General features: G+C 72.3%; 60 protein-coding genes (2 of these 60 cut by a window edge). 30 read left to right on the top strand and 30 right to left on the bottom strand.

All coding sequences use genetic code 11. From position 1 onward, the window contains the following. The 10 genes from ACQPY0_RS33220 to ACQPY0_RS33175 form a co-directional block, all read left to right on the top strand. Positions 1-691, top strand: the 3' portion of a protein-coding gene (locus tag ACQPY0_RS33220) for a UvrD-helicase domain-containing protein (protein ID WP_432969423.1). Its footprint begins 1,433 nt before the window's first position; only the last 691 of its 2,124 coding nucleotides appear in the window; the start codon falls outside the window, past its left edge; it ends in the stop codon at positions 689-691. Further along, positions 688-3,510, top strand: coding sequence for a CRISPR-associated helicase Cas3' (cas3, locus tag ACQPY0_RS33215; protein ID WP_432969421.1), 2,823 nt, complete (start codon positions 688-690; stop codon positions 3,508-3,510). The genes ACQPY0_RS33220 and cas3 overlap by 4 nt, the downstream gene beginning before the upstream one ends. 29 nt (positions 3,511-3,539) lie before the next feature. Beyond that, entirely contained in the window at positions 3,540-5,198 is a 1,659-nt protein-coding gene (gene casA, locus ACQPY0_RS33210) for a type I-E CRISPR-associated protein Cse1/CasA (protein ID WP_432969418.1), read from the top strand. Continuing rightward, positions 5,195-5,863, top strand: coding sequence for a type I-E CRISPR-associated protein Cse2/CasB (casB, locus tag ACQPY0_RS33205; RefSeq protein WP_432969415.1), 669 nt, complete (start codon positions 5,195-5,197; stop codon positions 5,861-5,863). The genes casA and casB overlap by 4 nt, the downstream gene beginning before the upstream one ends. After that, entirely contained in the window at positions 5,860-6,984 is a 1,125-nt protein-coding gene (cas7e, locus tag ACQPY0_RS33200; RefSeq protein WP_432969412.1) for a type I-E CRISPR-associated protein Cas7/Cse4/CasC, read from the top strand. Before casB ends, cas7e begins: the two co-directional genes overlap by 4 nt. Beyond that, complete coding sequence (cas5e, locus tag ACQPY0_RS33195) at positions 6,981-7,682, top strand: type I-E CRISPR-associated protein Cas5/CasD (RefSeq protein ID WP_432969409.1); 702 nt, start codon at positions 6,981-6,983, stop codon at positions 7,680-7,682. The genes cas7e and cas5e overlap by 4 nt, the downstream gene beginning before the upstream one ends. A gap of 2 nt (positions 7,683-7,684) precedes the next feature. After that, positions 7,685-8,359 (top strand): type I-E CRISPR-associated protein Cas6/Cse3/CasE, encoded by a 675-nt coding sequence (gene cas6e / locus ACQPY0_RS33190; protein WP_432969406.1) that lies wholly within the window; start codon positions 7,685-7,687, stop codon positions 8,357-8,359. Positions 8,360-8,374: 15 nt separating this feature from the next. Continuing rightward, positions 8,375-8,869, top strand: a complete 495-nt coding sequence (locus ACQPY0_RS33185) for a CRISPR-associated endonuclease Cas1 (RefSeq protein WP_432969403.1) — start codon at positions 8,375-8,377, stop codon at positions 8,867-8,869. Between the two features lie 257 nt (positions 8,870-9,126). Continuing rightward, positions 9,127-9,498 (top strand): type I-E CRISPR-associated endoribonuclease Cas2e, encoded by a 372-nt coding sequence (gene cas2e / locus ACQPY0_RS33180; RefSeq protein WP_432969400.1) that lies wholly within the window; start codon positions 9,127-9,129, stop codon positions 9,496-9,498. 1,433 nt (positions 9,499-10,931) lie between these two features. Next, positions 10,932-11,759 (top strand): ion transporter, encoded by an 828-nt coding sequence (locus tag ACQPY0_RS33175; RefSeq protein WP_432969397.1) that lies wholly within the window; start codon positions 10,932-10,934, stop codon positions 11,757-11,759. Between the two features lie 14 nt (positions 11,760-11,773). Here ACQPY0_RS33175 and ACQPY0_RS33170 read toward each other — a convergent pair whose 3' ends face one another. After that, complete coding sequence (locus ACQPY0_RS33170; protein ID WP_432969394.1) at positions 11,774-12,883, bottom strand: acyltransferase family protein; 1,110 nt, start codon at positions 12,881-12,883, stop codon at positions 11,774-11,776. Positions 12,884-13,053: 170 nt separating this feature from the next. Continuing rightward, a complete protein-coding gene (locus ACQPY0_RS33165) occupies positions 13,054-14,136 on the bottom strand; it encodes an aldo/keto reductase (protein ID WP_432969391.1) in 1,083 nt (360 codons plus the stop codon). 149 nt (positions 14,137-14,285) lie between these two features. Between ACQPY0_RS33165 and ACQPY0_RS33160 the strand changes: the two genes are divergently transcribed. Beyond that, positions 14,286-15,188: an AraC family transcriptional regulator gene (locus tag ACQPY0_RS33160; protein ID WP_432969388.1), complete on the top strand. Its 903-nt coding sequence runs from the start codon at positions 14,286-14,288 to the stop codon at positions 15,186-15,188. 44 nt (positions 15,189-15,232) lie between these two features. On the opposite strand, the gene ACQPY0_RS33155 is transcribed toward ACQPY0_RS33160, so the two are convergent. The 3 genes from ACQPY0_RS33155 to ACQPY0_RS33145 are packed head-to-tail and all read right to left on the bottom strand — an operon-like array spanning position 15,233 to position 18,896. Then, a complete protein-coding gene (locus ACQPY0_RS33155) occupies positions 15,233-17,359 on the bottom strand; it encodes a xanthine dehydrogenase family protein molybdopterin-binding subunit (protein ID WP_432969385.1) in 2,127 nt (708 codons plus the stop codon). Beyond that, positions 17,356-18,360 carry an FAD binding domain-containing protein gene (locus ACQPY0_RS33150; RefSeq protein WP_432969383.1) on the bottom strand — a complete coding sequence of 335 codons (1,005 nt, stop codon included), beginning with the start codon at positions 18,358-18,360 and terminating at the stop codon, positions 17,356-17,358. Before ACQPY0_RS33150 ends, ACQPY0_RS33155 begins: the two co-directional genes overlap by 4 nt. Continuing rightward, complete coding sequence (locus ACQPY0_RS33145; protein ID WP_432969380.1) at positions 18,357-18,896, bottom strand: (2Fe-2S)-binding protein; 540 nt, start codon at positions 18,894-18,896, stop codon at positions 18,357-18,359. Before ACQPY0_RS33145 ends, ACQPY0_RS33150 begins: the two co-directional genes overlap by 4 nt. 372 nt (positions 18,897-19,268) lie before the next feature. Here ACQPY0_RS33145 and ACQPY0_RS33140 point away from each other — a divergent pair, with 372 nt between their 5' ends. Further along, positions 19,269-20,093: a hypothetical protein gene (locus ACQPY0_RS33140; protein WP_432969377.1), complete on the top strand. Its 825-nt coding sequence runs from the start codon at positions 19,269-19,271 to the stop codon at positions 20,091-20,093. A 20-nt stretch (positions 20,094-20,113) separates the two neighbouring features. On the opposite strand, the gene ACQPY0_RS33135 is transcribed toward ACQPY0_RS33140, so the two are convergent. From ACQPY0_RS33135 to ACQPY0_RS33115, 5 genes are all read right to left on the bottom strand, one after another. Beyond that, positions 20,114-20,434 (bottom strand): Ig-like domain-containing protein, encoded by a 321-nt coding sequence (locus ACQPY0_RS33135; protein WP_432969374.1) that lies wholly within the window; start codon positions 20,432-20,434, stop codon positions 20,114-20,116. A gap of 42 nt (positions 20,435-20,476) precedes the next feature. Beyond that, positions 20,477-21,766: a cytochrome P450 gene (locus ACQPY0_RS33130; protein WP_432969371.1), complete on the bottom strand. Its 1,290-nt coding sequence runs from the start codon at positions 21,764-21,766 to the stop codon at positions 20,477-20,479. A gap of 24 nt (positions 21,767-21,790) precedes the next feature. Beyond that, positions 21,791-23,464 (bottom strand): FAD-dependent oxidoreductase, encoded by a 1,674-nt coding sequence (locus ACQPY0_RS33125; protein ID WP_432969368.1) that lies wholly within the window; start codon positions 23,462-23,464, stop codon positions 21,791-21,793. Between the two features lie 152 nt (positions 23,465-23,616). After that, positions 23,617-23,769: a hypothetical protein gene (locus tag ACQPY0_RS33120; RefSeq protein WP_432969365.1), complete on the bottom strand. Its 153-nt coding sequence runs from the start codon at positions 23,767-23,769 to the stop codon at positions 23,617-23,619. 49 nt (positions 23,770-23,818) lie between these two features. Next, complete coding sequence (locus tag ACQPY0_RS33115) at positions 23,819-24,181, bottom strand: integrase (protein WP_432969362.1); 363 nt, start codon at positions 24,179-24,181, stop codon at positions 23,819-23,821. A 53-nt stretch (positions 24,182-24,234) separates the two neighbouring features. Between ACQPY0_RS33115 and ACQPY0_RS33110 the strand changes: the two genes are divergently transcribed. The 13 genes from ACQPY0_RS33110 to ACQPY0_RS33050 all read left to right on the top strand — a co-directional run bounded on the left by ACQPY0_RS33110 (position 24,235) and on the right by ACQPY0_RS33050 (position 35,929). After that, positions 24,235-24,393 carry a hypothetical protein gene (locus ACQPY0_RS33110; protein ID WP_432969360.1) on the top strand — a complete coding sequence of 53 codons (159 nt, stop codon included), beginning with the start codon at positions 24,235-24,237 and terminating at the stop codon, positions 24,391-24,393. 87 nt (positions 24,394-24,480) lie between these two features. Further along, complete coding sequence (locus tag ACQPY0_RS33105) at positions 24,481-25,446, top strand: hypothetical protein (protein ID WP_432969357.1); 966 nt, start codon at positions 24,481-24,483, stop codon at positions 25,444-25,446. After that, positions 25,418-25,717, top strand: coding sequence for a cupin domain-containing protein (locus ACQPY0_RS33100; protein WP_432995474.1), 300 nt, complete (start codon positions 25,418-25,420; stop codon positions 25,715-25,717). Before ACQPY0_RS33105 ends, ACQPY0_RS33100 begins: the two co-directional genes overlap by 29 nt. 85 nt (positions 25,718-25,802) lie before the next feature. Further along, positions 25,803-27,518, top strand: coding sequence for an NAD-dependent malic enzyme (locus ACQPY0_RS33095; protein WP_432969354.1), 1,716 nt, complete (start codon positions 25,803-25,805; stop codon positions 27,516-27,518). A gap of 6 nt (positions 27,519-27,524) precedes the next feature. Beyond that, a complete protein-coding gene (fumC, locus tag ACQPY0_RS33090; protein WP_432969351.1) occupies positions 27,525-28,997 on the top strand; it encodes a class II fumarate hydratase in 1,473 nt (490 codons plus the stop codon). Positions 28,998-29,098: 101 nt separating this feature from the next. Next, positions 29,099-29,641 (top strand): chemotaxis protein CheW, encoded by a 543-nt coding sequence (locus tag ACQPY0_RS33085; RefSeq protein WP_432969348.1) that lies wholly within the window; start codon positions 29,099-29,101, stop codon positions 29,639-29,641. Next, a complete protein-coding gene (locus ACQPY0_RS33080) occupies positions 29,638-30,471 on the top strand; it encodes a CheR family methyltransferase (RefSeq protein ID WP_432969345.1) in 834 nt (277 codons plus the stop codon). The genes ACQPY0_RS33085 and ACQPY0_RS33080 overlap by 4 nt, the downstream gene beginning before the upstream one ends. After that, entirely contained in the window at positions 30,464-30,934 is a 471-nt protein-coding gene (locus ACQPY0_RS33075; protein WP_432969342.1) for a hypothetical protein, read from the top strand. The genes ACQPY0_RS33080 and ACQPY0_RS33075 overlap by 8 nt, the downstream gene beginning before the upstream one ends. After that, the gene (locus tag ACQPY0_RS33070) at positions 30,931-31,947 is read left to right on the top strand and encodes a protein-glutamate methylesterase/protein-glutamine glutaminase (RefSeq protein WP_432969339.1); all 1,017 of its coding nucleotides are present in this window, start codon (positions 30,931-30,933) and stop codon (positions 31,945-31,947) included. The genes ACQPY0_RS33075 and ACQPY0_RS33070 overlap by 4 nt, the downstream gene beginning before the upstream one ends. Beyond that, complete coding sequence (locus ACQPY0_RS33065; RefSeq protein ID WP_432969336.1) at positions 31,940-32,968, top strand: methyl-accepting chemotaxis protein; 1,029 nt, start codon at positions 31,940-31,942, stop codon at positions 32,966-32,968. The genes ACQPY0_RS33070 and ACQPY0_RS33065 overlap by 8 nt, the downstream gene beginning before the upstream one ends. 13 nt (positions 32,969-32,981) lie before the next feature. After that, a complete protein-coding gene (locus ACQPY0_RS33060) occupies positions 32,982-33,350 on the top strand; it encodes a response regulator (protein WP_432969333.1) in 369 nt (122 codons plus the stop codon). A gap of 117 nt (positions 33,351-33,467) precedes the next feature. Next, positions 33,468-33,755, top strand: a complete 288-nt coding sequence (locus ACQPY0_RS33055; RefSeq protein ID WP_432969330.1) for an STAS domain-containing protein — start codon at positions 33,468-33,470, stop codon at positions 33,753-33,755. Next, entirely contained in the window at positions 33,752-35,929 is a 2,178-nt protein-coding gene (locus tag ACQPY0_RS33050) for a chemotaxis protein CheW (protein WP_432969327.1), read from the top strand. Before ACQPY0_RS33055 ends, ACQPY0_RS33050 begins: the two co-directional genes overlap by 4 nt. Here ACQPY0_RS33050 and ACQPY0_RS33045 read toward each other — a convergent pair. Beyond that, positions 35,836-37,530 (bottom strand): methyl-accepting chemotaxis protein, encoded by a 1,695-nt coding sequence (locus ACQPY0_RS33045; protein WP_432969324.1) that lies wholly within the window; start codon positions 37,528-37,530, stop codon positions 35,836-35,838. The two genes, ACQPY0_RS33050 and ACQPY0_RS33045, sit on opposite strands and share 94 nt — an antisense overlap. Before the next feature lie 55 nt (positions 37,531-37,585). Continuing rightward, positions 37,586-37,762, bottom strand: coding sequence for a hypothetical protein (locus tag ACQPY0_RS33040; protein ID WP_432969321.1), 177 nt, complete (start codon positions 37,760-37,762; stop codon positions 37,586-37,588). A gap of 153 nt (positions 37,763-37,915) precedes the next feature. Between ACQPY0_RS33040 and ACQPY0_RS33035 the strand changes: the two genes are divergently transcribed. The 3 genes from ACQPY0_RS33035 to ACQPY0_RS33025 all read left to right on the top strand — a co-directional run bounded on the left by ACQPY0_RS33035 (position 37,916) and on the right by ACQPY0_RS33025 (position 41,437). Continuing rightward, positions 37,916-39,220 carry an alpha-amylase family glycosyl hydrolase gene (locus ACQPY0_RS33035; protein ID WP_432969318.1) on the top strand — a complete coding sequence of 435 codons (1,305 nt, stop codon included), beginning with the start codon at positions 37,916-37,918 and terminating at the stop codon, positions 39,218-39,220. Between the two features lie 205 nt (positions 39,221-39,425). Further along, positions 39,426-40,436: a hypothetical protein gene (locus ACQPY0_RS33030; protein ID WP_432969315.1), complete on the top strand. Its 1,011-nt coding sequence runs from the start codon at positions 39,426-39,428 to the stop codon at positions 40,434-40,436. A gap of 215 nt (positions 40,437-40,651) precedes the next feature. Next, the gene (locus tag ACQPY0_RS33025) at positions 40,652-41,437 is read left to right on the top strand and encodes a hypothetical protein (RefSeq protein ID WP_432969312.1); all 786 of its coding nucleotides are present in this window, start codon (positions 40,652-40,654) and stop codon (positions 41,435-41,437) included. A 740-nt stretch (positions 41,438-42,177) separates the two neighbouring features. Here ACQPY0_RS33025 and ACQPY0_RS33020 read toward each other — a convergent pair. Both ACQPY0_RS33020 and ACQPY0_RS33015 read right to left on the bottom strand, forming a co-directional pair. Then, positions 42,178-42,435 carry a DUF3817 domain-containing protein gene (locus ACQPY0_RS33020; RefSeq protein WP_432969309.1) on the bottom strand — a complete coding sequence of 86 codons (258 nt, stop codon included), beginning with the start codon at positions 42,433-42,435 and terminating at the stop codon, positions 42,178-42,180. A 1-nt stretch (position 42,436) separates the two neighbouring features. After that, complete coding sequence (locus ACQPY0_RS33015; protein ID WP_432969306.1) at positions 42,437-42,874, bottom strand: hypothetical protein; 438 nt, start codon at positions 42,872-42,874, stop codon at positions 42,437-42,439. A gap of 139 nt (positions 42,875-43,013) precedes the next feature. Between ACQPY0_RS33015 and ACQPY0_RS33010 the strand changes: the two genes are divergently transcribed. Next, complete coding sequence (locus ACQPY0_RS33010) at positions 43,014-43,886, top strand: hypothetical protein (RefSeq protein ID WP_432969304.1); 873 nt, start codon at positions 43,014-43,016, stop codon at positions 43,884-43,886. Here ACQPY0_RS33010 and ACQPY0_RS33005 read toward each other — a convergent pair. The 11 genes from ACQPY0_RS33005 to ACQPY0_RS32955 all read right to left on the bottom strand — a co-directional run bounded on the left by ACQPY0_RS33005 (position 43,883) and on the right by ACQPY0_RS32955 (position 50,283). Beyond that, on the bottom strand, positions 43,883-45,091 hold the full coding sequence (locus ACQPY0_RS33005) for a rhomboid-like protein (protein ID WP_432969301.1): 1,209 nt from the start codon (positions 45,089-45,091) through the stop codon (positions 43,883-43,885). The two genes, ACQPY0_RS33010 and ACQPY0_RS33005, sit on opposite strands and share 4 nt — an antisense overlap. 63 nt (positions 45,092-45,154) lie before the next feature. Further along, positions 45,155-45,514, bottom strand: coding sequence for a gas vesicle protein K (locus ACQPY0_RS33000; RefSeq protein ID WP_432969298.1), 360 nt, complete (start codon positions 45,512-45,514; stop codon positions 45,155-45,157). Continuing rightward, positions 45,511-45,696 carry a gas vesicle protein gene (locus tag ACQPY0_RS32995; protein WP_432969295.1) on the bottom strand — a complete coding sequence of 62 codons (186 nt, stop codon included), beginning with the start codon at positions 45,694-45,696 and terminating at the stop codon, positions 45,511-45,513. The genes ACQPY0_RS33000 and ACQPY0_RS32995 overlap by 4 nt, the downstream gene beginning before the upstream one ends. After that, positions 45,693-46,463, bottom strand: coding sequence for a GvpL/GvpF family gas vesicle protein (locus ACQPY0_RS32990; protein WP_432969292.1), 771 nt, complete (start codon positions 46,461-46,463; stop codon positions 45,693-45,695). Before ACQPY0_RS32990 ends, ACQPY0_RS32995 begins: the two co-directional genes overlap by 4 nt. Then, entirely contained in the window at positions 46,456-46,833 is a 378-nt protein-coding gene (locus tag ACQPY0_RS32985) for a gas vesicle protein (protein ID WP_432969289.1), read from the bottom strand. The genes ACQPY0_RS32990 and ACQPY0_RS32985 overlap by 8 nt, the downstream gene beginning before the upstream one ends. 1 nt (position 46,834) lies before the next feature. Continuing rightward, entirely contained in the window at positions 46,835-47,155 is a 321-nt protein-coding gene (locus tag ACQPY0_RS32980; RefSeq protein WP_432969287.1) for a gas vesicle protein, read from the bottom strand. A 12-nt stretch (positions 47,156-47,167) separates the two neighbouring features. Then, the gene (locus ACQPY0_RS32975; protein WP_432969284.1) at positions 47,168-47,413 is read right to left on the bottom strand and encodes a gas vesicle protein GvpG; all 246 of its coding nucleotides are present in this window, start codon (positions 47,411-47,413) and stop codon (positions 47,168-47,170) included. A 2-nt stretch (positions 47,414-47,415) separates the two neighbouring features. After that, the gene (locus ACQPY0_RS32970; RefSeq protein ID WP_432969281.1) at positions 47,416-48,174 is read right to left on the bottom strand and encodes a GvpL/GvpF family gas vesicle protein; all 759 of its coding nucleotides are present in this window, start codon (positions 48,172-48,174) and stop codon (positions 47,416-47,418) included. Position 48,175: 1 nt separating this feature from the next. Beyond that, a complete protein-coding gene (gvpJ, locus tag ACQPY0_RS32965; RefSeq protein WP_432969278.1) occupies positions 48,176-48,586 on the bottom strand; it encodes a gas vesicle protein GvpJ in 411 nt (136 codons plus the stop codon). Further along, positions 48,583-49,719: an SRPBCC family protein gene (locus ACQPY0_RS32960; RefSeq protein ID WP_432969275.1), complete on the bottom strand. Its 1,137-nt coding sequence runs from the start codon at positions 49,717-49,719 to the stop codon at positions 48,583-48,585. Before ACQPY0_RS32960 ends, gvpJ begins: the two co-directional genes overlap by 4 nt. A 6-nt stretch (positions 49,720-49,725) precedes the next feature. After that, positions 49,726-50,283 (bottom strand): hypothetical protein, encoded by a 558-nt coding sequence (locus ACQPY0_RS32955; RefSeq protein WP_432969273.1) that lies wholly within the window; start codon positions 50,281-50,283, stop codon positions 49,726-49,728. 282 nt (positions 50,284-50,565) lie between these two features. Between ACQPY0_RS32955 and ACQPY0_RS32950 the strand changes: the two genes are divergently transcribed. Next, positions 50,566-52,134, top strand: a complete 1,569-nt coding sequence (locus ACQPY0_RS32950; protein ID WP_432969270.1) for an APC family permease — start codon at positions 50,566-50,568, stop codon at positions 52,132-52,134. A gap of 8 nt (positions 52,135-52,142) precedes the next feature. Here the strand turns inward: ACQPY0_RS32950 and ACQPY0_RS32945 are convergent, their stop codons facing one another. The 5 genes in view from ACQPY0_RS32945 to polX are tightly spaced (at most 45 nt apart) and all read right to left on the bottom strand, a layout consistent with a single transcriptional unit that may run on beyond the window. After that, entirely contained in the window at positions 52,143-52,418 is a 276-nt protein-coding gene (locus tag ACQPY0_RS32945) for a hypothetical protein (protein ID WP_432969267.1), read from the bottom strand. A gap of 31 nt (positions 52,419-52,449) precedes the next feature. Next, positions 52,450-53,124, bottom strand: coding sequence for a hypothetical protein (locus tag ACQPY0_RS32940; RefSeq protein ID WP_432969264.1), 675 nt, complete (start codon positions 53,122-53,124; stop codon positions 52,450-52,452). A 45-nt stretch (positions 53,125-53,169) separates the two neighbouring features. Continuing rightward, complete coding sequence (locus ACQPY0_RS32935; protein ID WP_432969261.1) at positions 53,170-54,024, bottom strand: universal stress protein; 855 nt, start codon at positions 54,022-54,024, stop codon at positions 53,170-53,172. A gap of 16 nt (positions 54,025-54,040) precedes the next feature. Beyond that, a complete protein-coding gene (locus ACQPY0_RS32930; RefSeq protein WP_432969259.1) occupies positions 54,041-54,913 on the bottom strand; it encodes a universal stress protein in 873 nt (290 codons plus the stop codon). Between the two features lie 39 nt (positions 54,914-54,952). After that, positions 54,953-55,608, bottom strand: partial view of a DNA polymerase/3'-5' exonuclease PolX gene (gene polX / locus ACQPY0_RS32925; RefSeq protein WP_432969256.1) — the end only. It continues 1,081 nt past the right edge of the window; 656 of the gene's 1,737 nt are visible here — the last part of the coding sequence; its start codon lies off the right edge, out of view — the gene reads right to left on this strand; its stop codon occupies positions 54,953-54,955.

Raw genomic sequence — 55,608 nt, 5'->3', positions numbered from 1 at the left:
CCTGCTCGCCGACCCGTACCAGCGCATCTACGACAACCGAGTGTCGCTGGCACAGCTCGGCATCCACATCCGCGGCCGCGCCCGCCGGCTCACCGTCAACTACCGCACCACCCACGAGATCCTCGGCTACTCGGTCCAGGTCCTGGGCGGCCAGACCACCGTCGGCCTCGACGACGAGTACGACACCCTGCGTGGCTACCACGCCGTCACCCACGGCGGTGCCCCAGCGCTCACCGGGCACGCCGCCCGCGACGACGAGATCGACGCGCTTATCGAGCGGGTCGGCACCTGGATCGAGCAGGACGTCGAACCGCACGCGATCGGTGTCGCCGCCCGCACCACCGCCCTCGTCACCACGATCAGCACCGCCCTGCGCGAGGCGTACATCGATGTCGCCGACGACCGCCGCGGCACCGACGGCGTGCGGGTCGCCACCATGCACCGCATGAAAGGCCTCGAATTTCGATGCCTGGCCGTCGTCGGCCTCGACGCCGGGGTCCTGCCCGCCCCCAACGCCGTGACCCCCGCCGCGGACGACGCCCACGCCCACGAACAGGACCTGCAGCGGGAACGCTGCCTGCTGTTCGTGGCCATGACCCGCGCCCGGGACGTGCTCTACCTGTCCCACACCGGCAACCCCAGCACGCTCCTGCCGACCATGGCCGGCGTAACAGAGGGAGCGAAGCGATGAACGGCCCGCGACTCAGCGACGCGGCCCGGTCCGTCTGGGGCAAGACCGACCGCACCGGCACATCACCGGTCGGCTGGCTGCCGTTGTGGCGGCACCTGGCCGACACCGCCGACGTCGCCGGCCAGCTCTGGGACCAGTGGCTCAGCACCGCCGTCCGCCGCCTCATCGCCGAGGAACTGCCCCGCGGCGACGCCGACGGTCGCACGCTCGCCGTCTGGCTCGCCGGCGTTCACGACGTCGGCAAAGCCACCCCGGCCTTCGCCATCCAGGCGCACGTCCATGCCGAACGCATGCGCTCGCACGGGCTCAGCTGTCACGCCGCACACATCAAGGCCGACCGGCACTTCGCCCCGCACGCCGTCGCCGGCCACGTCATCCTCGCCGACTGGCTGCGCGATCAGGGCTGGGAGGACCCGCATCCGTACGCGGTCGTCATCGGCGGCCACCACGGGGTCCCGCCCACACACCGCATGATCCTCGACGTGGAAGCCCGCCCGCACCTGTGCGGCGAGTCGGCCTGGCAGCACGTCCAGCGGGAGCTGCTGGCCTGGATGAGCGAGCGGACCGGGGCAGGTGACCGGCTCACCGATTGGCAGGGCGCGCGCCTGTCCCAGCCCGTCCAGGCCGCCCTGACCGGCCTCGTCATCGTCGCCGACTGGATCGCCAGCAATGAACACTTCTTCCCGTACCTGCTCGACCGCGACGACACCGGCCGCCTCGGCGACGGCTGGGATCTGCTGGACCTCCCGGCCCCGTGGCAACCGGCCGATCCGCCCGGTGACACCGATGCCCTGTTCGCTGCCCGCTTCGACCTGCCGCCCGGCGCCATACCACGGCCCGTGCAACGTACCGCCGCCGATCTCGCCGCAACCATGCCGACACCCGGCATGATGATCGTCGAAGCCGCGATGGGCGAGGGCAAGACAGAAGCAGCCCTCGCCGCCGTGGAGATCCTGGCCCGCCGCACCGGTGCATCCGGCTGCTACCTGGCGCTGCCGACGAGGGCTACCAGCGACGCCATGTTCGGCCGGATGCTCTCCTGGCTGCGCCGCCTGCCCGATGCACAGATCGGCCGCGGTGATCGTGACGTGCGCCTCGCGCACGGCAAGGCGGCGCTGAATCCCGAGTACGACCACCTGCGATACACGTCGCTGCCCAGCGGGATCGCCGAAGACGACGGCGGTGCCGACATCGGCGTGCACGCCTGGCTGGCCGGCGCGAAACGCACCATGCTGTCGAGCTTCGTCGTCGGTACCGTCGACCAGCTCCTCTTCGCCGCCCTCCGCGGCCGGCATCTCGTCCTGCGCCACCTCGGTCTGGCCGGCAAGATCGTCGTCATCGACGAGGCCCACGCCTACGACGTCTACATGGCCCAGTTCCTCGACCGTGCGCTGCAATGGCTCGGCGGCTACGGCGTCCCCGTCGTCGTGCTCTCCGCGACCCTGCCCGCCAAACGCCGCGCCGCGCTCATGGCCGCCTACGACCACGGCCGGCTCGGCCCACCACCCAAACGCACCTGGCGCGACCGCGGCAAGCCCGCCGTGGACCCGTACGCCGATCTCCACACCGACCTGCGCTACCCGCTCATCACCGTCTCCGGTCAGCAGCGCGGCGCCACCGCGACGAGCTGCGCCGACTCCGGCCGTAGCACCGAGATTCACGTGCAGCGCCTCGACGACGACCCGGCAGCCCTCGCCGACCTGCTCCGCGACCGGCTCACCGGCGGCGGCTGCGCACTCGTGGTCCGCAACACCGTCGCCCGGGTCCAGGAGACCGCAGACGCCCTGCGCGCGGCACTCGGCGCCGACACGCCGGTGTCCGTGGCGCACTCCCGGTTCATGGCAGTCGACCGGGCCGCCAAAGACCGATGGCTCCGCGCCACGTTCGGCCCGCCCGGCAGCGTGGTCCGCCCCGACCGGCACGTCGTCGTCGCCAGCCAGGTCGCCGAACAGTCCCTCGACATCGACTTCGACCTGCTTGTCACCGACCTGGCCCCGGTCGACCTGATCCTGCAGCGCATCGGCCGCCTCCACCGCCACCGGCGCGCCACCCGACCGGCCCGGATCGCCACCCCGACCTGCTGGATCACCGGAGCCGACTGGACCCAGGAGCCGCCGCAGCCGGTGCCCGGTTCGCGGCGTGTCTACCAGCCCGCGACCTTGCTGCGCGCCGCCGCGGTGCTGCTGCCGCACCTCGACGGTCGACCACTGCGCCTGCCGGCCGACATCGCACCACTCACCCAGACCGCCTACGGCGACGCGCCGCTCGGCCCGGCATCCTGGCAGCCCGCCATCGCCCAGGCCGACGAACATGCCCGCGACGAGACCAGCGACAAGGAAGCCAAGGCGGACGCCTTCCGGCTCGCCGAACCCGACAAGTCCGGCACAGCCCTGATCGACTGGCTCACCGGCGGCGTCGGCAACACCGACGACCGGGTCGCCCAGGGCCACGTCCGCGACACCGACGGCGAGTCACTCGAAGTGCTCCTCCTCATCCGTACCGCGGCGGGACTTCTCGTTCCACCGTGGATCGACGGCGGTGGCGTCATCGTGCCGACCGACAGCGAACCGCAGCGCTCGCTGCCCCGGCTGATCGCCCGCTGCACCCTGCCACTGCCCCGCATGATGAGCGCCGCCGACGTCATCGACACCGTCATCGCCGCCCTCGAATCCCGCGTCGACCTGCGTGCCTGGCAGTCCAACCCCTGGCTGGCCGGCGAGCTCGTCCTCGATATCGACGAGGACGGCCGCGCCACCGTCGGCGACTTCGACCTGCGTTACGACCAGCACGAAGGGCTGCGCGTCACCCGCGCCGTCTGAACCGACGCACAGCCAAGGAGGTGCCAACGATGACCAGTCCATCGCCACCAGCCGGATTCTGCCTGCTCGACGAGGCATGGATTCCGGTCCTCGACACAGCCGGACAGCGCCGCGACATCTCCGTGCGCGGCCTGTTCGCACAAGCCCACGCACTGCGCATGATCGCCTGCGAACTGCCCACCCAGACGTTCGCGATCATGCGGCTGGTCCTGGCGATCCTGCACCGTGCCACCAACGGGCCGGACGGCATCGACGGCTGGCAGGCACTGTGGCGGGACCGGCTGCTACCCCTGGCCGACATCACGGAGTACCTCGACGCCTTCCGCGACCGGTTCGACCTGTTCCATCCGCAGCAGCCGTTCTACCAGGTCGCCGACCTCCGCACCGCCAACGACCGGTCCTTCGGCCTGGAAGGGCTGATCGCCGACGTGCCCAACGGCGTCCAGTACCTGACCTCGCGGGCCGGATCGGGTCTTACGTCGATCTCGCCGGCCGAGGCCGCACGCTGGGTCGTGCATTGCCAGGCCTACGACCCATCCGGCATCAAGACCGGCGCCGTCGGCGACTCCCGGGCCAAGAACGGCAAGGTCTATCCTCTCGGCGTCGCGTCGGCCGGTCACCTCGGCGGCATCCACCTCGAGGGCGCAACGCTGCGCGAGACACTGCTGCTCAACCTGATCCCGGTCGGCCCCGGTTGGCAACGGGCTGACGAGGAGGACGCGCCGGTCTGGGAACTGCCACCGCACACCGCCGGCCCCGCCCAGACCCAGCGCGGGCTGCTGAGCCTCTACACCTGGCAGTCGCGGCGCATCCGGCTCTTCGGCGACCGTAACGCCATCACCGGCGCGATGATCTCCTATGGCGACCAGTTCGACTGGCAGGACCGGCACCTGCTGGAGCCGATGAGCGTCTGGGGCCGCAGCACCGCTCGAGAGAAACAGCAGAAGCAGATCCCCGTGTACATGCCCAGGCCGCACGACCACACCCGGGCCCTGTGGCGCGGCCTGCAAACCCTGCTACCACCTCGGATGGCAGCGAACGAACCGTCGCAGCGCCTGGCGCCAATAGTCCTGCGGTGGCTGGCCCAGCTCGCAGTCACCGGCGCGATCCCCAAAGACTTCCAGGTCCGCCCCCGCGCCACCAGCGTCACCTACGGAAACCAGCAGTCCGTGATCGACGAGGTGTACGGCGACGGGCTGACCATGAACGTCCTGGTGCTGGTCGAGGACTCGCCGTTGCGGACGATCGCGGTGGATGCCGCTGCCGACGCCGACGCCGCGGTACGGAACTTGCGCGCCCTCGCCGCCAACCTGCTCCGCGCCGCCGGCGGATCCGACACCGACGGAGCCGCCGGCCGGGCCGCGGAACAGGGATACGCCCGGCTCGACCAGCACTTCCGGCATTGGCTGGCCGGCCTCGGTCCGGACACCGACACCACCGCCGCCCGCCGGACCTGGCAACGCCGGGTCAAGCAGACGACCAGGCAGCTCGGCCGTGAACTCGTCGCCGCCGCCGGGCCGGCCGCCTGGGTCGGCCGGCTGCTGGAGGACCGCACCGGCAACCAGATCCACTACTGCAACTCCCAGGCCGAGGTGTGGTTCCACAACGGTCTGGCCCGGGCGCTGCCGATGGCCACCGACAGCGAAGAACCGCAGGACCGCGACCAGGCACAGGAGGTACGACCGTGACGACGGCAGCGACCGAATCCCCGCGAGTACCCTGGACCAGGCCCCGCGACCGGCTCGGCGACCACGTCGCGGCCACCGTCCGACGCCTCCAGGAACAGGTCCTGCGCCAGCCGCCCCGCCCCGAAGCGGTCAGCACCCTGGCCCGGCTGCGGCGCGCCGTCGGACAAGCTCCTGGCTTCGACTACACCCTGCACGCCGAACTCTCCGTACCGGACGACCTCCTCGGTCAGCGCCCAGCCGACGACACCGTCGCCGCCGACACCGAGTACGCCGTCCACGACGCGATCACCCTCTACGCCCTGCACCAGCAGTCGCGTCCCGGGCGCATGCACGTCAACGGCCGCGGACTCGGTCGAGCGCTCGCGAGCCTCGTCCGGACCAGCACCGGACCGGATGGCGTACGCCGCCGCTTCGCCGCCCTCGGCACCGCGAGCAGTTACCCCGAGAGCATCTACCACCTGCGCGGCCTCATCACCATGCTGCGTGAGCACCAGATCCCGTTGGACTACGGCCTGCTCGCCGGCGATCTGCGAACGCTGCGCCGCCCCGAGAACCGCCCCACCATCCAGGCCATCTGGGGCCGGGAGTTCTTCCGCGACCACCCCGGCCGCGCCGAGACCACCGACCGACCCGCCACCGACAGCCCGCAGGAGCGCCCCGTATGAACCGCACCATCATCGACGTACACGTGCTGCAGACCGTCCCGCCCAGCAACCTCAACCGCGACGACACCGGCTCACCCAAGACCGCCGTCTACGGCGGGGTCCGCCGCGCCCGGGTCTCCAGCCAGGCTTGGAAACGCGCAGTCCGGCTCGCATTCGCCGACCTGCTCGACCGCTCGCAACTCGGCGAGCGCACCAAACGGGTCGGCGAGTCCCTCGCCATCCGGATCAGGGCCCTCGACCCGGACCTGGACGCCGACACGGCCTCGGCCCTGGCCGCCAACGCCCTCGCCGCGGCCGGCCTGGCCAAGGCCGAGAAGAAGAAGGGCGAGACCAAGGACGCCGAATCCAGCTACCTGCTGTTCCTCAGCCATCGGCAGCTCGACACCATCGCAGCCGCCGTCGTCGAAGCCGCCCGCGCCGGCACCGCCGTCGACAAGGCGACGGTCAAGTCCCTGGCGAACACGGAGCACTCGGTCGACATCGCCATGTTCGGCCGCATGCTCGCCGACATGCCCGACATCAACGTCGATGCCGCCTGCCAGGTCGCGCACGCCATCAGCGTCCACGCCGTCGACACCGAGTTCGACTACTTCACCGCCGTCGACGACCGCAAGCACGACGCCGCCGAAACCGGCGCCGGCATGATCGGCACCATCGAGTTCAACTCCTCCACCCTCTACCGCTACGCCACCATCAACGTCGACGCCTTGTACAAGACCCTCGGTGATCCGGTCGCCACCCGCTGCGCCGTCGAGGCCTTCCTCACCGCATTCGCGCGCAGCGTGCCGACCGGCAAACAGAACACCTTCGCCCACCGCACCCTGCCCGACGCCGTGCTCGTCCGTATCCGCGACACCCAGCCCGTCAACCTCGTCGGCGCGTTCGAGACCCCCATCAAGGAAACCGACACCGCCGGCCGCGTCCGGCTCGCCGCCGCCGCGCTCGCCAAACACACCCGCGACGTCGAAGCGGCGTACGGCGAGCAACCGCTGCACAGCTGGGTCACCCAGGTCGGCGAGCACACCGCGGTCCTGGCCGACCTCGGCCGGTCCGTCCCGTTCCGCGACCTCGTCAGCGAGGTGGGCGAGCAGGTCGGTGCGGCACTCGGCCAGCCGGCATGAGCGTCCTGCTGCTGCGGCTCGCCGGCCCGATGCAAGCCTGGGGAGCCGGCAGCCGCTTCGCCCGCCGCGGCACCGAGATCGCACCAACCAAGAGCGGCGTCATCGGGCTGCTCGCCGCGGCCAAAGGCATCCGCCGCACCGACCCGCTCACCGACCTCCTCGGCCTCGAGTTCGGCGTCCGCCTCGACCAGCCCGGCCAGGTCATGCGCGACTTCCAGACCGCCCGCAGCCTGGACGGGCGCACCAGCGCACCGTTGACCTACCGGTTCTACCTGGCCGACGCCGCCTTCCTGGCCGCCGTCAGCGGCGACCGGAGCCTGCTCGACGGCCTCGACCAGGCACTGCGACGCCCGCATTTCCCGCTGTACCTCGGCCGGCGCAGCTGCCCACCGGTCGCCCCCGTCAGCCTCGGCGTCCACGACACCACCCTCGACGAGGCGTTGACCACCTGGCCGTGGCTCGCCGCCGACTGGCACCGCCGCCGAGCCAGGGGCATCGTGCACCTCGAAATCATCCGCGACGCCCGCCCCGGCGAGCCGATCGACGAGACGATCGCCGACGTGCCGATCAGCTTCGACCCGGCACACCGCCAACACACCTGGCGGGCCGTCCACCGCACCCACGTGCCGATCACCAACGACCGCAGCGAACGTACCGACGCTGCCGGACACGATCCGATGAGCCTGCTGGGAGGCTGATCATGTACCTCACCCGCTTCACCATCGACACCGCTCGTCGCGGCGCCCGGAAGCTTCTCGCCTCGCCCCACGCCATGCACGCTGCCGTCCGAGGTGCCTTCACCAGACCCGAAGACCACGACCGGCCCGGAGCCCGAACCCTCTGGCGGCTCGACACCACCGCCGACGGAACCGTACACCTCTACATCGTCAGCCCCGGCCGGCCCGACCTCACCCACCTCGCCGACCAGGCCGGCGACACCAGCCCAGGTACGGCCGAATCCTGGGCCACCCGCCCCTACGACGGCCTCCTCGCCTCCCTCAAGGCCGGCCAACGCTGGGCATTCCGGCTCACCGCCAACCCGACCCACAACGGCCGCAAAACCCCCGATGCCCCCGACACCCAACGCTTCGGCCGACTCCGACCCGCCGAGCAGACACAATGGCTGCTCGACCGCGGCAACCGCTGCGGCTTCGCCATCGCCGCCCAGCGCGACGGCGAACCGAACCTCAAGCTCCACCGCCGCCAGACCCACACCTTCAAACGCGGCACGGGAACCGTCACCCTCACCACGGCGACGTACGACGGCATCCTGGAAGTCATCGACCCGGACGCCTTCCGCCAGACCCTCAGCCAAGGCCTCGGCCACGCCAAAGCCTACGGCTGCGGACTGCTGACGATCGCCCCGGCGCCCTGACCGCACCAGGAAACCATGCAGATACCCGGAGTACCCCCGGCCGAACTGCCCGACCTGACCCGGGCCGAACCACTCCTCGCATGCGCCGCCATCCACCGCGACAGCAATGCCGTCACCGCCACGGACGACCGCGGCGTCCTCCACATCCCAGCCGCCACGATCGGCGTCCTGCTCCTCGGACCCGGCACCAGCATCACCCACCAGGCCATCGCCCTGCTCGCCGACCACGGCTCCACCGCCGTCCGGGTCGGCGAGCGGGGCGTACGCTACCACGCTCACGGCCGATCCCTCGCCGCATCCAGCCGGCTCCTGGTCGCCCAGGCCGCAGCCGTCAGCCACCGCGACCGCCGCCTCGCCGTCGCCCGCGCCATGTACGCCATGCGCTTCCCAGGAGAAGACACTACCGGCCTGACCATGCACGCCCGTGTCCGTCGCGCCTACGGCATCGTCCACACCGTCATCGTGGCCCTCGGCGCCGCTCCCGGACTCGGATTAGTCCACAGTGGATAACAACGAGCCTTCGTATACGACATCGCAGATCTCGACAAGGCTGAAATCACCATCCCGATTGCGTTCGACGTGGCGGCCAGCAACTCCACCGACATTGGCGCCGACACGCGCCGCGCGGTCCGCGACCGGGTCCACGACGGCGCCATCCTCAACCGCTGCGTCCGTGACATCCGCAACCTGTCTGAGCCTACGGGACGACAGTGGCCTTGAGATCGCCGCAGGGCAGAACCATGCCGGCATCAGGACATCGATTTCTGATGACGGTCATCCTCACCTCCTGCCCACCCGGCCTTCGCGGCCACCTCACACAATGGCTCCTGGAGTTCTCCGCCGGCGTGTACGTCGGCCACGTCAGCACCCGCGTCCGGCGCAGGCTCTGGGCACGAGTCATCGGCATGGCCGGCCCAGGACGCGCACTGATGGTCTACCAGATCAACGGCGAACAGCGTCTCTCTTTCGAAGCCCGCGATCATCACTGGACCCCAGTAGACCTAGACGGCATCACCCTGATGTGCCGCCCCAGCGAACCAGTGTTCAACGCGGCCATGCCAACGGGCTGGAGCAAGGCAGCACGCCGCCGATTCGGCCGCCGTCCGCGGTCGCCCACATCACGCTCCAAAGAGAAGTGATGAAAATTCCGCAAGTTGATCTACAACGCCGCAGGTCAACAAGTGTGCTCCCCGCGCACGCGGGGATGGTCCGACCGGATTCGCCGTACTCCTGTCCGGTCTCAAGTGCTCCCCGCGCACGCGGGGATGGTCCGGTCCCCGGAATCCCGCTCGCGTATCTCGTCGTGTGCTCCCCGCGCACGCGGGGATGGTCCTGCGGGTTATGAGGCTTTGCCGGGTTTGTTTCCGTGCTCCCCGCGCACGCGGGGATGGTCCGCTGTTGTGCCACAGATGGAGCCGGAGGAATGGGTGCTCCCCGCGCACGCGGGGATGGCCCGCCCATCGGCGTCGTTATTCATCAGGTCACAGAGTGCTCCCCGCGCACGCGGGGATGGTCCCGCCCGGTGCATCGCGCCGCGCAGTTCGGGATCGTGCTCCCCGCGCACGCGGGGATGGTCCCGGGACGTGCCCGGCTTCATGCTGGACGCCGGGGTGCTCCCCGCGCACGCGAAGATGGTCCCTGGAGGATCGTCCCGGCAACGGCGATTGCTGCGTGCTCCCCGCGCACGCGGGGATGGTCCGCAGATCGCCGAGGACCCGATCTACTCCCCGCGCAGGCGGGGATGATCTGTGGTCCAATGGGAAGGCTCGGACGGCTGAAAGCTGCTCCCCGTGCACACGGGGATGGTCCGGCGCGGCAGGCGCACCGCGCCGTCTGGTCTGCCTGCTCCCCGTGTACGCGGGGATGGTCCGGACCCCCAGCTTGGCACTCGTCGCGCTCGATCGTGCTCGCCGGGCACGCGGGGAATGGTCCCGGGCTGCAGGGGTTGCCGTCGTGGGCGGTGTGGTGCTCCACGCGGATGCGGGGATGGTCTTTGGCGCACGACTTGAGCGGACGTGTGACGGTGGCCGGGTCGTCGGACTCTTCGCCGCGACCGTTTCCGCTCGTCGCGTGGTTGAACTCGGGACGTAGGTCCTCGATGTGCGCTGATGCCTTGCGGAAGTTGCCGAGCGCCATGGCCAGCGGGATCGACAGCAGTGTGCTGCAGTTCGTGAGGTCTAGCAGGTATGCCTTGTGGTCGTCGTACGTGGCGCCCAAGTTCCACCCGGCCCGAGAGTGCTCGAGTGGCCGACCCCTCCGCTGGGCGCGGCCCGGCTCGAAATCGTCACGCTCTGACTGTGGGGGCCTTGCTGAGAGTATTCGTTCTGTGCTGTGCCTGGTCGTCGAAGCTGCCGCCCGGTCGGCTTCGGCATCGTCGCGGACTGGCCGCCGGTATGGTGGGCGCCAGCCGAGCGGTCACCATATCCTGCGACCGGTCATCTGGCCCACCGCGCCGGGCTGGTTGGTGGTGGGATTGTGGCGGTGGGTGGGTAGGTACTTGCCGATCGATGGTCAGCAACGGTGAGATCGTCTCGTGATCGATTTGGCTCGTGTTGCGAGATGGTGTTCGGGTGTGACGAAGTCGCGGGTGTTCGAGGTGGCGATTGTGCTGCTGGTCGGCGCCAACGCGATGGTGCTCGCCATCGAGACCTATCCACACCCGGGTAGGATTGGTGCCCTGCTGGACGAGCTGGAATGGGGTTTTCGTATCGCGTTCGTCACGGAGATCGCGATCCGTATTCTGGCTCACGGGCGGCGGCCGCAGGACTTTTTCAAGCAGGGCTGGAATGTCTTTGATTTTGTCGTGATCGCGGTCGCGTTCGTGCCCGGTCTGCACGGTGACTCGGCTGCCCTGCGTGTGATCCGCATCGCCCGTGTCGTTCGCCTGGTTCGCTTCTCGCCTGGCCTCCGCACGATTGTGACCGCGTTGCTGCGTAGCCTTCCTGGCGTCGGTGGCTTCCTCGCGCTGGCTCTGGTGACGCTCTACGTGTACGGGATGGCCGGCTGGTTGATCTTCGGCGAGACCCATCCGCAGGAGTACGGAACCATCGGCCGGGCGGTGCTGACCCTGTTCGTGTTGCTGTCGCTGGAGAACCTGCCGGATCTGATTCAGCAGGGGGTGGAGCTGTCACCGTGGACGCTCGTCTATTACGTGAGCTACGTGTTGCTGACCGCCAACCTGCTGATGAACATCCTCATCGCCGTCATCGTCAACTCGATGGAGGAAGCCCGCCGGCTCGAGATGACCGACGGCCTGTCGCCAGACTACGACGCCGACGGTGACGGCGTGCCCGACGATATCGACCGGATCGCGATCAGCCAGCGCCTCGACGACCTTCGCGCGCTCGTGCAGGATCTGGAGCGAGATCTTCGTATCGACCGAGGGCCTGACGTCAAGTGATGTTCAGCGCGGGCTCATCGTCCCGCGACCGCGGAGTGGGCCGGGACTCGGTGGCGGGGAGCGGACCGCTGGGTCGGCAACAGTGCCGGGCGGCGGCGGGCGGCGAGGTCTTCCACCGGTCCCAGCGCCAGGACTGGGACGCAGAGCAGGACCAGCGCCACGCCGAAGTACCCCAGCTGTGTCCAGGCCCCGAGCTGCCAGACGTGGAGCAGGTCACCGACCGGGAAGCACAGCGCGATGGCGATATTGTGCCAGAGATAGATCGTCACCGCGCGGGCGTTCAGCACGCTGACCGCCCCGTCCAGGAACCGGCGCTGCCGCAGCCACCGCATCGCCGGCGCCGCCCGCAGGAGCAGCACCGCGAACCCGAGTGAGTACAGCCCTTGCGCGAGCGGGATGTCGTTGAGGTTGCCGCTGCCCTCCTCGGCCGGGTGTGTGAGTGCCCACCCCGCACCGGCGGCGATGCAGCCGCCGGCGAGCAGGACCAGCGGTGCCAGATGCATGCGCTGCAGCGCGCCGGTGCGGTGCGCGAATCCCGCCATCCAGCACGCGCCGAACGTGGCCAGGTCCACCACGACCGCCGAGGCCCGCCAGCCGAGCAGGTCCAGGCCGGCATGCCCGGGCACCAGCTGGGTGATGGCCAGGACCACCAGCGGCACGGCCACCGAGACCAGCGGCAGCCGGCGGAACAGCCGCCACGCCAGGGGCGAGAGCAGTACCAGCCACAGATAGGTCACCAGGTACCACAGCACCACGGTCGCGCTTTCGGCCCAGGCGCTGCCGGGCGGGTCGGCCAGTGGCACCAGCCAGAGCACCAGCATGTGCAGATCGCGCCCGTTCGGGTCGTCCGCTGTCCAGCCGTGCCACAGCATCGCCGGCACGACGAACGCCGCCAGTACCCACAACGCCGGCAGCAGCCGCCGGACCCGGCTGGTCACCGCCCGCACCGCCGATCGCTGCAGCGACGCCGCCATCAGTGAGCCGCCCAGGGCGAACATGACGCCCATCGCCGGAAACGCGTAGCTCAGCCACGCGATACTGAACATGTGGAACACCACAACCCGGACGATCGCCACAGCGCGCAGCACATCCAGGTACCGATCCCGACCGGCAGGCAACGTCACGTGCGCCATCGTGGCCGCCGGCCGGAGTACCCGTCGGCAAATCGCCCGAACATGTCCGAACCGGCGACCCTGAACGGCTGACCCGTCCGGCGTTCACAAAACTCGCTGTTACGACTGTCGAACTCTCGGTTCTGGAGCAAAGACCGTGATTGGGCCGGGGCCCACGTCGCTCAGTAGCGCACGGTGCTCTGCAGTAGCGGCGGGTACACCTGCGACGGCTCACCGTCCACGGTGGAGCCGGCGAACTGGAGCATCGCGCGCAGCGGGCCGTGCAGCGGGGCCGGGTAGTTCAGCGTGGGGGTCGAGGCCGCGTCGAGTGCCGCGAGGTGCTCGGGCGTCAGGGGCACGTCCAGGGCGGCCAGGTTGCCCTCGAGGTGCTCGAGGCGGCGGGCTCCGACGATCGGGACGACGGTGCCGGGGCGGGACCGCAGCCAGGCGAGGGCGACCGCGGCCGCCGTGGTGCCGAGCTCGTCCGCGACCGCGTTGACCGCGTCGATCACCACGTAGTCCGCGTCCGTCGGCTGCCCGACGAAGGCGGCGCGGGCCGAGTCGGTGACGTCGGCGTCGCGGCGGTACTTGCCTGACAGGAACCCGTTGCGCAGCGGGCTCCACGGCACCAGCGCGAGCCCCTGGTCCAGCGCGAACGGGGCCAGCTCGCCCTCGACCGTGCGGGCCAGCAGGGAGTACTCCACCTGCAGCGCGACCAGGGGAGTCCAGCCCCGCAGCAGCGCCATCGTGTGGGCCTGCGCCGTGACCCACGCGGGGGTGTTGGAGAAGCCGACGTACCGGATGCGACCCTCCCGCACCAGGTCGTCCAGCGCGCGCATGGTCTCCTCGATCGGGGTGTTGCGGTCCCAGTTGTGCAGCCAGTAGAGGTCGATGTGATCGGTCTGCAGCCGGCGCAGGGATTCGTGGAGCTGGAGACGGATCGCGGAGCGCCCGGCGCCGCCCGCGTTCGGGTTGCCCGGGTGCATGTTCGTGAAGAACTTGGACGCGAGCACCACGCGGTCGCGGGCGCCGGGGCGGGCCGCGAAGTAGTCGCCGAGGATCCGTTCCGAGTGGCCGTTGGTGTAGAAGTTCGCGGTGTCGACGAAGTTGCCGCCGCGCTCGAGGTACGCGGTCAGGATCTTCTCGGACTCCTCGACGCTGCAGCCGGCGGCGCCCGGGTCCTCGCCGAACGTCATCGCGCCGAGGGCGAGTGGGCTGACGCGCAGGCCGGAGCGGCCGAGGGTGACGTAGTGGTCAAGTGCCATGACTCAAGGAGACCGCGGTCCGGGTGTCGCGGGGTAGACCGATCCGCTCGACCTCTTGCACGATCCTGCCGAAACGGCCGGGCAATGTGGCTCGAGCCGCCGTACGGTAGTCCAGACTTGCATAATGCTCTCGTTGGAGCGAGTATCGGGTGGTGTACCGCGAGCGGCTGCGTGCCCTGATCGCCCGCCACGCCCGGCCGGACATGACCACCCCCCTGGACGGCGTCCTGATCTCGAAGGTCGAGCAGGCCGGTCCGCCGTTGCCGGAGATGTCGGGCACCGTGGTGGCGGTGATCGCCCAGGGCGCGAAACGGATCGCGCTCGGCGACCGCGTGTACGAGTACCGCGCCGGGCAGTACCTCGTCGCCTCGGTCGACCTGCCGATCACCGGCCACTTCACCGAGGCCACCCCGGCGTGGCCCGCGCTTGGGTTCGGTCTGGTCCTGAACCCGGGCATGGTCGCCGAGGTGCTGCTGCAGGCGGCCCCGGGGGATCTCCCGCCCGCCGGCGGCGCGCCGTCCGGCATGGCCGTCAGCGACGCGCCCGACGAACTCCTCGACGCGGTGGTCCGGCTGGTGCGCCTGATCGAGCACCCGCGCGACATGGCGGTGCTCGCGCCGCTGATCAAGCGGGAGATCCTCTGGCGGGTCATCGCCGGCGAGCAGGGCGCCGTCGTGCGCCACCTCGGCCTGCCCGACAGCGGCCTGACCCACGTCGCCCGGGCCGTGCGCTGGATTCGCGAGCACTACACGCAGCCGTTCCGGGTCGAGGAGGTGGCGCAGCGCGCCGGCATGAGCGTGTCCGCCTTCTACCGCAACTTCCAGGCCGTCACCGCGATGAGCCCGATCCAGTTCCAGAAGCAGATCCGCCTGCAGGAGGCGCGGCTGCTGCTCGCCTCGCACCCCAACGACGTCACCGGGGTCGGCATGCGCGTCGGCTACGACAGCCCGTCGCAGTTCAGCCGGGAGTACCGCCGCCTGTTCGGCGCGCCGCCCAGCCAGGACGCCGCCCGTTTACGCGCGGCGCACGGGGCCGCACCGGCCGCGAGGTGACCTCGCCGGTGCTCGCCGGTGGGCCGGCAGGGAACGGCCACGCTTCACGCGACACTGACGGCTTCCGGGCGGTCCTGGGCCGCTGCGGCCTCGATGACGCGGCCGAGGCTGATCGGCAAGTCCCGGTGACGGGTGCCGGTGGCGTGCCATACCGCGTTGGCGATCGCGGCGGCGGTGCCGGCGTTGCCGATCTCACCGAGGCCGTTGAATCCGGACGGGTCCTGGGGCTCGTAGTCGGCCACGAAGTCGGCCTCGATGTCGGGTACGTCGGCGTGGGCGGAGATGTGGTAGCCGGCGAAGTCGGCGGTGACGAGGCGGCCGGTGACCGGGTCGCGAACCTCCTCTTCGTGCAGCGCCATCGACAGGCCTCCGATCATGCCGCCGATCAGCTGGCTACGCGCCAGCAGCGGGTTGATCACACGGCCTACGGCGAACATGCCGAGCAACCGGCGTACGCGCACTTCTCCGGTCGCCGGATCGACGGTGACCTCCGCGAACACGGCACTGTAGGTGTACCGCTCCTCGCCCGGCTGCCAATTGATCAGCGGGGTGGTGTCGACCGAAGCGGTGACTGGCAGGTCGGCGTCGGCCAGTTTCTCGCGCAGAGCCTTCGCGGTTTCGGTGATGGCGAACGCGCAGGAGGTCGTGCCACGGGACCCGCCGGCTCCCGGGTTCGGGCCGATGTCGCTGTCGCCGATGTACAAGTGGATCTGCTCGGTGCCGACACCGAGAGCGTCCGCGGCCACGGCGATCAGCGCGGTGCGTGCTCCGGTGCCGATGTCGCAGGCGCCGATCCTGACGGAGAAGGTCCCGTCGGCCTCCGCGGTGATCGTCGCCGAGGCGGGGAAGGCCCCGGCCATGAACGCGACGGCGGCCACGCCGGTGCCGACGAGGAGGTTGCCCTCGCGGCGGACCCGGGGGCGGGGGTCGCGCTGGGCCCAGCCGAACCGGCGCGCGCCTTCCTGAAGACACGTGACCAGGCGGCGGGTGCTGAACGGGCGGCCGGACACCGGGGCGACCACGGGCTGGTTCAGCAGCCGCAGTCGCAGAGGGTCGATCCGCAGCCGTTCGGCGACCTCGTCCACGGCCGACTCGAAAGCGAACGAGCCGGGTGCCGCGCCGGGCCCGCGCATGGAGCACGGTGGCAGGATGTCGAGGGGTACCGCGCTGAGTTCCGTACGGATCGCCGGTGCCGCATAGAGCGTTCGTGCCTGCTCGGTGCACCACTCGATGTACTCAGACAGCGGCGACAGCGCGAACGCCGCGTGGTGGTGGATGGCTCGCAGCCGCCCGCCGGCATCGGCTCCGATTCGGACGCGCTGTTCGGTCGGTGGCCGCGATCCGGTTGCCAGGAAGACCTGTCTGCGGGTGAGGGCGACGCGGACCGGCCGCTCGAAATGCTCTGCGGCCATCGCGGCAAGGATGATCTGTGCCCCACAGATGGTTTTGCCGCCGAAGCCGCCGCCGACGTGCTCGGCCCGGATGTGGACACGGTCGCGGTCGATGAAGAACAGCGAGGCCATCACCTGGGAGATCGTGAACGGCCCTTGGTTGGAGTCGAGGGCGTGGAGATGGCCGTCCTCCCACCATGCGGTCGCGACGTGCGGTTCCATGGCACTGTGGTTCTCTTCCGGTGTGCGGTACACCTCGTCCACCACCACTGTGGATGCCGCGAGCTCGGCCTCCAGGTCGCCCGTGTCGGCCTCCGGGCCGAACAGGGTGGACGCCGGGCGCACGGCTGGGTGGTTCATGGAGAACTCGATGTCGTGCGGCTCCGCGTCGTAGGCCACCCGCAACATGGCCGCCGCCGCACGTGCCTGCTCGGGTGTTTCGGCCACCACGAGCGCGATGGGTCGGCCGGCGTAAGCGATGACCTCGTCCTGCAGCAGCGAGAGGCTGCGGTCGGGGCCGAAGTAGCTGCCGGCATCCGGGTTGAGGCGTCGCGCGTTGCGGTGGTCCAGCACCCCCAGGACTCCCGGCTGAGCGAGAGTGTCAGTGGCGTCGATGTCGCGGATCCGGCCGCGTGACACTGTGGCCGTGACCATCCAGCCGTGAGCGAGGTCGGGCACCGGCACGTCCGCGACATAGTGGGCGGAGCCGGTGACCTTGCGACGGCCCTCGACCCGGGGCCTCGATTCGCCTACGGCAGCCGTGATCCCGTCCGGGTTCATTTCTTGCTCTCCTTTGCAGAACCTGTGGCGAGTTCGGTCAGCACCGCTGTGATGAGGTTGCGGGCAAGGGTCACTTTGTACGCGTTGTCGCGCAGCGGCTCGGCGGTGGCGAGCTCCAGATCGGCGGCTGCGCTGATCCGCTCGGCTGTGGCCGGACCGCCGTGCAGCGCGGACTCGACTGTTCGCGCCCGCCACGGCCGTGACGCCACGCCGCCGAGCGCCACCCGCACGTCCTGCACGACACCGTCCTGGACATCGAGTGCCGCTGCCACAGACACGGTGGCGAACGCGTACGACGCGCGCTCGCGGACCTTGCGGTAGCGCGACTTCGCGGCGACCGCGGACGCTGGTACGACCACGGCCGTGATCAGGGCCCCGTCGGGCAGGGTGGTCTCCCGGTCCGGGCGGTCGCCCACGGGGAGATAGAACTCCGACAGCGAGATCGTCCCGCTGCCGTCCAGTGTCTCGTATCGCACCACCGCGTCGAAGGCGCTCAGCGGCACCGCCATGTCCGAGGGGTTGGTGGCCACGCAATGCTCCGTCCAGTCGAGGATCGCGTGGTTGTGATGCGCCCCGCTGACCGCGGAGCACCCGCTGCCGGGAACCCGCTTGTTGCATGCCTCCGACGGATCGGCGAAGTAGGCGCAGCGAGTGCGCTGCAGGAGGTTGCCGCCGACGGTTGCCATGTTGCGCAACTGACCCGATGCCCCGGCCAGTATCGCCTGGCTCAACGCCGGGTATCGGCGCCGCACCTGCGCATCGGCGGCGACGGCGCTGTTGGTGGCCGTCGCACCGAGCACCAGGCCACCGTCCGGCGTTTCGCCGATCTCGTCCAGTGCGAGGCCCCGGATGTCCACCAGCCGCGCGGGTGACTCGACTCCGGCTTTCATGAGGTCGACGAGATTGGTGCCGCCCGCGAGGAACCGCGCGCCGTCGTGCCGGGACACGAGGTTCAGGGCATCGCGGACCTGCGTCGTGCGCTGGTAGGCGAACGCTCTCATCGGGCCACCGCCTCCCGGGCCGAGGCCTCGAGGATCGCACGCACAATGGACGGATATGCGCCGCAGCGGCACAGGTTGCCGCTCATCCGCTCGCGGACTTCGTCTTCGGTCAGCTCCGGCGTCCGCTCCGGTGCGCCGTCGCGGGTGACCGCGCTGGGCCAGCCCGCCGCATCTTCGGCGAGCATCCCGACCGCGGAGCAGATCTGTCCCGACGTGCAGAACCCGCACTGGAATCCGTCGAGTTGGATGAAGGCCTGCTGGATCGGGCGCAGCTCGCCGTCGCCGGCCAGGCCCTCGATGGTGGTGACGGCAGCACCGTCGGCGGCGACGGCCAGGGTGAGGCAGGAGACCACCCGCCGCCCGCCGACCAGGACGGTGCAGGCACCACACTGCCCGTGGTCGCAACCCTTCTTCGCGCCGGTGAGGCTCAGATCGTCGCGCAGGGCGTCGAGGAGGGTTCTGCGGTTGTCCACCGCCAACCGGTAAGCCACATCGTTGACGTGCAGTGTGATCTCACTACGCGTGTCATCGGTCATCGCGGTCCCCTCAACAGCTTGGTTGAAGCCAGAAATGGCGGCCGCCGATCGGCGATCACGCCGGCACGCAGCCGTGCTCGGCGGTCATGCCAATTGCCTGCGGAAACAAGGAATGGCGTCGCCTTCGAGCCCACCCCACGATCGTTGCCTGAGCCGGCCCGTGGCACATGAGTCATATGACCGCAATGCGACGAGCCGGCGACCATGACACTACGCCGGCCCGCCGAATCCATCTTGCTCAGAAGTCTTGAACTCTTGCCTGATCCTGCACGGTTTCCTCGTGCGCCACCGCCGAACCAGTTGTGCTGTCCGGGGCGGTGTTGCGGGGCCGCCTAAATTTGAAGGCCAGAAGAACAAGGAGAGGAGCCGGCGATGCGTGAACGGGCCGCTGTCGAGAAGCTGGTCACCGAAGCTCGGATCGCGCTGCGCGTGAAAAAGGATCGCGGGCGCGCGCTCAAGCTCGTTACGGCCGTGGACGCGATGCTGGCCGGCATGGACGCTGACGCGCAGGTGCGCGCCGACATCTACGCGTCCGTTTCGTCGCTGTGGCTGGATCTCGGCGACGAGCAGCGAAGCGAGCAACGCATCGTTCGGGCGATCGAGGCCGAAGCACAGGTCACGCCGGCTCGGCCGGTGATCCTGGGCACGCGCAGGCTGTTCTACGCGAAGCTGCTCCACGCGCAGCAGCGCTTCGCCGATGCGGCGCTACACGCGAGCTTGGGGCTCGCGATCTACGCTCAGGGCGTGGAGCCGAATCACCCTGAGCTCGCGCGCCTGCGAGCCGACCTCGCGCCGATCCTGAAACACGCCCCCGATCAGCTGTCCGTTTCCGGCGCGCTGCGCGCGACCGGCGAACGTCTGTGCGCGGTCGCGACCGGCAGCGAGGCCGAGATCCACGGTGCGCTCGGCACCCCGACGCTGGGTGCGAGCGATTGCCTGGTCACGGCCGGCGAGTTCTCGCGCGCGAGCGTCGAGCTGCAGTACCCCGCCGGCACGCTGACACGGCGCGATCTCGACGAGACGTTCGGACCGGCAAACGCGCTGCCACGCACCGGGGCGTTCGCATCGCACACGCTCGCTTACGCGCTACGGGTCCCCGGCGCGCCGGCTCGCATCAGCCTGTACGCGCACTTCGCGACGACACCCGAACCCGAGACCAGCGCGAAGAGCGTACTGCTGCGGATCGATCAGGCCTGACCGGGGTACCGGGCTTCCGTTCACCCCACGCTGAACGCGGTGGCCGTCTGCGTGGATCGTACCGGGTTTCCGTTGTCGAACGCCGTCGCGGTGACGGTGTGGGGACCGGCGGGCAGGCCCTGCACGGTCGCGGTGTATGGCAATGTGGTGTCCACACTCCGCAGCACACCGTCGACGTGGAACTCGACCCGGGTGATCGCCCCGCCTGCTTCGGGGTCGTAGGCGGACGCGGAGAGCGGTATGGCGGCGCCGGCCGGGAACACCTGGCCAGCCGTCGGCGAGGACAGGAGGACAACGGGTGCGGCGGAGTTGACCGGGACGTTGCAGAGCGTGCCGCGCACGCCGGCATGAGTGCGCGTCGGTGGTGATGGTCCACTTCGGACTTACAGTCTCCCGTGTGCCGGGCGGAGGTCGCGTTCGCTTGGTGCTGTTGCGCCGGGTGCCGGGGCGACGGCGTCGATGTCGACGGGCAGGTGGCGAGGGCCGCGCAGGGTCGGGTTGGTGCGGTACGGCGGCGGGTCGGCGGCCAGCCGGGGGTGCACCAGCCGGTGGGCCAGCGCGGTCAGGGCGACCTGGGTCTCGACCCGGGCGAGCGGGGCGCCGAAGCAGTAGTGGATACCGCTGCCGTAGCCGAGGTGGACGTTGTCGGTGCGGTCGGGGTCGAAGCGGTCGGGGTCCGGGAAGCGGGCGGGGTCGCGGCTGCCGGCGGCGAGCATCAGCGTGATCGGCGAGCCCTTCGGGATGGTGGTGCCGGCGATGTCGATGTCGGCCAACGTGGTACGGCTGGGCAGGAACTGCACCGGGGGTTCGTAACGCAGCAGCTCCTCGACCAGCGGGATGATCAGCTGGGGTTCGGTGCGCAGCCGGTCGAGCACGTCCGGGTGGCGCAGCAGGGTGAGCGTGCCGTTGGCGATGAGGTTGACGGTGGTCTCGTGGCCGGCGATCAGCAGCAGCGCGGCGGTGCTGATCAGGTCGGCGCGCGACATCGGCGCGCCCGGGCCGGTGTCGGTGAGCATGCCGGAGATCAGGTCGTCGCCGGGCCGGCGGGCGTGGGCGTCGGCCAAGCCGTCGAGGTACGCGCCGAGCTCGGCATTGATCCGCGTGCGTGTGCGCTGCCGCTCGGCGAACGTGCCGGTGGCCGGGTCGACGGTCTCGATGATCGCGTCGGCCCAGTGGTGGAAGCGCGGCTGGTCCTCGCGGGGGACGCCGAGCAGCCGGCAGATCGCGGTCACCGGCAGCGGGTAGGCGAAGTCGTCGACGATGTCGACCCGGCTCTTGCCGGCGAAGTCGTCGATCAGGCCGTTGGCGATGTCGGTCAGCCAGGGACGCATGTCCTCGATGCGCCCGGGGGAGCAGGGCGGCCCGAACGGACGCGTGGCCAGATCCCGCAGCCGGTCGTGCTCGGGCGGGTCGCGGGAGATGAACGGCAGCGGCAGCCCGGACGGGCCGTGCTCCGGCGCGGACGGGACGCCGGCGAGTTCGGGGTGGTTGCGGGGGTCGGAGCTGACGCGGTGATCGTGCAGCAGCGCGACGATCTCGTCGTAGGTGCTGACCAGGTAGGTGCCGTCGGACTGGCGCGCCACCGGGGTCTTGCGCAGCTCGGCGTACAACGCAAAGGGGTCCACCCGGTTGGCGGGGTCGAGGATCTGTTCGAAGATGCTGGGCTGTGCCATGACAGTGCCCTTCCAGCCGGCGCGTCAGTGGTGGTGGAGCAGCTCGGCGCGGCGCTCGCTGGGGTCGTGGCCGGTCACCGATACGGTGGCGTGGCGGTTGCGGGTGCGGTGGTCGGGAATCTGCGCCGCGACCGGCTGCCCGAGGGCCGGCTCGTCGACCCCGCGAAGATCGGGCGGGAACGGTGCGCCCGCCTCGATCAGGCGCTGGTACGACTCCAGCCACTTGGCCTGGTTGAACCCGACCGCGGCGGTGAGGCGGCCCTGGTAGCCGTAGGCGGCCACGAACCGGCGCTGCGCGACCGAGCCCTGCGCGATGACGACCTGGTCGGCGAGGGTCGGCACCCCGACCGACTTGATGTTGGTGCCGAACTGCGCCGACCAGAACACCGGGACGGCCAGGTGCGGCCACCGCTCGGCGGGGACGCTGATCATGTTGTGGGCGGCGATGTGGGCCTGGGCCACGGCGTTGCCCCAGTGCTCGAGCGCCAGGAACTGGTAGTCGTACAGCGGGTGCGGGAACCGCGCCACGTCACCGGCGACGAAGACGTCGTCGGTGACCACCCCGGCGGCGTCGAAGGCTCGGCAGCCGGCGTCGCAGCCCACGCCCCACTCGCCGACCGCCAGGCCGCAGTCGTACAGCCATTCGGTGTTGCGGACCGCGCCCAGCGCCACCACGGCCACCTCCGCGTCCACGGTGCTGCCGTCGGACAGGTGGGCGCGGCGCAGCCGCAGGTCGGTGTCGCCCTCCAGCCGCGTGACGGTGACCCCGCAGCGCAGGTCGACGCCGTGTTCACGGTGCAGGTCGGCGGCCACAGCGCCGATCACCGCGCCCAGCGCACCGACCAGGGGCGTGGGCCCGCGCTCGACGAGGGTGACCGCCAGGCCCCTGTCCCGGCAGGTCGAGGCGACCTCCGAGCCGGTGAACCCGCCGCCGATCACCAGCACCCGGCGGGGCCGTCCGGCCAGCCGGTGCCGCAGCGCGGCGGCGTCGTCGCGGGTCCGCAGCACGAACACGCCGTCGAGGGCCGCCTCATCGGCGTTGAACCAGGGCCTGGCGCGGGTGCCGGTGGCGATCAGCAGCCGGTCGTACTCGATGAGGCCGCCGTCACCGAGGCGTACCTGCTTGCCGGCCAGGTCCAGCCCGGTGGCGGGCACGCCGAGCAGCCACCGCGCGTTGAGCTCGTCGACCCGGGGGAGTGTGGTGTGGTCCGCAGGTACCCACCCGTCGAGGACCTGCTTGGACAGCGGCGGCCGGTCATAGGGCCGGTACGGCTCGTCCCCGATCATCGTCAGGGAGCCGGTGAAGCCCTCCCGGCGCAGGGTCGCCGCGGCGGCCAGGCCGGCCAGCGACGCGCCCACGACCACGATCCGGCCGTGCCGGCGCAGCGTCTCGATCGCCGCGTCGTGCCCGTCCGGCGAGGGTCGCCGGGCCGTCCGCGACGGTGCGGGCGTCCACGCGGACACCGCCGGCCCGGTCGTCGCGGACTCCACGGCGGCCTCCTGGTCGTCGACGTGGTCGACCAGGATGGCCTGCACCGGGCAGGCCGCCGCCGCGCGCAGCACCCGCTCCCGCTGCGCCTCGTCGGGCTGCGGGTCGTACATCAACGCCTCGGCGCCGGACATCCGGAACACCTCGGGCGCGAGGAAGGCGCACTGCGCGTACCCCTGGCAGCGCGTGAGGTTCACGACGACCCGCATGGTCGCACCCTGCCCGGCGCTCAGGCCGGCAAACCCGTGCCGCGGCGCTCGGCGGTGAGCCGGGTGGTCATGGCGAGGAGGAACACGGCCAGAATCCAGGTCCACAGGACGGTGAAACCCGCGTAGCCGGCCCGGTGCAGCCGCGACCCGCGTCACGTCGCGGCCGGGAACGCGACGAACTGGGCGACGAACCGCAGGCCCCAGAACGTGGATTCGGCCAGCAGCAGCGCGCCGGCGAGGGGGCCGGGGCCGGGGAGTTCGTCGGCGAGGGTGAGCGGGAGCAGGCCGAACAGGACGCAGGTCACGCCGATGAAGGAGGTGTGCCGGGAGCCGTTGACGGTGGCGCCGTTCGCCTCACCGGCGCTCGGCGGTCCACAGCAGGTCGGTGACGGCGAACCCCGGCAGCGTCACGCCGGCCGCCGCGGTGACCTGGAAGGCCCCGCCGCGGGTCTCGGGCACCCAACCGGACCGCAGCCCGTGCGCGATGAGTGCCCGGACGTGCTCGGCCGCCGGGAACGGATACCTTTCCGTGGCGGCCGTCGACGCCGGGCGCTCGGTGACGTCGGCCTGCAGCGCACAACCGGTCTTGCCCGCACCCCACACCCGGACCCGGATGCAGCGGTGCCGCCGCCCGTCGGGTCCGGGGGCGCCCCGCACGTCGGCCTTCCACGTGTACTCCCGGCCGTCGATGTGCAGCCTGCGCAGCCTCTGCCTCATCCACCCATGATCGCAGCGTCGCCCGGCCGGCGGAGTCTGGCACAATGGCCGGGGTGTGGGAGCTCTGGGGCGGGACGGAACCGCCGGAGCCGTGGCTGAGGCGGGCCGTCGCGGCAGGTGCGGTGACGAGCGTCGTGATCCTGCTGGCCGTGGGTGCCTACGTGGCGCCGATCGTGTGGGACATGCTGAAGGTCCTGTCGAGCGCTGACTGAGCGACCGGCGTTGTCCGTGGTGAGGACACCCCTCGAAACCGGTCGCCCGGGGCGTGTAAGTAACGTGCGGAAGGTACCCAGGTCCTGATGGGCGTCGAAGACCGGATCGTCATCGTCGACGCGGCCACCGGACGCGCCCGGACGATGCTCGCCGTGGCCGCCGGCCAGGTCGACGACAGCCGGGGGTTTTTCTCGCCCGACGGCAGCCGGTTCGCGCTGGTCCTGGGCGCGGCGGCGCAGCCGCAACGCATCAGGGTTCTTGACACCGCCGACGGCACGGTCCGCGCCATATTGCCGCTCGACGACAGCCGGCGGCTCGCCGGTTGGGACGCAGAAGGCGCCCGCCTCGTGTACACCGCCGCCGAAGTCTGTGACTGGACGGCGTGCGCCCGCGATGCGCCCGACAGCGAGCACGCCCGGGCGGCCCTCGCCCGCCAGCGCTGGCACCTGCAGTTCGACGAGGTGCCCACCGGCAGGTTCGTCGACGAGCTCAGGACCGGCCGGACCGGCTGGCCGGAGCGGCTCGTCGGCTGGCACGGCCGTGACGCCGTCTGGATTATGGGCAACTACCCGGCCGGTGGCGCCTCGATCGAGGCCGTCCGCCCCGGCGAGCCCGCGCGCGTCCTGGCCGCGTCCGACGGCCCGGCCGAAGACCTCGACGTGGCCAGGGACCTGGTCGGCCAGGGACGCTTCGGCGGGCCGGCGATCGACGCACCGCTCTGGCCGGCGCGGGCCGAGTGGCGCTGGGCATTCGCGATCGGCATGTTCGGGCTGATCGCGCTGCTCCTGGTTGTCCGCGGGCTGGTGGGCATGACCCGCCGACGGTGGCCGTCGCCGGCCCCACCCACCCGCGCGGGGCTCACCTCGGCCGGATGGGGCCGTCCGGCCGGGGCGGGACGAGCATGGGGCCGACGGCGTTACGCGGCCACGACACGCGGGGGTGGCGATGCGCAGAGACCTCACCCTACGGACGTTGCTGCTCGAGGTGACGCCGCCGTTCGTCCCGCAGCGGCCGGCCGTGACGATGATGCTGCTGGAGGTGCCGCCGGGTGACGCCGGCACGCCACCGCACCGGCATTCCGGGCCGGTCTTCGGCTACGTGCTCGAGGGCGAGATGCTCTTCGAGGCCGAAGGCCAGCCCGGGCGGGTGATCCCGGCCGGCGAGCAGTTCTGGCTGCCCGGCGGGGACGCCATCCACTACCGCAGCGCCAACAACCGGCCGAGGACCTGGCTCAAGTTCCTGTCCACCATGATCGTCCCGGCCGGCGCGCCGCCGCTCACGCTGGTCGGCGAGGAGGAACTCGAGCAGCGCCGCGCACGCTGAGGTGTGCGCGGCGCGTGGTGGGTAGTTGGCCAGCTCCACGGCAACTCCACGGCGTGCGGACAAGGACCCGGGAGGCGGTGTTCCGATGACGGTGGGGACGCGCTCGGCCACGAAGCGGAGGTTCCGTTCGCAGGACGGGGTGTACGTCACGACGGCCCGTGGCGCCGAGGTGCTGGACACGCCGCTGCTGAACAAGGGCCCGGCGTTCACGCGTGAGGAGCGGGCGGCGCTGGGCCTTTCGGGGCTGCTCCCACCGGCGGTGCTGTCGCTGGAGGAGCAGGTGCGGCGGGTGTACGAGCAGTATCACCGCCAGCCGTCCGATCTGCACAAGAACACCTTCCTGGCGATGCTGCAGGACAACGACGAGGTGCTGTTCTTCCGGCTGCTCGCCGGGCACCTGCGCGAGATGCTGCCGGTCGTGTACGACCCGACGGTGGGTGAGGCGATCAAGCGGTACAGCCACGAGTACCGCCGCCCGCGCGGGGTGTACCTGTCGATCGACGAACCGGACCGGGTGGAGGCGGCGCTGGCCGATGCCGGGCTGGGCGCGGACGACGTGGACCTGATCGTGGCCTCCGACGCCGAGGAGATCCTGGGGATCGGCGACTGGGGCACCGGCGGGATCGACATCGCGGTGGGCAAGCTCGCCGTCTACACGGCGGCGGCGGGGATCGACCCGGGTCGGGTGATCCCGGTCGCGCTCGACGTCGGTACCGACAACGAGGAGCTGCTCAACGATCCGGGCTATCTCGGCAACCGGCACGCCCGGGCGCGCGGGCAGCGCTACGACGAGTTCATCGACGCGTACGTACGGGCGGCGACCAAGCTGTTCCCGAACGCGCTGCTGCACTGGGAGGATTTCGGGCCGGGCAACGGCCGGCGGATCCTCGAGCGCTACCGGGACCGGTTCTGCACGTTCAACGACGACATGCAGGGCACCGGCGCGATCGTGCTGGCCGCGGCGCTCAGCGCGATACGCGTGGCCGGGAGCCGGATGCGGGACCAGCGGATCGTCGTCTTCGGCGCGGGTACGGCCGGCGTGGGGATCGCCGACCAGCTGCGCGACGCGATCGTGCGCGACGGGGTCGAGCGTGACACGGCCACCCGGCGGATCTGGTGCGTCGACAAGCAGGGCCTGCTCACCGACGACCTGGACGACCTGCGCGACTACCAGACCTCCTACGCCCGGCCGGCCGGCGAGGTCGCGGGCTGGCGGCGCGACGGCGGCATCGGGCTCCGCGAGGTCGTGGCCCGGGCCAGGCCGACCATGCTCATCGGTACCTCGACCGTGCACGGCGCGTTCACCGAGGAAGTCGTCAGCGAGATGGCCACGCACGTCGACCGGCCGATCATCTTCCCGCTGTCCAACCCGACGGAGCGCATCGAGGCGATGCCGGAGGAGCTCATCCGGTGGACCCACGGGTGCGGGCTGGTCGCCACCGGCATCCCGATCCCGCCGGTCACCTACCGGGGCGTCACCTACGGCATCGGGCAGGCGAACAACGCCCTGCTGTATCCCGGGCTGGGCCTCGGCACCATCGTGGCGCGGGCCAAGCGGATCAGCGACGGAATGTTCGCCAGTGCGGCCGAGGCCGTCGCCGGCCTGGTCGACGTGAGCACGCCCGGCGCGTCGCTGCTGCCGCACGTGGAGAACCTGCGCACCGTGTCCGCCACCGTCGCGGTCGCGGTGGCGAAGCAGGCCGCCGCGGAGGGCCTGGCCCGCATCGAGCTGACCGATCCGGTACAGCAGGTGCAGGACGCGATGTGGCAGCCCGAGTACCGTCCGGTCAAGGCCGGGTGAGCGGTGATGGCCACGCAACCCGCGGGTGCCGGCGCACCCGAGGTGCGGGACGTGCCGATCGGCATCGACGCCGCCGGCACCCGCACCGAGACCGACTCCCTCGGGCCGGTCGCCGTCCCGGCCGAGCACTACTGGGGCGCGCAGACCCAGCGGTCCCTGGTGCACTTCGACATCGGGGACGACCGCATGCCCAAGGCGGTCTACCACGCCTACGGGTACGTCAAGAAGGCCGCGGCGATCGTCAACGCCCGCGCCGGGCGGATGCCGCAGTGGAAGGCCGACCTGATCTCGCGGGTGGCCGACGAGGTGATCGCGGGCGAGCTGGACAGCGAGTTCCCGTTGTACGTGTGGCAGACCGGCTCCGGCACCCAGTCGAACATGAACGTCAACGAGGTGATCTCCAACCGTGCGATCCAGCTCGTCGGCGGTCAGCTGGGGTCCAAGACACCGGTGCACCCCAACGACGACGTCAACATGGGCCAGTCGTCCAACGACACCTTCCCCACGGCGATGCACATCGCCGCCGTGACCACGATCGAGCGGCACCTGCTGCCGGCGCTGGCCCGCCTGCACGACGCCACCGCCCGCAAGAGCCACGAGTGGGACGATGTCGTGAAGATCGGCCGGACCCATCTGGAGGACGCCACCCCGCTCACCGTCGGCCAGGAGTGGTCCGGCTACGCCGCCGCGCTCGACGACGCCGCCGAGCACCTGCGGTCCACCACGCAAGGCCTCTACCGGCTCGCCATGGGCGGGACCGCGGTCGGCACCGGCCTCAACGCCCCACCCGGATTCGGTACCGACACCGCCAGGGCGATCGCCGAGTTGACGGGGTTCCCGTTCGTCACCGCACCCAACAAGTTCGCCGCCCAGGCGTCCCTGGACGTGCTGGTGCGCGTGTCGGGCGCGCTGCGCGGGGTCGCCACGGCACTGTTCAAGTTCGCCAACGACATGCGCTGGCTCGGGTCCGGGCCGCGGGCCGGCCTGGGGGAGCTGCGCCTGCCCGCCAACGAGCCCGGCTCCTCGATCATGCCCGGCAAGGTCAACCCGACCCAGGCCGAGGCGATGCTCATGGTCTGCGTCCAGGTGCTCGGGTCGGACACCGCCGTGGCCGTCGCCGGCAACGAGGGCAACTTCGAGCTCAACGCGTTCCGCCCCGTCATCATCAACAACGTCCTGCACTCGATCCGCATCCTCGCCGACGCGGCCGGGCACTTCCGCCGGTTCCTCGTCGAAGGCGTCCAGCTCAACCGCGACCGGCTGCGGCACAACGTCGAGCGCTCGGTCATGATGGTCACCGCGCTGTCGCCCGTCATCGGCTACGACAAGGCATCCCAGATCGCGCACCTGGCCATCGACGAGGGCCTGACCCTCAAGGAGGCCGCCCTGCGCCGCGGGGTCAGCGACGAGATGTACGAGCGGATCGTCGTGCCGGAGGACCTCACCCACGCGGGCGTCGCCGAGTCATCACGGGCCTGACGGCGCCGCGAGTCTTCGGAGGTCCGGAAACGCTACAGACCGGCCCCAGCGCGCCGATCAGCCGTCCGGACGCGACTACATCGCACAGAACGGGCAGACCGGTGAGCAGCACTCATACCGCCGCGGAGGACGCGCAGCGGCCCGGCGGTCTCGAGGCCGGGCGGTTCCTGACGTTCACGCTGCACGGCGAGGCGTACGCGCTGGACATCTTCCACGTCATCGAGATCATCGAGTATCGGGCGCTGACCGCGGTGCCGATGGCGCCCGGCTTCGTCCGCGGGGTGATCAACCTGCGCGGGCGGGCGGTGCCCGTCGTCGACCTGGGTATCCGGTTCGGTCAGGGTGCCACACCCGTGGGCCGGCGTACCAGCATCATCATCGTGCGCAGCGGTGACACCGACGGCACCGACGGCCAGGACGTCGGGATCCTCGTCGACATGGTGAACAAGGTCGTCGGGTTCGGCCCCGGCGACGTCGAGCCGCCGCCGACGTTCGGCACCGGCATCCAGCCCGAGTACATCAGCGGCATGGCCCGCCGCGAGAACGACTTCATCATCGTGCTCGACCTGGAGCGGGTCCTGTCGCCGGCCGAGGTCGCGGCGCTGTCCCGGGCCGGCCGCGAGGCGCCGGACGAGGGCCCGTGACCGGGTCGCTCGAGGCACCGCCGGAGATCACCGGCGCCGACTTCGCGGCGATCAGTGCGCTGCTGCACCAGCGCACCGGCATCCGGCTCCAGGCGGGCAAGGAGACGCTCGTCATGGGGCGGCTCAGCAAGCGGCTCCGGGAGCTTCGGCTCGGCGGCTACGACGAGTACGTACGCCTGCTGCACGCCCCCGACGGCCGCGAGCTGCGGCAGGCGATCGACCTGCTCACCACCAACGAGACGTCGTTCTTCCGCGAGCCGCAGCACTTCGACTACCTGCGCGACGTGATCGCGCCCGCGCACCGGCCGGGGCGCATGTTCCGGCTGTGGAGCGCGGCCAGCTCCAGCGGCGAGGAGGCGTACACGGCCGCGATGGTCCTGCTGGGGCGGCCCCCGTCCGGCGGCTGGGAGATCCTCGGCACCGACGTTTCGAGCCGGATCGTGGCCGGGGCCCGCCGCGGGCTCTACCCGCTGGAGTCGGCCGCGCGGATCCCGCGGGAGCTGCTGCGCCGGTACTGGCTCAAGGGCCGCGACGAGTACGCCGGGCTGATGGCGGCCGGCTCGACGCTGCGGGAGCGGGTGTCGTTCCGGCACGCCAACCTGCTCGACGACCTGCGCGACCTGGGCCTGTTCGACGTCATCATGTTGCGCAACGTCATGATCTACTTCGACCAGCCGACGAAGGTGGCGCTGGTCACGCGGCTGCAGAAGATGCTGTACCCCGAGGGCCACCTCATCGTGAGCCTGTCCGAGACGCTCAACGGCATCCCGTCGCGGCTGCGGATGGTCCGCCCGTCGATCTACCGGCTCCCGGCGGGCACCCGTGACTGACGACGTGTTCCTGTACCCGGGCGGGTTCCACTTCGCGCGCGCCGGGGCCCGCATCTCGACGCTGCTGGGCTCGTGCGTGGCCGTCTGCCTGTGGCACCCGCGGCGGCGCATCGGCGGCATGTGCCACTTCATGCTGCCCAGCCGCCGCCGCGGCCCGTACACGCCGGGCGACGGCCGCTACGCCGACGGGGCGTTCGAGTTGTTCCTTCGCGAGCTGGCGCGCAGCGGGACGGAGCCCGGGCAGTACCAGACGAAGATCTTCGGCGGTGGCTCGCAGCTGACCGAGGGCCGCGTCGCCGGTGCCAACGTGGCGGCCGGGCTGGCGCTGCTGGACCGGCACGGCTTCGCGACCCCGACGGGAGACGTCGGCGGTGGCGGGGCGCGGTTCCTGCGCTTCGACCTGGACACCGGCAACGTGTGGGTGCGCCGCAACGAGCGCTTCGATCTGGACGTGGCGTCGTGAGCATCCGCACGCTCATCGTGGACGACTCGGCCGTCGTGCGCCAGGTGCTCTCCGCCGTGCTCGGCGCGGCGCCGGGCATCGAGGTCATCGGCACGGCCGCCGACCCGGTGCGCGCCATGACGCTGATGCGGCGCAGCTGGCCGGACGTGATCGTGACGGACATCGAGCTGCGGGGCATGGACGGCCTGGCGTTCGTCAAGCAGGTGATGGCGACCCGCCCGACGCCGATCGTGGTGTGCTCGACGCTCGTCGGCCCGGGCGCCCGGGCCGGGCTGGCGGTGCTCGCCGCGGGCGCGGTGGCGGCCGTGGCCAAGCCGGCGAGCGGTTTGAAGCGGTACCTCGAGGCCGACAGCGGCCACATCGTGCCGGCCGTGCGCGCCGCGGCGGCCGGCCCGGTACGCCGCCCCGAGCGCCCGGCCGATCCGGCCCGCACGCCCGGCCCGGGGGAGCGCCCGATCGTGGCGATCGGCACGTCCACCGGCGGCACCCAGGCGCTCGAACGCGTCCTCACCGCGCTGCCGGCCCGCTCGCCGGCCGTGGTCGTGGTGCAGCACATGCCGGAGAAGTTCACCGCCGCGTTCGCCGAGCGGATGAACGGGCTGTGCGCGGTCGAGGTGCGCGAGGCCGCCGACGGCGACCGGGTCCGCGACGGGCTGGTGCTCGTCGCGCCCGGCGGCCGGCACCTGGAACTGCTGAGCGACCCGATGGCCGGCTACCGGGTGCGGGTCTTCGACGGCCCGCCGGTCAACCGGCACCGCCCGTCCGTCGACGTGCTGTTCCGCTCGGTGGCGAAGGCCGCCGGCCCGGCCGCCCTGGGCGTCATCATGACCGGCATGGGCGACGACGGCGCCCGGGGCCTGCTGGAGATGCGCCGCGCCGGCGCCACGACCGTCGCCCAGGACGAGGCGACCTGTGTGGTGCACGGCATGCCGAAGGAGGCGGTGGCGATCGGTGCCGTCGAGCGCGAGGTGCCGCTTCCCGCGATTGCAGAGGTGATCCGTAGCCATGGCTGAGGTGCTGTACGTCATCGTGGCCCTGCTGGTGGGCCTGGGGATCGGCTTCGCGGCCGGCCGGCGCCGGCCGGCGCCGCCGCCGGCCCCGGCGGCGGCGGACGCGTTCCGCCGCGGCGTCGGCGAGTTCGCCGAGGCGGTGGCGCCGGTCTGGTCGGCCCAGATCGAGTCGTCGCGGGCCCAGATGGAGTCCGGGATCGGCGCCGTCACCCAGCAGTTCAGCCAGATCGTCGACAACGTCGACGCGGTCCTGGCCTCCTCGGCCGACGCGCTCGGCCCGCAGGGTGGCGGCGCGGGGTCGTTCGACCGCGGCCGGGAGCGCCTCGGCAACGTGGTGCACACGCTGGACAACGCGATGCGGGCCAAGCGCCAGGCCGTACGCGACCTGGCCGGGCTCGCCGGGTTCAACGACGAGCTCCGGCAGATGACCGCCGACGTGGCCCAGATCGCCGCCCAGACGAACCTGCTGGCGCTCAACGCCTCGATCGAGGCGGCCCGGGTCGGCGCGGCCGGTGCCGGCTTCGGCGTCGTGGCGCTGGAGGTCCGGCGGCTGGCCGACCGGTCGCTGCAGACGTCCGAGCAGATGGCCGAGAAGGTCGGCGGCATCGGCGCGGCCATCGAGTCGGTGCTGGCCGGCGCGGAGGGCGACGCGGAGCGGGAGAGCGTCGCGGTGGCCCGGGCCAACGACGACGTCCAGGAGGTCATCGACGACCTGCAGGGGGTCGTCAACCGGTCGCGGGAGTCCTCGCGGCGGCTGGAGCGCGCGGCGGTGGACATCCGCTCCTCGGTCTCCGACGCGATCGTGAACCTGCAGTTCCAGGACCGGGTCGGCCAGGTGCTGCAGCACCTGGAGGAGAACATCAAGCTCCTGCCCCGCCACGTCGCCGAGGCTCCGGACTCCGGGCCGCGGGCACAGACGCTCCTGTCCGAACTCGAGCGTACGTACACCATGCAGGGGGAGCTGCAGGCGCACCGATCCGGTGCGGTGACCGAGGCTCCCACCTCCGAGATCACGTTCTTCTAGGAAGGCGGCACACATGTCGAAGACCGTTCTGATCGTCGACGACTCGGCCTCGGTGCGGCAGGTCGTCACGATCGCGCTGAAGGGCGCCGGCTACGAGGTCATCGATGCCGTCGACGGCCAGGACGCGCTGAGCAAGCTCGCCGGCAAGCGGGTCCACCTGATCATCTCGGACGTCAACATGCCGAACATGGACGGCATCACCCTCGTCAGCGAGATCCGCAAGCAGCCCGACCACCGGTTCACGCCGATCATCATGCTGACCACCGAGTCGCAGGAGGAGAAGAAGCGGCAGGCGCAGGCGGCCGGGGCGAAGGCATGGGTCACCAAGCCGTTCCAGCCGGCGCAGATGCTCGCGGCCGTGTCGAAGCTCATCGCCCCGTGAGCGGCCCGGAGCGCAGCGGAGGGGCCGCGAACCAGAGGCTCAGGTTTCTGGTCGCGCCGGCACCGGAGCCTGCGGAGGTGGCGGCGTGAGCGGCCCGGAGCGCAGCGGCGGGGCGGCGTGACCGGGCCGGCGCCGGCCCGGCTGGAGATCGAGGGCGAGCTGAGCATCATCTCGGCGGCCGAGCACCACGAGCGGTTGCTGCGCTTCCTCACCGGCGGCCCGGACCTGGAGATCGGGCTGTCGGGCGTGACCGAGCTCGACACGGCGGGGCTGCAGGTGCTGCTGATGGCCCGGCAGGAGGCGCGGCGGCGGGAGCTGCGGCTGCGGCTGAGCGACCACAGCCCGGCCGTACGCGATGTGCTGGCCCTGGCGTGGCTGACCCCCGACCTGGAGGCGACGGCATGAACGACGACGACTTCCGCGACGCCCTGGACACCTTCCTCACCGAGGCCCGCGAGCTGGTGCAGGACTTCGAGGAGGGGCTGCTGGAGCTCGAGTCCGCGCCCGACGGGCCGGAGGCGGTCCGGGCGCTGTTCCGCGCGATGCACACGCTGAAGGGCTCCGCCGGGCTGTTCGGGCTCAAGCATCTGGTGTCGTTCACGCACGTGCTCGAGTCGGTCCTCGACGAGCTGCGCGAGGGCCGGCTGCAGGTCAGCGCCGAACTGGTCAGCGCGCTGCTGCCGTGCGCGGATCACATCGCCGTCCTGGTCGATGGGGTCGCCGAGGGCCGGCAGGAGCCGACCGCGACCGAGCAGGAGGTCAGCGCGCGGCTGCTGGCCGGGCTGGCGCCGTTCCAGGCCGGCGCCGCGCCGCCGCCGCAGCCGGACCCGGCGCCGCCGGCCGGGCCGCGCACCTGGCTGCTGAGCATCTGGTTCGGGCCGGACTGCCTGCGCAACGGGATGGACCCGCTGTCGTTCGTGCGGTACCTCGCCACGCTGGGCACCGTCACCCGCCTGGTGACCCGCACCGACGCCCTGCCGCGGGCCGACGAGGCCGACCCCGAGGTGTGCTACCTCGGCTTCGACCTGGAGTTCGTCAGCGAGGCGTCGAAGGCCGACATCGAGAGCGTCTTCGAGTTCGTCCGAGACGACAGCACGATCCGCATCCTGCCCTCCGACGAGGCCGCCGAGGTCTTCGAGGCGCTGCCGGAGGAGGACCGCCTCGGCGACCTGCTGCGCCGCGGCGGGGTCGTCACCGACCGGGAGCTCGCCGCCGCGCTGGCCAAGCAGCATGCCGGGGAGTCGGCGGGCCGCCGCCCGCTCGGCGAGATCCTGGTCGAGGAGCAGATCGTCCAGCGGCCCGTGGTCGAGGCGGCGCTGAGCAAGCAGCGCAAGACCGCCGAGAGCCGGGTGCAGGACACCCAGACGATCCGGGTGTACGCCTCCCGGCTGGACAAGCTCATCGACCTCGTCGGCGAGCTGGTGATCGCCCAGTCCGGGGTCGCGTTGGTCGACGGGCACTCCGAGGAGCAGGCGCACGTGCTGCGGCTGGTCGAGGAGGTCCGGCACACCGCCCTGTCGCTGCGGATGGTGCCGATCGGCACCACGCTGCGCCGCTTCGAGCGGGTGGTCCGCGACGTGTGCGTCGAGCTCGGCAAGGACGTCGACCTGGTGATCACCGGCGGCGACGCGGAGATGGACAAGGCGCTCGTGGAGCGCATCGGCGACCCGCTGACGCACCTGGTGCGCAACGCACTCGACCACGGCATCGAGACCCGCGCGGAGCGTGAGCGGCTCGGCAAGCCGCCCCGGGGCCGGCTGGCACTGAACGCCTTCCACGACGCCGGCAGCATCGTCATCGAGATCTCCGACGACGGCCGCGGGCTGGACCGCGAGCGTATCCTCGCCAAGGCCGTGGAGCGGGGCCTGGTCGCGCGCGGCGACGCGCTGAGTGACCAGGAGGTCTACGCGCTCATCTTCGAGCCGGGATTCTCCACCGCCGACACGGTGTCCAACCTCTCCGGCCGCGGCGTCGGCATGGACGTCGTGCGCGGCGCCGTCACGGCCCTGCGCGGCAGCATCGACGTGCAGACCACTCCCGGCGCCGGCACGGTGATGCAGATCCGGCTGCCGCTGACCCTCGCCATCATCGAGGGTTTCCTGGTCTGCGCCGGCGACACGCACTTCATCGTCCCGCTGGACCGGGTCGTCGAGTGCGTGGAGCTGCCGGGCGAGGCCCGCGGCCGGCAGTTCATGGACCTGCGCGAGCAGGCGCTGCCGTTCGTCCGGCTGCGCGAGGTGTTCGGCCTCGGCGGGCAGCCGCCGCGCCGGCAGAGCGTCGTGGTCATCGAGCACGCCGGGCAGCGCGCCGGGCTCGTCGTCGACCAGCTCCTCGGTCAGTCCCAGACGGTCATCAAGCCGCTCGGCAAGCTCTTCCAGGACGTGCGGTGCGTCGGCGGGTCGACGATCCTCGGCAACGGCAACATCGCGCTGATCCTCGACATCGACGCGCTGGTCTCGCAGTACATTGCGCGCGACCGGCTCGCTCAGAACCGGTCGAACTTGCTCTCGTCGATGTCGGACATGTCCTCGGCCGAGCGGCTCGCCCCGGCCGGGACCAGCGCGGGCGCCGGGCGCTGAGCCCGGCCGGGGCCGCCGCCGTTGCGGTGCGCGCCGCGCTCGTAGGAGGCGGGCAGCGCCGCCGGGCCCCGCCCCGCCCGGCCCGGGTCGGTGACGAAGAACGTCATCATGTCCTGCAGCTGGTGGGTCTGCGCCGCCATCTGCTCGGCGGTGGCGGCCAGCTGCTCGCTGGACGACGCGGTCTGCTCGGTGACCTTGCCGATCTGGGTCATCGCGATGTTGATCTGGCGCACGCCGGTAGCCTGCTCGCTGCTGGCCGCCGCGATCTCCTGCACCAGGTCGGACGTCCGGGTGATGCTCGGGATGATCTCGCTGAGCAGGCTGCCGGCCCGCTCGGCGGTCTGCACGCTGCCGGCCGCGAGCTCGCTGATCTCCTGGGCGGCGACCTGGCTGCGCTCGGCGAGCTTGCCGACCTCGGTGGCCACGACCGCGAAGCCCTTGCCGTGCTCGCCGGCCCGCGCCGCCTCGATCGTGGCGTTGAGCGCGAGCATGTTGGTCTGGAACGCGATGTCGTCGATGATGCTGATCTTGCTGGTGATCTGCTTCATCGCGTCGACGGTGCGCTGCACGGCGTCGCCGCCCTGGCCGGCCTCGGTCGCCGTCTGCGTGGCGATGCTCTCGGTCGTGGTGGCGTTCTCGCTGTTCTGGCTGATGCTGGCGGTCATCTGCTCCATGCTCGCGGTGGTCTCCTCGACGCTGGCCGCCTGCTCGGTCGCGGCCTGCGACAGGCTCTGCGACGCGCCGCTGATCTGGTTGGAGGCGTTGGCGAGCTGGTGCGTGGAGTCGATGACCGTGCGGACAGTCTCGGAGAGCCGGTCCAGGGCGCTGTTGAGCGCGGTGCCCATCCGGCCGACCTCGTCCTGGCTGTTGACCGTCAAGCGCTGGTCGAGCCGGCCCTGCGCGAGCCCGGTGAGCACGGCGACGGTGCTGCGCAGCGGGCGGGACACGGCCCGGACCACCATCGTCACCATGCCGAACGTGACGACGATGGCGACCAGGGTCAGGGCGAGCAGCAGCATCCGGGCGGTGTTGTAGTCGTCCTTGGACTCGTCCAGCGCGGTCTGCGCCGCGGCGTTCTGCCGGGCGACCAGGCTGTCGATCGCCGCCGACAGGCGCTGCGCGAGCGGATCGACCTCCTCGCGGCTGATCCGGTTGTACTCCGAGTAGTTGCTCGCGCGCGCGGCCGGGATCGACTTGCCGTTGAGCACCTTCTGGTAGTCCGCCCAGGCCGCTTCGAACGCGCCGCGGTCCGCCTTGGCGGCCGGGTCGGTGTCCTTGGACGCGTACGCCTGCCAGCTCTGGTTGAGCTCGGTGACCGCCTCGTTGACCGTCTGCTCGGCGGCCGCGGACTCGGCGTCGCCCTGGGCCAGGGCCAGGCCGCGGACCTGGAAGCGGACCCGCAGGTAGTCGGCCTCGACGTTGTCGAGGATCTGCACGGACTGCAGGTTGTGGTGGTACAGCGCGTTGAGGCGGTCCTGGCTGTTACCGAGGTACAACAGCCCGATCAGCCCGACCGCGGCCAGCAGCGCGCACACCACGATGGCGACGATGCGAAGTTTCCACGCGACGGACACGTTGCGGAATGTGGACCCGATGCTCACGCTCTGCTCCCCCCGGACGGCGCACTTCAACCGCACCAATCGGACCGGGGCCGCCTCACCTGAGCGTTCTGCCGCCGAGTTGCGCGAGGATCAGCTCCGTGAATGGCGCGACGAACCAGATGCTGTGCGTGAGCTCGCCGTGCGCCGGCGTCACCAGCCGCACCGGGCGCGAGCCGCGCACGAACAGCTCGCCGCCGACCGCGCTGCTGCGGCGAAGTTCCACGTCGGCCACGCAACGCCGGCCCTGCTTGACCGCAGAGCCTGACCATCGACGGCTGAGCGCCTCAGCCGGGCGACGGCTACCGGCGCCGCCATCGGATGATCGGCGGGGGGTTGGTTGCGGGCGTGGCGACAGGCCGGGCGAAGGCGGATAGGCTGGTTGTCCGTGGCGTCGTGGCACGAGCATGTCATGTGGTGGCAGCTATACCCGCTCGGCTTCACCGGCGCACCGGTGCGGCCCGGCGGGGCGGACGCGGCCGGCGGCGTCGTGCACCGGCTCGGGCGCGTCGAGGCCTGGCTCGACCACGTCATCGAGCTCGGGCTCAACGGCATCGCGCTCGGGCCGATCTTCGCCTCGCAGACCCACGGCTACGACACGGTCGACCACTTCCGGATCGATCCGCGGCTCGGCGACGACGCCGACTTCGACCGGCTCGTCGCCGCGGCGCACCGGCGCGGCCTGCGCGTCCAGCTCGACGGCGTGTTCAACCACGTCGGGCGGGCGCATCCGCTGTTCCGGCAGGTGGAGGCGGAGGGGCCCGGCGCGGCGGCGGCCGGCCTGTTCCGCGTCGACTGGGCCGGCTGGCGAGCAGGCGCGCCGGTCCGGGCCGACGTGTTCGAGGGCCACGAGGCCCTGGTCGCCCTGAACCACGGTGCCGCCGAGGTCGCCGACCTGGTGGTGCGGGTGATGGAGCACTGGCTGGACCGCGGCGCGGACGCCTGGCGGCTCGACGCGGCCTACGCGGTGCCGCCGGCGTTCTGGGCCACGGTGCTGCCCCGGGTCCGCGAACGCCACCCCGGCGCCTGGTTCACCGGCGAGATCATCCACGGCGACTACGCCGGGATCGTGCGGGCGTCGGCGCTGGACTCGGTCACACAGTACGAGCTCTGGCAGGGCATCTGGCACGGCATCGCCGACCGGAACCTTTTCGAGCTCGCCCACGCGCTGAAGCGGCACAACGAGCTGCTCGCCACGTTCGTCCCGTCGACGTTCATCGGCAACCACGACGTGACCCGCATCGCCTCCGCGATCGGCGCCGACTTCGTGCCGCACGCGCTGGCGGTACTGCTCACGGTGGCGGGCGTGCCGAGCGTCTACGCCGGCGACGAGTACGGGTGGACCGGCGTGAAGGAGCAGCGCCTCGGCGGTGACGACGCGATACGGCCCGAGTTCCCGGACCGGCCGCCGCCGCATGACGGCCTGGTGCGGCTGCACCAGGACCTGATCGCCGTCCGGCGCCGCCACCCGTGGCTGGTCCGCGCCCACACCGACGTCGTACACCTGCAGAACCGGCAGGCCGTCCTGCGCACCGCGACCGGGTCGGGCGCCCTCGTCACCGCGCTCAACCTGGCCGACGACCCGGCGACGCTGCCGGCCGCCGGCGCCGCGTCGCTCGCCACGGGCAACGGTGACCTGGGCGGCACCCGGATTCACCTGCCGCCGCGCGGATGGGCCGTGCTGAGCTCCTGACGGCCGCCTTCCAGGGCCGTGTTCGCCGCCGCCCTCCGGGGGCGGAGCGCCCCGTCGTTACCGATGATTCGCGGCAGCCTGGCGTCGGCGTTGCGCAGCGGGTCGATGTCGGTGGCGTTCTCCGGCCACGAGGCACTCGGCGTGCGGGGTGCGGGGTGCGGGGTGCGTTGCACCCTGTCCGGCCTTGCGCGTCTACGATCTGGCGATGACCATGCCGCGCCCGGCGGACCTGAGCCGGTTTCCGGAGCTGGCGGCGTACGCCCGCACCGCGACTCGGTTGCGCCCCCTTCCCGGCCCGGTGAGCGCCGCGGAGAGCCATATCGGCGGGCCGCTGCTGTGGCCGGCCGGCGAGCCGTGGCCGGTCTGCGACACGCCGTACATGGTCACCGTGGAAGTGACCGTCCCCGACGACCTCGTCGCTCGGATACGGGCAGCGCAGGCGCGCCGCCCCGCGCCGCACCTGCTCGCCGACGGCGAAGGCGACCTGCGTGCCGAGCTCGCCGCCCTGGTCGCGCCCGGCACGTTGACGAGCTGGGGCACGACCGGCGGTGGGCCGCTCGTCGCGCACTCCGTGTCCGCTGTTCCGCACGCCCCGGCCCAGCCGCTGATCCCCGTGGCGCAGCTGCGCGCCGCCGACATCCCGGACCTGCCCCGGCCCGGCGGCGCCGACCTGCTGCAGGTCCTGTGGTGCCCATTCGACCACGAGGACGCGGCGTGGGGTCCGGCACCGCGCCTGGTCTGGCGGCGCGAGGCCGACGTGGCCGGCCCGCTCGCGGAGCCGCCCGCGGTGCAAGCCGGCGAGGAGAACTACGTGCCGGCCGCCTGCCGCATACGGCCGCAGCAGGTAGTCGAGTACCCGTATCCCGACGAGCTTCCGGCCGAGCTCCGCGACCGGATTCACGCGTGGAGCCGGCAGGACGACCACGGGTACAACGACGAGTACATGGTCCCAGGCTGGAAGGTCGGCGGGTACGCCACGTGGAACGTGACGGACCTGCTGCCGACCCCGTGCCCGACGTGCGGCGGCCCGACGACCCTGCTGTTCACCGCCGACTCGTGCGAGCACGACGCGGCCGACGACGGCCGCTGGTTCCCGCCGGCGGGATTCGAGCAGCCGCAGGAGCCGACCGGGGTGCTCCTCGGCCGGTACGGCGCGATGCGCCTCTTCGCCTGCCACCACTGCCCCGGCATGCCGTTGCACATCGACATCCAGTAGCCCGCCGCCCCGGATCACAGCCGAGCCTTGGAGGTTCACCTCACTCCGCAAAGGTAGCCGGATCGAACGTCTCGGCCTCCGACCGTCCTCGTGCCTCGACATACACCAGCGTCGCGAGGGGACCGGGGCGGGTAGCGGCGGACGGGCCGGCATGATCGAATGCCGAGGTGCTCGCTCGTCGGTGGCGTCTCGGTGCCGCCCTCATCTGCTTTGCTGTGACGGGCTGGACTGCCTGGTTCACGGCCGGCGTGCTGGGGGAGTGGTTCACCACCGCAATGTTCCTGGCCGCGCCGGCGCTCGTCGCGGTCACCCTCGCTCCGGCCTGGCGCTCGGGCACAGCCGTCACCGGCGGGCTGCTCGCTGCGCTGGTCGGGCTGGCTGTGGCATCGACACGCTGGCCGGACGCGCTGCGGCCGCCGCAGACCGATTGGCTGCTGCCGTACCTCGCGCTGGCGGTCGTCGCCTGGGCCGCCGCGTTCACGGGGCGCGTCGTGACCGCCGAGCCTGGGCGGCGCAAGATGCTGCTGCTGTTCGGCGCGGGCGGGGCCGTCGTCCTGCTGTGCCTGGCCGGCATCGTCGCGAGCGGCCCCGCCGGTCAGCGTCCGGGCTCGGGCGACATCGACGTGGACCGTAACGATCTGCTGCCCTTCCCGGCGGAACTGCACAGCACGCGTATCGGTCTTGACTGCCAGACCGGCACCGGCGTGTGCACCGAGGTCCTCGAGGTCTGGGGCAGTGCCGGCCAGCCGCCGGCCGAAGTCGCCGAGCTGCTGGCCCGGCACCTGCGCACCAAGGACTGGCCGATGAGTCCCGCCGCGACGACGGGACGACTCACGGGCTGCCTGCCAGTCCGCGGCGTCCTGCGCTGGGCCGAGCACGCGTGCGCCGAACTCATCCCGTCCGCGGACCTTACCTGGCCCGACGGCGTCGAGCACCACAACGACTCGATCGTGCTCATCCTCGCCGACAAGCCACATACAACACTGTGGCAGGCGGCCTGACCAGCCGGCGCCGGCACGGCAACGCCCGCCCAGCGCGACGGACCGCCGGCGGCCCGCCGCGAGCATCCCGCGCGTGACCGTCAGCGCACGTCGCCTCGGGCGCCACGATGACGGGGCATCGCGCAACGCCGCGGTCTGGCAAAGTCGTCACCGTCAATCTTCCCTGGGGGGACAGCGGCACGTGGCGCTGCCGATCGAATGGGCTCGTACCATCCGGCGAGGCCTGCGGTACCGTCGAGTATGAATTGACCGGCGTTCGTTCCATGGAGGTGGTCTCGGTGCACCCGATCTAGTGACGGCCCCAGTTCGGGGCTGCACGGAGCCGGAAGGTGCCCGTTGATGAGTAGAACCGATAAGACCCGGCCTTGGTGGGTGCAGCTGGTGGACGCGCCGGGGTCAACCTGCCTGCCGGTGCACGATCACCGGTGGGGGCCGTGCACCCTGCCTCGCGAGATCGTCGCTGTGCGCGCCCTGCCCCGAACCCGCCGCAGCGGCTGCCATTGGACTGGCACCCCTGCCCACTGGGTACGGCGCTGCGAAAGCCACGGTTCCCGTGAATGGAACTTCCTTTGCCGCGAGGATCGCCGACGCAGCCGCCATCAGGCTCGCCACGATCTGCGCGCCTGGAACGGCGACTGAGCCAACCCGGCCGGGGAGGGCGTGGCTGGCACGCCCGCCCCGACGTGGCGCTGCCGATCATTCGCGAGCGTGCGGCCGCCGGCTCCCGCTTCGCCGCCGAACTAACCGCGAGGCTCGGGGTGGCGCAGGCGGCGCAGGGCGAGCACGCCGCCGAGGACCGGGACGGCGCCGAGCAGGGTCGTGGGCGCCGAGCGGGTGAGGTGCCAGGTGGTGCCGATCACGAACAGGTACGCGCAGCCGTGGATCGGGCCGAGCAGGGACGCGACCGCGGCCACGTGGACGGTCGCCAGGTTCGTCAGGAGGACGGCGAGGCTGGCCAGCTCGACGATCGCCGCGACCCGCAGGATATTCACCGGCACGCTACACCCCCGTGGTCGAGCCGGGACGGACGATCATCAGGACGACCACGACCGCCCAGAGCAGGTTGAACACGCCGGTGAGCATGCCGAGGGCCCGGGCCGCGGGCGCGTCCGGGGCGCCGCCGGACACGCCCTGCAGCAGGCGCCGCTGGCGGGGCAGGATGGCCAGGCCCAGCAGCGCGGCCGCCAGGACGGTCAGCGCGATCGAGGTCAGGAGCCACGCGTCGCCGAGCACCCCGAGGCTGCTCGCCGTGGCCAGGCCGAACACGGGCACCGCGACGCCGATCGCGGCGTACACCGTGCAGATGCGCGACAGCAGGCGCAGCGCGTCGGCGTCGCCGCGGCGCGCGACGGCGGGGAACATGCTCGCCGCCACCGTGACGGGGCCGATGGCGATGATCGCGGCCAGCACATGGATGCTCAACAGCAGTTTGGTCACGACGCCCGAACGTAGGCGGGCCCCGGCCGGCGCGACAGTGGCGGGAATGCCACATGCCAACGAATTCTGGCCACGGCGCGGGCGCGGGAACTGACGGTCCGCGAACGTTTCCGTGGTCCGGACGGGGTAGCCAAGTGCCATGGCGGCACACGAGCTTGCGGCGCTCGGATGTGCGGTTCTCGCGGCGGTCGGCTACGGGGTGGGCTCACTGCTGCAGGCGGTGGGGGCGCGCCGGGTGGCCGGCACGCTGCGGGTGCTGCGCCAGCCGTGGTACGTGGCCGGCATCGGCCTGGACCTTCTGGCGTGGCTGCTGTCGCTCGCCGCGCTGCGGACGCTGCCGGTGTACCAGGTGCAGGCGGTGCTGGCCGGATCGCTGGCGGTGACCGCGGTCGCCGCCCGGGTGGTGCTGACCGTCCGGCTGCGCCGGGCCGACATCGCGGCGATCGCCGCGACGATGCTCGCGCTGGCCGTGCTGGCGGCCGGCTCGGGCCCGATGCCGCCGATCAACGCCTCGGTCGCCGAGCGGGTGGGCCTGCTGGCCGCGGCGGTCGCCGTCGCCGCGCTCGGGGCGGCGCTGGCGCGGGCCGGCCGGGCCTCGGCCTGTGCGGCGGTGGCCGGCATCGGGTTCGGCGGCGCCGCGCTGGCCGTCCAGGCGATCCCGGTGCCACCCGACCCGTGGCGGGACCCGCTGGCGACCGTGAGCGGGTTCGCTGCCGACCCGGCCGTGTGGGCGGTGGCGGTGTTCGCGGCGGCGGGGATGCTGCTGTACGCCCGGGCGCTGGAGCTCGGCGACCCGTCCCGGGCGACCGCGATGCTGTGGATCGCCGAGGTCGCCGCGCCGTCCGCCGCCGGCGTGGCGCTCTTCGGCGCGACCGTGCGGGCCGGTTGGGCGCCGGCCGCCGGACTGGCGCTGCTGGTCGCCCTCGGATCGGCGGTGGTGCTGGCCACCGCCCCCGCGCAGCGGGCGCTGCTCACCACGCCGTCGGCAACCGGTCGCGGCGAGTACGGCTAGTTCGCCGGGTCGAGCGGTGCACCACCGGCGCGGGCCAGGACCCGGGTGATCCGGGGCCGGTCGGCCGGGTCGGTGAGCAGGACCAGGACCGCCTGGCCCGGCGGCACGGACCGCACGGCCCGCTCGACGAGCGCGTCGGACAGCCCGGCGTCGTGCAGGCCGGCCACGACCGCGGCCACGGCGGCGCCGGCGGCCAGGCCCGTCAGCGGCCGGCCGGCGAGTGTGCCGGCGACGATGCCCCAGGCGGCCCCGGCGAGCGCGCCGTCGAGGACGCCCAGGTCGCGGGTTTCGCGCTCGTGGATGCGGTACGGCCGCGCGCCTGCGCCGCCGGGCCGGTCGGACCAGGCGATGACGGCGTCGTCGAGGCGGATCAGCCGGTGTTCGCGCAGGTGCAGCACGGCGATCAGGGCGTCGCGGGCCTGCCGCGCCGCGCCGAAGGCGTAGACGGCGGGCCGGTCGCCGCGCCGCGCGGCCGGCCGCCGCAGCCGCCCGGCGAGCGGTCGGTGCAGCATCTGCCAGCCGGCCAGCAGGCCGATGAGCGCGGACAGCAGATGCCCGAGGGTGGTGAACGAGCGATCACCGGCGAACGGCATGATCACGAGCGCGAGGACGAGGGGGACGAGGACCCGCCGGGCGCGTACCGGCAGGCACCATGCCAGGGCGCCGGCGATGGCGTGCGCGCCGTAGCTCGTGCCGACGTCCTCGGCGCCGGCCACGGCCGGGCTGACCCACCCGTGGCGCAGGCCGACCCGCAGGACCGCGTACACCAGGCAGCTGGCGATCACGTGGGTCAGCAGGAACACCTCGGTCAGCCGGCGCCGCCCCAGCAGCAGCTCGGCGGCCCCGGTGAGCAACATCAGCTGCACCACGGCGAGCGGCTCGACCCCGCCGCCGAGGACGAAGGCGCTGGTGAGCAGCGTCCATACCCGGTGCCGGTCGAGGTTGGCCACGTTGGTGGAGCTCGCCGCGACGACACGCGCCCGTGCGCCGGGACCGGCGACGTGGTCGATGGCCAGCCCGACGCCGAGCACCGCCGCCACGTACAGCGGAGCCAGCCGCAGCCGCGCGATCGCCGCCAGGGCCACCCGGGCCTTGGTGGCGGCACCCGGGCGCGAGGCGAGGTCCGCGGCCAGGTCCCAGCCCGGAAGGTATCGGGCCGGGACCAGCGTCGGCCGGTCCTCGCGCAGCCTCTTGTGCTGGATCACGGCCGGGCTGCGATACCCGGTGCCCGGCGGGCCAACCCGCCGGCTCGCCGGACCGGTTCGCGCTCAGTGGTGCGGAAGCCGGCCGCCCGGCCGCTCATCCGGGCCGGGGGAGTCCGGCAGCAGCGACCCGAGCGGACCCAGGTCGATGTTGAGATCCTCGGGCGACAGCCCGAAGTGCTCGCGCAGCTCGCGCATCCGCTCCTCGAGCGCCATGAGGGTGGCGCCGATCTCCTCCACCTGGTCGTCGGTCAGGTCGCCGACGTCGATGCGGCGCAGCGCCTGCCGCTCCATCAGCTGGCGCAACAGCTCCACGACGGTGAGCACCAGGCCCGCGAAGCCGCGCTCCACCGAGTCCCGGTCGACCTCGATCCGCCGGCCCGGCGGGCGGACCGGTGGTGTCGGGTCCTCGCCGGGCGCGCTCACGCCTGCCGCACCCCGACGGTACCGGCCGACGCGACGAGTGCGCGCAGCGAGATGTACACCAGGTCGACCCCGGCGATCGACAGCGTCACCTCGCCGGTGATGACGGCGCCCGTGGCCAGGAGCCGGTCGAGCAGGTCGACCAGGGCCACCTTGTCGGAGCGCGTCACGGTGCCCGACGTCATGGCGGTGCCTCCTCGGATCCGGCGAACGAGTACGGCGGCCACGGCCCGGTGAGCTCCAGGTGCAGCTCGCCGTGGCGGGCGGCCTGCGCGGCGACGAGGTCGGCGAAGCGCTCCGAGCCGCGCCGCTCGACCAGGTAGGCGCCGTTGAGCACCATCGGCTCGGTCCGGCCGGTCAGCCGGCGGTCCTGGGGCGGGTGCCGCCGGGCCTGCGCGGCGGACTCGGCGAGCGCGGCGTGGGCCGCCTCGGCGCCGTCGACCGCGCGCTGCCGCCACTCGTCGTCGGCGGACAGCCGCGCCCGGCGCCGCCTCAGGTAGGCCGTGCCCGGGCGGTCGCCGGACGGGCCGGCGGGCTCGTCCGGCGCCGGCTGCGGCGCTTCGGCGTACATCTTCACGCCCCACTCGGCCCGGCCGCCGACGCGGTCCAGCACGGCGTCGAGGTCGCCGCGGCGCTCGTGCAGCATGGCGCGGACGCTGTCGTCGTCGCGGTACACGGTGGCGAGGCGGGCGGGCACCACCGCGCGGGAGCGGGCGAGCGCGGCCACGACGGTGTGGTGGGCCCGGGCCACGCCCTCCAGCCACTCGAGGTTTTCGAGGTTGCGGCGCAGCGCCTCCTCGCCGAACCGGTCGAGGTCGACCGGGCTGACCACGGCGACGAGGCCCGCGCCCGCGACGGTGCGCACGGCGCGCCCGGCGACCCCGCTCAGCCCGGCGGCCGCGTCGGACCCCACGTCGCGGGCCACGGCGTGCAGCCAGACGCCGTCACTCACGCCGCGCCTCCTGCCGCGCTTCGTGCCGAGTCTCTCGCCGCGTCTCCCGCGCCCCGCTCTCGATCGCCTCGCGGTCGGTGCGCTCGCTGGACGGCAGCGGCTCGCGGGCCTTCGAGGTGAGCCACGGATCGTGCTCCCACCAGTCGATGCCCATCTGGCGGGCGGTGTCGACCGACGCGACGACCAGCCGCAGCTTGAGGGTCAGCAGTTCGATGTCGAGCAGGCTCACCCGGATGTCGCCCACGATCACGATGCCGCGGTCCAGGACGCGCTCCAGGATGTCGCCGAGGTTCGCCGGCTCGTGCCCGGTCGCCACCGCGCGGGTGGAGCCGGCGGCGAGCACGGAATCGGATGGGGAAGACTGGGGCATGTCAGGCCGCCTCGATGTCGCCCTTGCCGCGCGGGTACCGCCGGATCCGCCGCAGCCCGGTCAGGTTGGCGTCGGCGTCGAGCTTGGCCCGGTAGACGGCCAGGATGTCGCCGGACGAGGGCACGCGCCGCTCCTCGACGACCTCGATCTCGACCATCCAGCCGTCGTCGTCGGGCTCGAGGGCGGTGATGCCCGACGGCGCTTTGCCGGTCAGCTCGGCCACGTCCTGCAGGGCCGCCTTCGCGACCGTAGCCGGCGACAGCGGCTCCCGCTCGTCGTCGTAGGTGTCCCGCTCGTCGTAGTCGTCGTCTTGACCAGGCACGGCTCAGTCCTCCTACCTGTTGTCGTCCCGGCCGACGGGCCGGATCAGCCGGCCGATGAGCTCCCGCTGCAGCTCGTCGGCCTCCGCGGGGTCGATCTGCCCGGCGGCGCGGGCCTCGTCGGTCTCCTGGATCTTGCCGCGGATCACCCCGGGGTCGTACATCTCGTGGTCGACCTGCTCCTGGATGATGTCGCCGACCCAGAACACCACCCGCACCGGCGCGAGCGGGGCGGTCAGGATCGCACTGACGAGTCCCATGCTCAGCCCTCCGGACGCAGGTCCTTGACGAAGTCGTACGCCGCCAGCGGACCCGCCAGCCGTACCTCGAGCCGCCCCGCCCGCCGCCCGGCCAGCTCCTCCACCGTCCGCACGAGCTCGCGCTCACGGTCGAGACCGGCGAGCACGGCCACGTTCGCGGCGCCGTACTCGCCGGTCGGCTCGCGGGTGACGACGCCGGCCGCCAGCGGCGCGACGGCGTCGGCGACCGCCTGGGTGTCCGCCCGGCGGAAGGCCTCGATCGCGTCGTTGACGCCCTGGCCGAGCTCGATGCGCTCGCTGCGGGCCGCGTCCTCGGGCTTGTCGCGCATCGCCGCCCGCAACCGCTCGAGCTGCGGATTCGCGGTGATCACCTCGTGCAGCACCACGTCCTGCACGTACCGGGCGCTGACCACGTACTGCGCCTTGCCCTCGAGCTCGCGCAGCGCCGCGTCGAACTCGTCGTGGTGGGCGGCGAGCAGCTCGCCGACGACGGCCTGCCGATCCGTCACCACCGCACCGAAGCGCACCGGCAGCACCGGCAGGACGGCGGCGGTCGCGTCCAGCAGGGACTCGTGGCCGAGCAGGTCCTCGGGCGTACCGAGCTGACGGTCGAGGTCGACCTCGCTCACCAGGGCCCCGATCCGGCCGTGGCGCACGACGTCCACGCGGACGTGCTCGTCGCCCACGCCGCGGGCGTCCGGGTCGATCTCGACGTCGGCGGGGACGATGCCGTAGATGTAGACGCCGGTGTCCGCCGACATGTCAGTCCTCCTCCCGCCGCCGGCGGCGGGACACGCGCTCCGGCTCGGGCTCGGCGTCGATCACGTCCCGCAACTTGTCGCCGGCCGCATCGAGAGCGCCCCGCATGCCGCCCTTCACCTTGTGTTTGGCACCGCCCTCCGCGATGTCCCCCACGAGCTCCGGCAGGCCGGCCTTCTCCTGGGAGATGTCCAGGCGGTTGACCGCCTCGGCGAAGCGCAGGTAGGTGTCGACGCTGGCCACCACGATGCGGGCGTCGATGGTCAGCAGCTCGATGCCGACGAGCGAGACCCGCACGTACGCGTCGATGACAAGGCCCTTGTCGAGGATCGTGTCGATCACCTCGGCCAGCGACGTCGACGTCGGTCGTTCGATGCCGGAGCCGCCGCGCTGCTGCATGGACGTACTGCTCATGACCGACCCCCTCGCTGCCCGCTGCCCGCTGCCCGCCGCGGCCGCTCCGGCCGGTCGGCGCGTCCGGGGCTCGCCGTCGCGCGCCGCACCGGCCGCTCCGTGCGCCGCCGCGGCCGCTCGCCCTGTGGCTCCTCCCGGCCTGGCCGCTCGCCCCGTGGCTCCTCCCGGGCACGGCGATCCCTGGTCTCCTCGGCCTCAGGCTCCTCTTCGGGCTCCTCCTCGCCCTCGGGCTCCTCCTCGGCCTCGCCCTCGGGCTCCTCCGGACGCTCCTGCTCGGGGCCGCCCTGCTCCCGCTCCTCCTCCTCGCGCTGCGCGGTCTCGTGGTCCTTCACGACCTCGCCGTCGCGGATCTCGCCACGCCAGCCCTCGACCCCCTCCGGGTTGAGGATCGCCTGGGTCATGACGTGCCGCCGGAAGTGCTTGAACTCCAGCCGGGCCCGGCGGCCCTGCGCCCGCCACAGGTTCCCCGTGTGCTCGAAGAGGCCCTGCGGGTGGTACTCCATGGCGAGCATGATCCGGGTCAGGTTCGGCCCGATCTCGTGGAAGGTGACCGAGCCGTCCACATGACCCTTGGCCCCCTTGGAGCGCCAGACGATGTTGTAGTCCGGGATCTGCTGGACGATGTTCGCCTCCCAGGTGCGGTGCGACCAGAAGACCTGCGCCTTCCAGTTGTTCTTCTCGTCCGCCTCCTGCTCGACGCTCTCGACCTTCTTCATGAAGCTCGGGAACTGGCCGAACTGCGTCCACTGGTTGTAGGCGACCCGCACCGGCACGCCGACGTCGAGCGTCTCCTCGATGTTGGTGAGCTTGAGCTTCTTGGGCTTGCCCTTGCCGCCGCCGAAGAGGCCCTTGACCTTCTCCTTCAGTCCGGCCAGCCCGCCGGACAACGCCGCCCGGGCCGGCGACTTGCCCTCCGCGATCTGCTGCGCGCCGGCTGCGGCGGCCTCGAGACCGGCATCGCCCTGGCCGCTGGCGTACTCGGTCAGGCGATCGGTCAGCGAGCCGACCTTCTGACCGGCCATGTCGAGCGCCCGGTGCCCGGCGGCCGAGGCCAACTCCCGCAGCTCCTTCATGAGCAGCGCGACGATCTTCTCGCCGATCCCGCCGGCGACCCGGCTCGTCTGTCCAGCCATGGTCCGCTAATCCTCTCTGCGCCGCCGCACCGGAGGCCGTCCACTCGACCGCCGTCCAGCCCTCGCCAGGTCCTCGTCCTCGTCCTCGCGCTCGCCCGTGTCCTCGTCCTCCTCGTCGGCGTACTCGTACTCGTCCGACTCGTCTTCCTCCTCGGCGCGCTGGCGCGGGCGACGGGCGCCACCGGCCGCGCGTGGTCCGCGGGCCGGCCGCCGGGGGCGCTCCTCCTCCGGCTCCTCCTCCTCGGGCTCGCGAGCCTTGCCGCGCTTCTGCAGCGTGTCGGTGCGCTCACGCAGCCGGTCGCTGATCGAGTCGATTCGATCGGTCACGGCGGTCCGCGCGGCCTCCTTCGTGGCGGCGACCAGCGGGGCGCCCATCTCGCCGAGCTTGCCGAGCTCCGGAGTCGCCTTGAGCGCCCGCGCACCGTGGTCGAGCAGGGAGCCAGGGCGGCCCAATCGGCCGGCTCCGGCCGCCGCCGCCAGCAGCAGAGCCCAGCGCAGCTTGTGCTGGCGCCCGAGCAGGTAGCCGATGCCGGCCGCCAGAACGACCTGTGTCTTGCAGTTCATGGCCTCTCCCTCGGCTGGACGGCCGACCGGTACGGGCCCGTGAGGCGCGGCGCAACAAAGGAGGTGTACGGCCGACGCGTGGATGAACGGCTTTTCGTGGGGCTTCGCAGACCCAGCGGGTACCCCCACCCATCGGGGCGAAACCGTAATTCACCTCCGGCGCGGCAGGTCACGGCACCGGGCGGGCATGAACGCGGATCGGCGGGGCATTGCCCTGTGCGCGGCGTGATGCCACCGCGTCGCCGCGTGACACGGTCGCCGACATCGCCGGAGTGCAACGCCATGACCGGAACCCCCGCGGGTCATGCCTTCGTGGATGTGACCGCCGATGCGATCCGGGAGAAGTCGCGGCTGCGGAGGATTCTGCGCCGCTTCGACGTCGGGCTCTTCCTGATCTGCACCGTCGTGGGCCTCGACACGATCGGTGCGGTGGCGAAGAACGGGGCGCAGGGCTTCATCTGGCTGGCCTTCCTCGCCGTGTGCTTCTTCGTGCCGTACGGGCTGCTGATAGCCGAACTGGGCTCGGCGTTCCCGTTCGAGGGCGGTCCGTACGTGTGGTGCCGGCTGGCGTTCGGCCGGTTCGTCGCGGCGCTCGTCACGGTGCTGTACTGGTGCTCCAACCCGATCTGGCTCGGCGGGACGCTGACCATCCTCGCCGTCTCCGCCTTCGGCACCTTCGTCGTGCCGCTGCACGGGCCGGCGAAGCTGCTGTTCGCCCTGGCGTTCATCTGGTCCGCGGTCGCCTCGGCGATCGTGTCGTTCCGGTTCGGCCGGTGGATCCCGAGCGTGGGCGCGTTCGTGCGGGTGGGCGTGCTGGGCTTCTTCACCGTCTCGGTGCTGCTGTACGCGGCCCGCAACGGCGTGCACGGCTTCGGGCCCGCCGCGTTCGCGCCCGGGTACGCGGTGTTCATCGCCGTGGTACCCGTGCTGGTCTTCAACTACGTGGGCTTCGAGCTGCCCAGCGCCGCCAGCGAGGAGATGGTGGACGCCCGCCGGGACGTGCCGCGCGCCATCGCCTGGTCCGGGGCCGGCGCGGTGCTGCTCTACGGCGTGCCGATCCTGGCGATCCTGCTGGTGCTGCCGGCGTCACGGGTCAGCGGCGTCGGCGGGTTCCTCGACGCGGCGAAGGAGGTGCTCACCGTCTACGGCGGCACGGTGGGCCCGGGCGGCGCGGTCACCCTGACCGGCGCCGGCCGGGTGCTCGGCGAGCTCACCGCGGCCGCGTTCATCTGGGCGCTGCTGTCCAGCGGCAGCACCTGGCTCATGGGCGCCGACCGCGCCCTGGCGGCGGCGGGCTTCGACGGCGCCGCCCCGCGGGCGGTCGGGCGCATCTCGCCCCGGTTCGGAACCCCGGTCACCGTGAACCTGCTCAGCGGCCTGCTGTCGACCGTGGTGATGCTGGTGGCCTTCTGGCTGTCCGGCGGCAGCGCGGATCGCTACTTCGCGGCCGCGCTCGGCGTCGCCATCTCGACCACGACGATCGCGTACCTGGGCATCTTCCCGACCCTCGTACGGCTGCGGCACACCCACCCCGGCCAGCCGCGCCCGTTCCGCGTCCCGGGCGGCATGGCCGGGGCCTGGATCGCCAGCGGCCTGACCACGTTCTGGGCCGCGGTCGCCACCGTCTGGCTGCTGTGGCCGGGGCTCGGCGTCGACTGGTTCGGCGCCTCGGGCGATCCCGACCAGGCGCTGCCCGCCGGCATCGGCCGGGCCGCGTTCGAGCTCACCCAGGTCGTCCCGGTGCTGCTGATGCTGGCCGCCGGGGTGCTCTTCCACGCCGCGGGCGCGCCGGTGCGCTCCCGCCGGGCCCCGCCGCGCGCGGTGTCCGCCACGGATGAGCGGGCCTCGTAACAACAGGCCTACCGGTCGTCGCGGCCTGCCGGTCGCCCTTCGCCCCGGGCCCGGTGCCTGCGTCGCCTCGACGCGGTCGCCCAGTGCCGCAGGGCGGTCCGCAGGGTGCCGCGGGGCCGCTCGTGCCGGCCGTGGCGGGGCCTGATCCAGGCGTGCTCGTCGCCGTGCGCGTGCCGCATGCGCCGCTCGTGCTGCCGGGCCAGCCGGACCGCGATGTGCAGCGCCGCCGCGGCGCACGCCAGCCAGAGCACGGCCAGGACCACAATGCCGATGGACGAAGCCATCCGGGCCACCTCACGCCTCTCCCCGTCCAGCCTATGGCGGCGCGCCGCCCGGCTCGGTGGTGCCGGCCGGCGCCAGCAGCGCCGCGGCCGCGCCGGTGAGCGTGCCGACGAGATGCTCGCGGGGCGCCAGGCCGCCGACGATGACGACCTCGGTGCCGTGGTAGGCCACGAGCGCGGCGGCGAGCCAGACGGCCCGGCGGCTGACCGCGGCGTACGCCAGCAGCGCCACCACCGCCGCCGACGGCCCGGCGTCGGCGAGCCCGGCGTAGCGGTGGTCGAGCCCCAGCGGCGGGCCGGCCGCCACCCACAGCGGCGCGGACAGCGTCGCGAGCCCGTGCCCGAGGACCGCGACGGCGATGGTCCGCCGCAGCCCCAGCAGCGCCTGGGCGGCGGAGAACACGACGAGCACCTGCAGCATCGCGAACCAGTACGGCAGCAGCGCGGCGGGGGCGAACAGCGACAGTGGCAGCCGGGCGAGGGTGGCGGGCAGCGGGTCGCCGGGATGGGTGATGGCGTAGCCGGCGATGAACGTGTGCCCGGGGCCGGTCCGCGCGGCGACCGCCAGCCCCGCCACCGACAGGGCCGCGGCCGGACCGCTCCACAGGCGCTCGTACCGTCGCCGCCGGATCGCCTCGGCCGCCGGTCCGAGCAACGCCCGGCACTGCTCGCCGAGCCGGTGCAGGGCCCGTCGGGCGCGCGTCGTCATCCGCCCGCCGCTACCCGGCGGCCGGACCGTGAACCGCCGCCGGGCTCACCGGCGGGCCACCAGCACCGGTACGGGGGTGCGGTCGAGCAGCTGCTGGGTCACCGACCCCAGCCGCAGCCCGTCGAAGCCGCCCCCGCCGCGGGGGCCGAGCACGAGCATGAGCGCGTGGTCGGCCGCGGCGAGCAGGGCCGGCGCCGGCGCGCCGCGGACGGTGCGCGGCTCGACCGGGACCGCGGGGTACTTGGTTCGCCACGGCTCGAGCTCCGCGGCCAGCGAGCGGCCCACGGCCTCGGCGATCCGGTCGCTTCCGCCGCTTCCGCCGCTGCGGCCGCCCCGGTGCGGGGGTTCCTGCCAGGAACGCAGCACGATCAGGCCGGTGTGGCGGGCGGCGGCCTCGGCGAAGGCCAGCTCGACGGCCGGCTGCGCGCGGTCCGAGCCGTCCGTGCCCACCAGCACCGGCCGGTGCTGCGGCAGGACCACGGCGTGGCCGGCCCAGCGGCGCGCGTCGTGGACCACCAGCACCGGGCAGTGCGCGTGCGCCGCCAGCTGCGTGCCGAGAAACTCCACCGGCAGCGCCTCGAACTCGTCCGGCGCGGGGCTGCCGACCACGACCAGGCTCGCGCGGCGGGACTGCTCGACGAGGATCCCGGCGGCCCCGCCCGACTGGATGCTGGTGGTGACCCGCAGGCCCGGCTGCCAGGCCCGGGCGTCGGCGGCGGCCTTTGCGGTCAGCTCGTACTCGTCGGCCTCCGGCTCGTCCTCACCCGCGGCGCCCAGCGCGTGGATGATCCGCAGCGGCCGGTCGAAACGCACGGCCTCGTCCACGGCCCAGTGCACGGCGCCGAGACCGACCGGCGAGCCGTCGACACCGGCGACCACCGGCCATTGCGTGCTGGCCATGCCGCCTCCCTGTCTGTTAACGGACGACCGCCACCGGGCCGGCGGCGTGGTGGATGACGGACTGGCTCACCGAACCCAGCAGCAGGCCGGTGAACCCGCCCCGGCCGCGGGAACCGACCACGAGCAGCTCGGCACCCGCGGACAGCTCGGTCAGCACCGCGCCGGCCCGGCCGTGCATGACGGTGTGGCGGACGTCGACGCCGGGGTATTGCCCAGCATAGCCGGCCGTCGATCCGGCCAGCGCGCGCCGCTCGTCCTCGCGCAGGTCGTCCGGCTCGCGGACGATCGGCGAGGTGTCACCGGGCCGGGGGCCGGCGGGCCACGGATAGGCGTGGACCACGGTCAGCCCGACCTCGCGCCGCGCCGCCTGCTCGTAGGCGAACCGCAGCGCCCGTTCGGCGCACGGGGAGCCGTCGAAGCCGACCACGACCCGGCCGGCCTCGTGCCCGGCCGGGCGGTCGGCGTGGCGGACGATGACCACCGGGCACGCGGCGTGGTCGGCGACCTGGACGCCGACCGAGCCCAGCAGCAGGCCCGCGAAGCCGCCGCGGCCCCGGCTGCCCACGACCACCGTGCAGGCCTCCTTCGAGGCCGCCACCAGTGCCGCGGCCGGTGGCTGCGCCTGCAGGTCGGTGCGGACCTCCAGCCCGGGCGCGACCGCGCCGGCGCGGGCCGCGGCCTCGGCGACCGTCCCGGCACCGGCCTCCTGCACGCCCGGCTCGTCCGGCACCGCGATCAGGGCCGGGGCGTACAGCGCCGGACAGACGAACGCGCACATGATGCGCAGGGCGCACCCGCACAGCGCCGCGTCCGCGGCCGCCCAGTCCACCGCGGTGAGGCTCGCGCGGGAGCCGTCCACCCCGACGACGACCGTCCGTTCGCCGCCCATCACGAACTCCCTCCGCTGCGCCACCGCCGGACCGGCCGCTCAGGGCCGAGCCACCGCCGCTCGTTTCGTCTCGATGCAGGCTCGGAGGCGCTCGATCGGCCAGGTGTTGACCACGTCATCGGCGGTGAGCCAGCCGCGCTGCGCGGTACCGATGCCGTACCGCAGGTGGTCCAGGTGTACCGGCGCGTGGGCGTCGGTGTCGATGGCGAAGCGCACGCCGTGGCGCTTCGCCCGCAGGATGAGCTCGTCGGGCAGGTCGAGCCGGTCCGGGAAACTGTTGATCTCCACGATCGTGCCGGTGCGGGCGGCCGCCGCGAGCACCGCGTCGAAGTCGGCGTCCAGCGGTGGCCGCTTGCCGATCAGGCGGGTGGTCGGGTGGCCGAGGACGGTGACGTACGGGTTCTCGCACGCGCGCACGAGCCGCCGGGTCAGCTGCTCGGCCGGCTGGGTGAAGTGGGAGTGCACCGAGGCGACGCACAGGTCGAACCCGCGCAGGAACTCGTCCGGCCAGTCCACCTCGCCGTCCGGGCCGATGTTGAGCTCCGTGCCGTGCAGCAGCACCGGCCCGCCGGCCGACGCAAGCTCCCGCAGCTCCCGGCGCTGGGCGAGCATCTTCTCGTCGGTCATGCGCTGCATCGGCATGTTCTTGGCGTGGTCGGTGACGGCGTAGTACTCGTAGCCGCGGGCCCGGGCCG

This window comes from Dactylosporangium sp. CA-233914, assembly GCF_050942935.1.
Taxonomy (GTDB): domain Bacteria; phylum Actinomycetota; class Actinomycetes; order Mycobacteriales; family Micromonosporaceae; genus Dactylosporangium.
This window is presented reverse-complemented; position numbering and strand designations above follow the sequence as displayed.

Excerpts from the sequence above, each read along its gene's own strand:
- cas3 (WP_432969421.1), top strand. The coding sequence starts at position 688 with ATGAACGGCCCGCGACTCAGCGACGCGGCCCGGTCCGTCTGGGGCAAG.
- casA (WP_432969418.1), top strand. The coding sequence starts at position 3,540 with ATGACCAGTCCATCGCCACCAGCCGGATTCTGCCTGCTCGACGAGGCA.
- cas7e (WP_432969412.1), top strand. The coding sequence starts at position 5,860 with ATGAACCGCACCATCATCGACGTACACGTGCTGCAGACCGTCCCGCCC.
- cas5e (WP_432969409.1), top strand. The coding sequence starts at position 6,981 with ATGAGCGTCCTGCTGCTGCGGCTCGCCGGCCCGATGCAAGCCTGGGGA.
- cas6e (WP_432969406.1), top strand. The coding sequence starts at position 7,685 with ATGTACCTCACCCGCTTCACCATCGACACCGCTCGTCGCGGCGCCCGG.
- ACQPY0_RS33185 (WP_432969403.1), top strand. The coding sequence starts at position 8,375 with ATGCAGATACCCGGAGTACCCCCGGCCGAACTGCCCGACCTGACCCGG.
- cas2e (WP_432969400.1), top strand. The coding sequence starts at position 9,127 with ATGACGGTCATCCTCACCTCCTGCCCACCCGGCCTTCGCGGCCACCTC.
- ACQPY0_RS33165 (WP_432969391.1), bottom strand. The coding sequence starts at position 14,136 with ATGGCACTTGACCACTACGTCACCCTCGGCCGCTCCGGCCTGCGCGTC.
- ACQPY0_RS33155 (WP_432969385.1), bottom strand. The coding sequence starts at position 17,359 with ATGAACCCGGACGGGATCACGGCTGCCGTAGGCGAATCGAGGCCCCGG.
- ACQPY0_RS33150 (WP_432969383.1), bottom strand. The coding sequence starts at position 18,360 with ATGAGAGCGTTCGCCTACCAGCGCACGACGCAGGTCCGCGATGCCCTG.
- ACQPY0_RS33145 (WP_432969380.1), bottom strand. The coding sequence starts at position 18,896 with ATGACCGATGACACGCGTAGTGAGATCACACTGCACGTCAACGATGTG.
- ACQPY0_RS33140 (WP_432969377.1), top strand. The coding sequence starts at position 19,269 with ATGCGTGAACGGGCCGCTGTCGAGAAGCTGGTCACCGAAGCTCGGATC.
- ACQPY0_RS33130 (WP_432969371.1), bottom strand. The coding sequence starts at position 21,766 with ATGGCACAGCCCAGCATCTTCGAACAGATCCTCGACCCCGCCAACCGG.
- ACQPY0_RS33125 (WP_432969368.1), bottom strand. The coding sequence starts at position 23,464 with ATGCGGGTCGTCGTGAACCTCACGCGCTGCCAGGGGTACGCGCAGTGC.
- ACQPY0_RS33115 (WP_432969362.1), bottom strand. The coding sequence starts at position 24,181 with ATGAGGCAGAGGCTGCGCAGGCTGCACATCGACGGCCGGGAGTACACG.
- ACQPY0_RS33105 (WP_432969357.1), top strand. The coding sequence starts at position 24,481 with ATGGGCGTCGAAGACCGGATCGTCATCGTCGACGCGGCCACCGGACGC.
- ACQPY0_RS33100 (WP_432995474.1), top strand. The coding sequence starts at position 25,418 with ATGATGCTGCTGGAGGTGCCGCCGGGTGACGCCGGCACGCCACCGCAC.
- ACQPY0_RS33095 (WP_432969354.1), top strand. The coding sequence starts at position 25,803 with ATGACGGTGGGGACGCGCTCGGCCACGAAGCGGAGGTTCCGTTCGCAG.
- fumC (WP_432969351.1), top strand. The coding sequence starts at position 27,525 with ATGGCCACGCAACCCGCGGGTGCCGGCGCACCCGAGGTGCGGGACGTG.
- ACQPY0_RS33065 (WP_432969336.1), top strand. The coding sequence starts at position 31,940 with ATGGCTGAGGTGCTGTACGTCATCGTGGCCCTGCTGGTGGGCCTGGGG.
- ACQPY0_RS33060 (WP_432969333.1), top strand. The coding sequence starts at position 32,982 with ATGTCGAAGACCGTTCTGATCGTCGACGACTCGGCCTCGGTGCGGCAG.
- ACQPY0_RS33050 (WP_432969327.1), top strand. The coding sequence starts at position 33,752 with ATGAACGACGACGACTTCCGCGACGCCCTGGACACCTTCCTCACCGAG.
- ACQPY0_RS33030 (WP_432969315.1), top strand. The coding sequence starts at position 39,426 with ATGACCATGCCGCGCCCGGCGGACCTGAGCCGGTTTCCGGAGCTGGCG.
- ACQPY0_RS33010 (WP_432969304.1), top strand. The coding sequence starts at position 43,014 with ATGGCGGCACACGAGCTTGCGGCGCTCGGATGTGCGGTTCTCGCGGCG.
- ACQPY0_RS32995 (WP_432969295.1), bottom strand. The coding sequence starts at position 45,696 with ATGACGTCGGGCACCGTGACGCGCTCCGACAAGGTGGCCCTGGTCGAC.
- ACQPY0_RS32985 (WP_432969289.1), bottom strand. The coding sequence starts at position 46,833 with ATGCCCCAGTCTTCCCCATCCGATTCCGTGCTCGCCGCCGGCTCCACC.
- ACQPY0_RS32975 (WP_432969284.1), bottom strand. The coding sequence starts at position 47,413 with ATGGGACTCGTCAGTGCGATCCTGACCGCCCCGCTCGCGCCGGTGCGG.
- ACQPY0_RS32970 (WP_432969281.1), bottom strand. The coding sequence starts at position 48,174 with ATGTCGGCGGACACCGGCGTCTACATCTACGGCATCGTCCCCGCCGAC.
- gvpJ (WP_432969278.1), bottom strand. The coding sequence starts at position 48,586 with ATGAGCAGTACGTCCATGCAGCAGCGCGGCGGCTCCGGCATCGAACGA.
- ACQPY0_RS32960 (WP_432969275.1), bottom strand. The coding sequence starts at position 49,719 with ATGGCTGGACAGACGAGCCGGGTCGCCGGCGGGATCGGCGAGAAGATC.
- ACQPY0_RS32955 (WP_432969273.1), bottom strand. The coding sequence starts at position 50,283 with ATGAACTGCAAGACACAGGTCGTTCTGGCGGCCGGCATCGGCTACCTG.
- ACQPY0_RS32950 (WP_432969270.1), top strand. The coding sequence starts at position 50,566 with ATGACCGGAACCCCCGCGGGTCATGCCTTCGTGGATGTGACCGCCGAT.
- ACQPY0_RS32945 (WP_432969267.1), bottom strand. The coding sequence starts at position 52,418 with ATGGCTTCGTCCATCGGCATTGTGGTCCTGGCCGTGCTCTGGCTGGCG.
- ACQPY0_RS32940 (WP_432969264.1), bottom strand. The coding sequence starts at position 53,124 with ATGACGACGCGCGCCCGACGGGCCCTGCACCGGCTCGGCGAGCAGTGC.
- ACQPY0_RS32935 (WP_432969261.1), bottom strand. The coding sequence starts at position 54,024 with ATGGCCAGCACGCAATGGCCGGTGGTCGCCGGTGTCGACGGCTCGCCG.
- ACQPY0_RS32930 (WP_432969259.1), bottom strand. The coding sequence starts at position 54,913 with ATGGGCGGCGAACGGACGGTCGTCGTCGGGGTGGACGGCTCCCGCGCG.